Here is a 57,671-nt window from a genome sequence, read left to right on the forward strand (position 1 = left end):
CGCGGCTGCGGTTCCGCCGCCGAAGCGGCCCAGTCCCATCACTGTGATTCGGCATCCGTGGTATGTGCTGCTCATAGGCAGCGCATACCAGAAAAGCCCGTCATCGCGATAGATCGAATTGAGAAGCGGAGCAGCGGGGGACGCCGTTTTAATGAGGTCCCGTGCTCGCACTGCGGGCTTGTCCGACTTTAATCGTCGTAATCGACTTCGACGTAGTCGCGCTTCGTTCGGATTTCGACCTCGTATTCGCCGTAGTCGAGCTCGATTTTGCGGCCGTTCTTAGTGACCTTCAAATCGGGGCACGGTCCCGGCGGGATGCAGACTTCCACAAAAACGATGGCCGGCTGCTGTGGGCAATCCGCACAGGGATCGGGCGGCGGCTGACACGGGTCGAGCACGGCAACGATCTGCTTAACCCCACACGGGTGGATATTGTCGAAGTCCTTATACTTCACTTTGCCATACAACCCGATCGGCTGAATCGGTTGCGGTGCGTAGTGCGGAATGTAGGCCCCGCCGCCCGGTGCGGGAGGAACGGCGTACGTGGGGCCGACCGGTTGCGGCTGAGAGACAGCGACGATCTGGCCGAGGCCGGTCGTGTCGATCTCAGGCCCGCGGTGGAACAGCGAGCCGAACAGGTCGGCACTGGCCGAACCATTGCTCAAGCAGAAAGCGGCTACGATGAGCGGGAGAAATTTCATTGGGGTACCGTATTGGTTCAAAACCGTACTGGTTCAATTCTGACGTGCTGTCGGGTCGGTACTGTCGATCGGCCGCGGAAAACAGCAGTTTCTCTATATTAACATAGGGGCCGTTCACACCGTCAGGCAAATGGCGATCTGTCGATTCGGCAAAAATTTTCCTTTCGCCGCTTTCTTGGGTTCGAGCACATCCGGATGATGCCAAAACGCAACGCCCGGTTGCGGCTGGAAGTCGGCGATCTGATAATCTCACTCCACGATATTCTTCGATCGTCGCCACGACTGACTCCACTCCCAGATTCGACTTCTCCGGTGGAACGAGGCAACATCAGCGGCGATTTCGATCCCGGCTCCGCCGCCGCGAGTAACGACCATGAAAGTTCATCCGCGAAGCCCGGCGAAACGGTTCGAAGTAAACGACCGTCGCTTTGATAGTCAGGGGGCAACGTTGAGTGGCGAGCGATTCGGACTCCGACTCACTTCATTGCGGATCGCACGAGCAGCAGCGGCGATCGTGATGTCCGTCGTGCTTGTCGGCTGTGGCGGATCGGGAGACGGACCGGACGGGTCCGGAACGCCGGTCGCCGGTGATGGCGCGGCAAGTAACACTCCGGCTGCAAACGGAACAGGCACCGCCAGCCCCTCTTCTTTCGGGACTCAGGCGGCTACGCAAAACGGCGGAGACGGTCCGCTCAGGGTGTTGCCGAACGGGCGACTCACGTTCCCCGGCGCTATCCCGCTGGACGCCTACGGAGACGTGCGGGCCAGTACTTCGTCGACCGGAGTCATTTCGGGGGTCGCTTCCCAACCTCCGGGTTCGCAGACGGGCGGTGGAAATTCGGGGATGTCGGGAAGCCCGGCTGTCGTCGGCAATCCACCCGCCAACGTTCCGTCGACTCCACCGACCTCTTCGACCGCTGGCGGCTCGGCCCTCTCCTCATCGAACTGGGGTGACGCGGTATCTATGACGGTCCTGACCGAGGAAATATCGTCGCTGAGTAATGATCTCGCCGCGGTTCTCATTTCAGTGGGCAGTTACAATCGCGGGTATGAGCAGGTGCAGCTCGGCGGTGAAGTTCTCGCGGCAATGTGTGACATCGTTGCGGCTCATCCGGAGTCGGTCTCGTGGAAGGCCGACGCGTTACTGGCCCGCGATCGCGGGACCGCCGTCGCAGCCGAAGCAACCGGTTCGGGGCGTTCGAAGTTCGCTCCGACTCAGCTCGCGTTCGAGCAATTCTCTTCGATTCTCAACAACAATCGCCCGCCCGGATTGCCGGAGCCCGACGCCGATCTGCCGCGGTCAGAGATCGCGGCGCGAGGTCAATTGATGCAGCGGATGGACGCGGCGTTCTCCCGATTGCGGCAGGCTTCCGGCGACTCGTCCGGGTTCGCGGCGAACTCGGAGGAACTGGCCCACGAAGCGGCAGTCCTGGGCCTATTGATGAAGTACACCACCGGGGGAGATTACGCCGACGTTGAAGTGGCTCCCTATCGAAGCACGGCTGCGAAACTGATTGACGCGTCCGACGAGGCCGCGTCAGCCGCGGCGATCGAGCAGCACGCGGCTTTCAAATCAGCCGTCATTGCGATCGAAGCGACCTGCACCGAGTGTCACCAGCAGTACCGCTTCGGTGGTTGAGCGTGTTTGATCAGGGCGCGACACGTGACTGGAATAGGCGAACGGTGGTCGAATTGAACCGGCGCCGTAAGAATGGGCGTCGACCGGAATGAAGCCTTCACGCGTAAGTCATGATACACGACGGGCGATTGTGAGTATGAAAGATCGACTCTTGTCGGGCGGCCTGCGATTGATTGCGGCGAGCATTATGCTTTCCGCTATCGCCGGGGCGGATGTGATCGAGCTGAAAAGCGGTCAGTCGATCGAGGGGGACGTGCTGAAAAATGACGGGGCGAATCTTTATGTCGACGTAGGCGTCGATGTCGTTCGCGTCCCACTCACGGAAGTCGCACGTCGATCGGACAGTCGCAAAGAGTCTGAAGAAGTCGGCGACAGCGGTATCTATTCCACCGCGCGACTGAAGCGCCGCGAGGTCAAAACGCTGGCGGAGGAATACGGCTCCGGTGTCGTACTGGTGCAGACCCCCGGGGGCCTGGGGTCCGGATTTATCATCAACGACGACGGATATTGCGTGACGAACTGTCACGTGATTGAGGGCGAAACGCAGATCGCCGTCATCCTCTACGAGAAGCGAGACGACGGAACATTTCGACGCCGTCGGGTTCGCGAGGTGAAGATCGTAGCCCTGAACCCATTCTTCGATCTGGCGATTTTACAGATTCCCAAGCAGGACGATCTCGATTTCCAACCCGTTTTTCTTTCGAAGGATGCGGATTATCGCGAAGGCGACGCGGTCTTTGCGATCGGCAACCCGCTCGGGTTGGAACGATCGGTTTCGCAGGGGATCGTCGGAAGCCGAAATCGAAATTTTGAAGGTCTCGTCTACATTCAGACGACGGCCCAAATCAACCCGGGGAACTCTGGCGGCCCGCTGTTCAATACCCGCGGCGAGGTCATCGGTGTGACGAACATGAAATTGCTGTTCGGCGAGGGACTCGGCTTCGCGATCCCGGTCAATTACGTCAAAGCCTTTCTCGATGAATATCAGGCGTTCGCCTACGACAAGACGAATCCCAATACCGGCTATCGCTATCTTGAACCGCCTCGACGGCAGGATCGTGCGGCCACGCCCCGGCCTGACAAAGATTGATCGCGACGAATTGAAACGGAATCAGGCCGAGGGAGGTATCAATGGATAGATCGAGCGCAGCTCGCAATTTTTCAAGCGTGCAGAGGGGTTTGGTTTCGATCACCCGTCAAAATAGATACTCGCGATGAACCATCGAATCGTCATGCGTGATTTGTGCTAATTGAGAAGTCACACGGCTGCATGGCGGCATGGACGATCGGTCCATTGTGCCCTTGATGAAACGACTGACACGAAGTTCCTGACAGACGAAGGACCGCAGGTTTATGAATCCGCTGAAAATTGTTTTCTGTGTCGCACTGATGGCGACTCCGCTAGTTGCCGCCGCTGGGGAGACGCCCAGCGAACGACTGCTGACCCAGCAGGTCTACGCCTATTTCTCGATCCCCAGTGTCGATGCGCTGAAGGAGCGATTCCAGGAGACGAAATTCTCCGGACTGTTCGAAGAACAAGGCATCAAAGACTTCGCCGCACAGCTTGAAGATAAGTACAACGAAGCCGCGTCGAATCTGCAGGAGAAGCTCGGGATGTCGGTCAGCGAATTGCTGGCGATTCCTTCGGGCGAATTTGCGGTCGCGGTGACTCGACTCGAGGGATTCGAAGTCGGAATTATCGCCATGATCGATTACGGCGATAGCGGCGACGCCGTCGACAAGTTCTTCGAACAATACGAAGAGGCGGTCGAAGAAAAGGGTGTCACATGGTCCTCGGAGAGCTTCGAAGGTACCGAGATCGTGACCTACGAATATCCGCAGGACGAAGACGCCGAAGCGGATGCTCCGGTGAAGGCGCCTTCGGGATTCTCGATGTTCCGTAAGGATTCGACCCTTGTCATCGGGAACACGCCGGCGGCTTTGGAATCGGTCCTGGTGCGTTGGGACGGAGATCACCCGGAGACGTTCGCCGGCAACGAGGTCTATGACTACGTCCTGCAGCAGACATCGATCGGCGATCGTGCCCCCGCAATGAAGTGGTTTGTCGATCCGGTCGGCGGGATCGAAATCGGCATTCAAGCGAATGCCGATAAACTGCCGCAGGCTCAGATGGCCCTCGGCTTCTTGCCCGTACTCGGACTTCGCAACATGCGGGGTTGGGGCGGCAGCGTCGATCTGGCGACCGAAGAATTCGAATCGGTTAGCCAATCACTGCTCTACATCGATCCGCCTGTGACCGGCGTGCTCGGCCTGTTCTCCTTCCCGGAGACCGACCTCTCGGTTCCCGATTGGGCGCCCAACGAGGCCACGGGCTACGCCGGCATGAATTGGGACGCGGAGAAGGCCTACGACACCGTTCGTAATCTCTACAACATGTTCCAAGGGCAAAACGCGCTCGAAAAATTGGTCGACACGTTGGCCGATTCGCCGACCGGCCCGTCGATCCACATTAAGGATGACATCGTCGACCAGATCGATGGCCGAATCCACGTCGTGAATTTTCCTGTTGAGTTGGGCGAAGACGAGTTGGGCGAGACCTCGCTGCAGAACGTTCAGCAGGACATGATCGTGGCGATCGACGTCGTCGATGCCGACAAGATGAAGTCGCTGATGAGCAAAATGGCTGACGGTAATACGTTCCCGGGCAAAATCCGCGAATTCGAAGGGCAGACGATTTACGAAATGCCGAACCAGGCCGCGGCATCGGGCGGGCCGGAGAGTTTTGCCGTGACCATCGCCAACGATGCGATCGTAATGTCGACCGACGTTAAGCGGGTCGAATCGATGCTTCGCGGCGTTGATCGCGCCGACCGCCTCGCCGGTGATGGCACGTACCAGCGGGTGGCATCGCACTTCCCTGTCGAGGTCTCGATGGTCGGCTATCAGAACGCCGATTCGCAGTTGAAACCGTTCTGGGAGATGTTCCGGACCGATAAGGTTCCCGGCGTCGATGTCAAAGAGGTCGATTTCACGAAACTTCCGCCGTTCGAAGTCATCCAGAAGTATCTCGCCCCGTCTGGCAGCTATGTCATCACCGACGATAAAGGGGCCAAGTTCGTGAGCTTTGGCGTCCGTCCTGAATGACTTTCGAAGGCACTCGTAATCTGGTTTCGAGTCGCCGGAGCACCGACAACTATCGAGCACGGCCGGCAATCGTCGGCCGTGTTCTTTTTAGTTGCCACGCCGGTCTGTCGATCAATGAGGGAGTCGGATTCTAAGAGCCGAGTTCTGCAATCACACGAAATTGATTGGCGATATCGACACCCACTTCTTTGTTCCATGCTCCGAGCAGCGTGTGATAGATCGGTCCGGCTGTTTCGTCTCCGATCTTTGACCCGTTCAGCCGCGTCACGGGAAGTAGGCAGTAGACGGTTGATGCGGTGAAGATTTCATCGGCGGACAACAAGTCGTTGATTTGCAGCGGGACTTCTCGACAGGTCAGTCCGAGCTCAACGGCCAATTCGCGTACGACTCCGGCACTGATCCCGTCGAGTCTCGAATCTCGCGGCGGTTCGCACAGCGCTCCGTCAATCACAGCGAACAGACACCCGGCCGCCGTTTCCGTCACGACGCCATCGCCGCGGACCAAGAGCGAACGGGCTCCCGGCTCCGATCGGGCGGCCTCGTGCTCCGCGAGATACCAGTGCAGCCGATTACGCGTTTTGATCTTGGGAGAAAGCGTTCCCGGCGGGACGGCCTCGATCGACGGCACGATGAGATGCTGACCCAATTCGAACAGTACCGCATCACGACTCGCGCGGATCGGAAACGCATAGACGCAGAGCGTCGGCTCTTGTTTCGCAGATCCGGTGGTGATCGTCCCCGGGTCGTAGTGACGATTCCTCCCCGGAGAAGCAAAGACCGAAACGGTCAGGTCGTGCTCGACCGTCAGACTCGCACCGCGTCGGCTGATCGCTTCAGCAATCAATTCCGCGAGCTGATCACGTTCGACCCGCAACGGCACGTGAGCCAACTTTGCCGATTGCTCGAACCGGTCGAGGTGAGCATCAAGCCGAAACGGCTTATGCCGAAATGTGCGAATAATTTCCGTGATCGTCACGCCGGAAGTGATCGCGAAGTCATCGATCGGCAAAACCGCGTCAGTCGGCTCCACCCAGGAGCCATTGAGGTAGACCGTTCCGGGGGGCGACTCCGCCGCAGCCAGTCCCTCTGAATCGCCATTTGGCATTGCCTCTTCCTCGACGCGCGCTGTTATCTCCAAGCCATCCGCTGCCGCAGGCACCCCCCGCGGCGGGACCGCCGCCATGACCGTGTGACTTGGCGTTGGTCGGCCGATATACTTGCGGCTCGCCCGATGTATCATGCCCGACCGGCGCGTCATTTCCAGCCGTCGCAATCCGTCAAACTTTCTCAAGCACATGGAAACCGATCGCGAATCGAATACGTCGTTCTCCCCCGGCCATACCAAGGTCGGCTGGGTGGGAACGGGTGTGATGGGATCGTCCATGGCCGGTCACCTGATTGACGCCGGCTACTCGCTGACGGTTTTTAATCGCACGAAATCAAAGGCCGATTCGCTGGTTGAGCGCGGGGCCACTTATGCCGATACGCCGGCGGATGTCGCGGCCGATGCGGACGTGATCTTCACGATTGTGGGATATCCCGAGGACGTGCGCGGCGTTTATCTGAGCGAGAGTGGAATTCTTGAAGCGGCGAAGTCGGGAGCCACTGTTGTCGACATGACGACCAGTGATCCGAGCCTCGCCACGGAGATTCACGAGGCGGCCGCAAAGAAGCAGATCGCCAGCATTGATGCCCCGGTCTCCGGCGGCGACGTCGGGGCGAAGAACGGCATGCTGTCGATCATGGTGGGCGGAGAAGCGCAAGCGGTCGAAAAGGTGATGCCGCTGTTGGAATGCTTCGGCAAGACGATCGTTCGTCAGGGCGGGCCGGGTGCCGGTCAGCACACGAAGATGGTGAATCAGACGCTGATCGCGACGAACATGATCGGCGTTTGCGAGGCACTCCTGTATGCCCGAAAAGCCGGACTTGATTTGGAAACCGTCCTGAAGTCGGTTTCTGGTGGGGCGGCGGGAAGTTGGTCGCTTTCGAATCTCGCACCGCGGATCATCGCGGGCGATTTCGCGCCCGGTTTCTATGTGGAACATTTCTTGAAAGATATGGGCATCGCGTTGGCCGAAGCCCGGCGGATGAACCTCGCACTTCCCGGCTTGTCTTTAGCGGAGCAACTGTATCGCGCGGTCGCGGCCCAAGGGCACGCCCGATCGGGGACGCAGGCGCTGGAACTCGCCCTGGCGGAATTGTCGGCGGTCGAGTGGCCGGTTACGAAGTCATAAGTTGGAAATCACGACGACGGGATCTCGGAGAATTTCATGGGAAATAAGGGAAGTCAATTTGCCGGGGTCACCGTTGCGCTCGTGACGCCCTTCAAAGACGGTGCGGTCGATGAGGCCATGCTGCGGAAACTGGTCGACTGGCACGTCGAAGTGGGGACCGACTGCATCAGCCCCTGCGGGACGACCGGCGAAAGCCCGACCCTCTCACACGACGAGCACGAACGGGTGATCGCGATCGTGTGCGAGCAGGCAGCCGGGCGAGTAAAAGTTATCGCCGGCACCGGGTCGAACAGCACCGCTGAGGCCGTCCGGCTGACCGAGCGAGCCAAGGCCGACGGGGCCGATGCGGCGCTGATGGTCGCGCCGTACTACAACAAGCCGACGCAGGAAGGCTTCTATCAGCACTTTCGGACGGTGGCGGATACGGTCGATTTTCCGATTGTCCTCTACAACATCCCCGGTCGAACGTCGAAAAATATGGAGCCGGAGACGATCTGTCGGCTCGCCGAATTGGAGCAGGTCGTCGCGATTAAGGAATCGACCGGCTCGATCGATCAAGCGTCCGCGATTCTGGCCGACTGTGATTTGACGCTGCTCTCGGGCGATGACAGCATGACGCTGCCGCTGATGTCGATCGGAGGCAGTGGTGTCGTCTCCGTGGCGGCGAACATTGTTCCGCGCGAAGTGAAGGCCCTCGTCTCTTCCTTTGCCGAAGGGAATGCGGCGCAGGCGAAGCAGATGCACTGCAAGCTCTTCCCTCTATGCCGCGATATGTTGTCGCTGTCGACGAATCCGATTCCGGTCAAGACTGCGATGCGGCTGTTGGGGCATGAAGTGGGCGACGTTCGGCTTCCGCTTGTGCCGCTGACCGAGGTAGAGATTGCGACATTAAAAAGAACACTGGGTTCGTTCGGGGTGATGGGCTGAGTTACGTCGCCGTGAAGGAACTCGCCCGTCGATGACCCGCCTTGCGGGCGCGAGGTCCGAGTGGCCTGTCGACTGAGACTTCGTTCGAGTGAATTGTTGCCGTGACCTGTTGTGCTGATTTGTAGTACGGGGAGATGCCGTGGCTGGTCGACGTAATCCGTCCGATGATGATTTTGACGACGAATTCGAGGACGAAGGCTTCGAAGAGGATGAGGATGTTGACTACGTCCTCTTTCAGGGAGCGCTCAACGGCCGCACGCCGGACCTGTCACGCCATGCGCGATTGACACAAGCCGCCTTGATGCCGGCCAAAGACTTAATCACCGATGCGCTATTGCGCCGCGCGGAGATGATTCTCATCGAACCGCGCGGCAATGCCGCGATGATTCGTCTGTTTATTGACGGCGTCGCCTATCCCGGCGGTCGAATGCAGATGCGTCAAGCGGCGGCCGTTAGTCAGATGCTCAAGTTACTGACCGGCCTGAATCCTCAGACGCGCGATCGCAAACAGCGTGGCGGCGTCAAAGCGGAACTCGACGAAATTCCCTACGAACTGCACATCGACTTCGAACCGTCGAAGGGCGGCGAGCGACTGACGATTCGGTGCAAGAACCTCAAGCACAAGCCGGAGAAGCCGTCGGAACTCGGCCTCCACGAAGCACTCCGTGAGAAAATTCGCGAAGTATCGGGCAGCAATAACGGCTGTCTGTTCGTAAGCGGGCCGCCGATGTCGGGGGTCAGCGCTTCGACCATCGGCGTGCTGAAATCGATCGACGTTTATATCTACTCGATTTTCGTCCTGGAGAGCCTCGGTGAAGAGGTCCCCATGATGACGCCGTTCGAGAAGAACGAAGAGGAAACGCTGGAAGCTCAAATCGAACGGTGCCTGCGGCGCGAGCCTGACGTGCTCTACATTGGCGAATTGGACGGCGAGGAGAAGCTCAATATCGCTTTTCAGTACGCGGACGTGACGTCGATTGTTTCGCAGTTCGCCGCGGCCGATGCCGTCGGCGGGTTGGCCAAACTTCTAAAGATTTCGGGCGATTCCGAAGCGGTCGCGAAGAACGTCGCCGGAATTATTTCTCCGAAGCTGGTCCGCAAGTTGTGCGAGAAGTGTCGCCAGGCTTTCCGTCCCAACCCCAAAATTCTTGCGAAGGTGGGACTTCCGCCCGAGACGAAGCTCCTCTATCGCGCCGCAAAGCCTCCCGCCGAGGACGATCCAGATGCCGAACTCTACGAGCCGTGCGAGAAATGCGGCGGCACCGGTTACTTCGGCCGGGTCGGCATCTACGAGTTCCTGATCATGTCGGATGCGGTCAAAGAAGTGGTTCGCGGGAGGCCGGACGGGGCGAAGATCCGGCAGTTGATGAAGTCCGAGGAGATGCCGACTTACCAGCGCGAAGGGCTTCGCCTTGTGGCCGACGGTGTGACGACGTTGGAAGAATTGCAGAGAATCCTGCGATCGAAGTGATCGAAAGGCCACGCTTTTGGGGCTTGGTTGGCCGATTTTTCCGGTCTTGACGATTCGATTGAAAGTGCGGGCGTCCTGCAGTCGATACTACCGGTAGAACCGCCTCTTGGCGTTCGATTCGGTACAACTGGCGATCTCACTCGGGACTCAAGGACATCGCACGGATGAAACTCACACCGTGGAAAATCCGAAGCGTAGCGGCGGCACTCGTGCTGTCGGCAGCCCCGTTTGCGATGACCGGCTGTCAGTCGAGCGTTGCGGGACAAACGCTGCCGTCGCCGTGGTATCTTCGTGACGACGTGCAGTTCTATCCGGCCGGGCCGGAATTCCTGCTGCCCAACCAGGTTCGTGCTCTCGAAGAGTACAAACTGCGTCAGGCGGCTGAAGAAGCGGGAATCGATCCGGGGCTGGAAGGCTTCTAAAGTCGGTGCCCGCGATCTGTCATGACTGGCAACGGCATGCTGCCTGCGAATCCGCAGGCACCGCCGTCGGAATCCGCGACATGCACGCCGCAATCTGCTGCGAACGCGGATGAGCGGCTGTGCCTCGTGATTAGACCTGTTTCGACATCCGCTCGGCCAAGCGCGTCAAAGCGGGGCTGACGTCGTCCGGTTTGAGGTGGACGTTCAGAATGCTGAACGCGTCCTCGTTCGCCATGGCGGCCTTGAGGGCCTGATCGAGTTCGCCCTCGGTGCGGATTTCGAATCCCCATCCGCCGCCGAGCAAATCGGGCATGCGGTGATAGGCCCAATCGGGGATATCGTTGAACGGCCCCTCCTGCAGGAAGCGCTCCGTCGTGTAGCCGTGGTTATTCAGCACGACCACGATGGGGTTGAACCCGAGTTTGAGGGACGTCGACAGTTCCTGCCCCGTCATCTGAAATGCGCCGTCGCCGACCAGAACGAGCGGACGGAGCGACCGATCGGCAACCTGCACGCCGACTGAAGCTGGCACTGCAAACCCCATTGATGTGTAATAGGCCGGGCTCAGAAACTCTGTGTGCTGATGGATCGAGAGGTCGACCGACCCGAACAGGGAGTCGCCGACATCCGCGACCACGACCATCTTCTCGTCCAACATCGCATTGATCCGCCCGAAGAGTTGGCGGACCGTCACGTTCGCGTCGGGCGAAATTTCGTATGAATCGAGCGGTGACCCCTCGTTCTTCGGCAACTTTCTCTTCTTCATCTTCAAGTCGGCCTCGGCGAGACCGCTCACGAAGTCGGACAGTTCGACGTCGTGAAAGTGATGGTGAGAAATGCGCAGCTTCTCGCTGGTCGCATAGACGCAGCGTCCTGGGTCGAGCCGCGCGGTGTAGATTCCGAGGTTGATGTCAGTCATGAAGCAGCCGAGCAGAATCACGCAATCGCTGCCTTCGACGTACTCTCGAACCGACGCGCGACCCATCGCTCCCTCGTAGACGCCGAGGTACAGCGGATGTTTTTCGCTGACCACCGATTTGCCCAGCAGCGTCGAGCAGACCGGAATCGAATTGCGTTCGGCAAACTCCAGAACGGGTTCGCGCAAGCCGAAGCGATGCGTCTCGACGCCGGCGAGAATGACTGGTTGGGAGGCTCCCGCGATCATCTCAGCGGCTTCGTCGAGAGCTTCGGATAACGCCGCGGCATCACTGGGATGCGTCCGGCTCAACGGAACGTGAGGGTACAGAGCTTTGGTCTCAACGCGGTCTCTGGGTAACTCCAAAAAGACGGGCCGTTTGTAGCGCACGGCCGCTTCGAGGCACCGGTCGATTTCACGAAACGCCGTCAACGGATCGTCGAGTGAAGCGTTGGCAACCGTGATCTTCTCGAAGACCTGACGCTGAGTGTCGAAGTCGCGGACGCGGTGGTGCAGGAGTGGGTCCGATGTTCGCTCATCGACTCCCGGGGCGCCGCTGATCACGACGACCGGCGACTTCTCGGCGAACGCACCGGCGATCGAGTTGCACAAACTCAGCCCGCCCACGCAGTAGGTCACGCATACGGCTCCGAGGCCGTGGACCCGAGCGTAGGCATCGGCCGCGTAGCCGGCGTTGTCTTCCCGCGTGGTGCCGACGACTCGGATCGGGCTTTCTTCCAGCATTCCGTAGAAATTGAGCACGAAGTCGCCCGGAATGCCGAAGACGTCGTCCACCCCGTACGCTTGGAGCCGGTCGATCAGGTAGCCGCCGATCGTGTGCTGTTCATCGCCGGAGGGCTTTGCCTTCTTCGCTCCGGCTGACGCAGATTTCGATGCCTTTCCGTTCGTGTTTTTCTGCTTCGAGACCTTACTTGAAGTGCTCGGCTCAGCACGTTTTTTCGGGTTGGTCGCCGTCTTCCCTGCCATTGTCGGTGCTCCTGCGTGCGGTGCGATCGAATCGACAGCCCGACCAGTTCTCGCTTGAGGCGGCGACGGTTTGATCGGCCGACCGTCACCTGATGAAATTCTCCGGGGCACCATCCGAACGGTCAACCGGCAGACTGCGGCGAACCCATGGGGCGAACCGTTTTTGTTGGAGCCGTGAGCCCAGGTTTATGGCCGATTCGATATTGACCGCCGGTATCAATTGTGCCATATCGGGCGTTCTCTCCACTTCACTTCCAATCCATCGCCATTTCGGCACTTCCAGCAAATCGATCCGTCCGGATCGACAGGATGATTGCGCATGCAACGCCCCTTCACCGCGGCGCTCATCGGCCTTTGCGCGCTGATCGCGGTCGGCTGCCAGAGTCTCTCCGAGAAACGGACCGTTCGGCTCTTCGCCGAGGCGCTGTCCGAAGGCGATTACGAGGCGCTCACCGAGCGATCCTCGCCACGCTTTCAATCGGTCGCTCTGCCCGAACCGGACGCTCTGACCCATTTGAAGTCACTCTCCTTGCCGACCGGCGAGTTCGAGGTCAAAGAGATCGTCGATCTACAGGACGACGACTGGACCGATCCAGACATCCCGGAGAAAATCGTAACGGTCGAGGTCGGCAATCCTCCGCGGACCATGCGGTATCGAATCGCACGGTCCGGGCATGGCGGTCGATGGGTTGTCGACGATGTCTTCATGCGGCGGGTGAACGAGGGCGTGACCAGCACCCGCAGCGTGACCGAACAGATGACCCTGCTGCTGGCGGTCTCAAATTTCGTTGAAGAGTGGGCCGATAAAGACGGCGGGCGCGATACGTCTGCCCTCGCCGAACCGTTGGCGTCGAACTTTGCTGCACTGCCGGAAGCCCAACGCGAAGCGCTCGCGCACCGCATGTTCCACGGCTTCTCGAAGCGAAATCTCTCGCCCGAAGCGTCCATTGATGATGGGGTCGCGGTCGTCACAATGACTCGCCCCGGAGGCCGGGTCCTGCTGTCGCTCAAACGCGACGGGAACGCGACTTGGTTGGTCGACGAAATCGCGTTCGAAGATCGTGACAAAAAACTGCATCTGAATTCGCTGAATCAGGCTGCCTTAGCACTCGATGTCGGTAACTCATTTTTCGACGCCTATACCGCGGCGGACCTCGATGGTTTGCAGTCGACGGCGACGGATCGATTTTTCAATCACTGCCTGAAGTCGGCGGACCTTTCGAAGGTCAGTCTCGACGAAGCGGCTGCGGCTCGTGGTCGAATTGCACTCGATCTTCTTGACGAGAGTGCGGAATTGGTCGCGCAGACCGATGGCGGTCGCGTCGTCATCGCCTTGGATTTAGTCGGCGCCGATGACTCCTCAACCGGTCGAAAGTTTCGCGTCTCCGAAGTCACGCTGTTCTCACCCAACGATCAAGAAGAGCGGCGACTTTCCTCGGCACTCACCGGCGACGCCGTCATGCTGCTGTTTGCCGGGGCACTCGCGGATGGCGATTTGTCGCTCCTGTCGCAAACCTCGACGTACGACTTCCGGGAGCGCGTGTGGAAATACGTCAAGCCGGGTGATCTCGACCGACTTCCGTTGGATGAAGTCCGAAACTCAGCGCCAATCGTCGACCGCGTCATCTATCGTGGTCCGGTCACCGAGTACCTCGTGATGCACGGGGGCGTGGCGGCGACCTATCACCTGATCGATCAGGGGGGCGCGGTTCGCGTCAACGATGTGCAACTGGCCGTCGAGAACCGACCCCGTTCACTCAAACAAACATTGGAACACACGTTGCCCGTCATCGTGTTTTGCCGAGGTGTTGAGCAGGACGATCTCAACATGGTGCGGCAGACATGCTCGTCGGAATTTAATCGCCTGGTCTGGTCGCAGATGCGAGCGACGCCACGCGAAGCGAAAACGGTGGCGGCCCTGCTGAAACAACCCTTGGCCTCCCTCGAGATCGGAAGCGAAGCCGTCAAAGTTAAATTCGGCGACTCATCGAGCGGCGGCGCGGTCAAGCTGATTCGCGAGGGTGAAGACTTCCGCATCGACGAACTCGTCGCCGTTGCCGGGCCCGCGGCGCATCAGCAAGCCGAACTCAAGCAGGCTCTTAAAGACATGATCGCCGCCGGTTCGCTGCAGCGACGAACGCGCGGCGATGTTCAAACCAATCGGCAGGTCGTGCCTGTCGGATATACGACATCAGAGGAAATGATTGGCTTGCCGACTCAACCGGGAATCGAGCGGACGGCGGGAAAGGTCGAAACCAACCGCGCTCAACATTAATAGCGGTTTCAAATCGCTCAACATACAAGCCCGAGGCGCAAGCCGTCGGGAAAATTGCCGGTTGATCGACCATCGGCTCTGGCTGGTATTGAAATCGCTTCTAGCGGAATCGGTGCGCGACTCGGCCGATCGGCGACTCCGTCGAATTGATGGCGTTGGCGTATCGAACCGCGAAGCTCAGATGGGGTCGGGATCGATGCCGTCGGCTTCGAGGTGCTCGAGCCGTTTGTGGATGTCGACGTTTACGCTGGGGTAAACCATCGAGAGCTTTCCCGGATTGAACGCGTCGTTGAGCAGGTGTTCAACGTCGTCGCGACCGAGAGCCTGAGTGAAGATCGGCTTGAGATAAGCCCGCCCGAATTTCGATGGCTGAAATTTCTTCTCGTCGTACAGATACGGATGGAGCGTCCGGGCGTGAATCTGGCCCCAGCGGTCCCGCAGTTTGTTGGCCGCGATCGAGTCGAGCTTGAAACCGTGCTCGGGTGAGTACTGCAGCGTCGCGATATGATTGTTGCGACCGTGGACCAGTAATTCGGTCGCTTTGCCGCCGAGCTGCGTGGCGTAAAAACGGTCGAACATAATCGGGCGTCCGCCCCGCTGCGTGTGACCGACTTTACGCGTGAAAATCGCCTGCTTGGCGTTGTCGTGTCGTCGCCGGTGCTGGAAGTATCCGTCGCCCAGTCGTTCAATCAGAATTTGTTGTAGCGCTTCGCTCGCTCCGGTGAATTGAATGTTGCCGGCCGGATCGACGCTGGCCGACTTCGCGCCGAGCTGATGTCCTTCTTCGTCCCGGACGCCTTCACCGACCACGATGACCACGTGCTTTTGCAGCTCGTAGATTTCACGGACGCGCCGTTCGAGCCGCTCAATGTCGATCGGGATTTCCGGAACGAGGATGATGTCGGGCTGGCCGTAGGCTGAGCCGAGCGCGATGTATCCTGAATCGCGTCCCATCACCTCGACGATGGCGATTCGCCGGTGACTTTCGGCTGTCGTCCGGGTCCGTTCGATCGCCTGCGCAACCACAAACACGGCGGTCGCGTAACCGGGCGTGGCGTAGTTGACGATGTCGGCCAATTCGAGCTCGGTCCGGCTGTAAATGCGGGAATACTTCGATTTGTGGCCGGGTGTCTCGATGAGTTCCCAGTCGTTCGGCTCTTCGATGTAATTTAGGCCCAAATCGTTGTCGATCGTCTTGGGGGCCAGCGCGCAGGGAATGAAGTCGGAGATCGGTTGCAGGCCGTTGATCGTGCCGTCGCCGCCGACGCAGATAATGCCTTCGATCCCGAGCCGACGCAGCCGCGCCACGACCGCCTTGAGCAGCTCTTTTTCGTTCTTGTCGATATAGGTCCGCGAGGCCCCGAGAATCGTGCCGCCGATGTCGGGTCGCAATTCGGGAATCGTCGTTCGGAGCGGATTGAGCCGCAGGTGCGGGATCCGCGGGTCGACCATTCCGCCGAACCCTTTGATGATTCCGATAACCTCGACGCCGAGTTGATTGGCCCGTTCGACGACCCCGTAAATGGTCGCGTTCAACGCGGGCGTATCGCCTCCCGCGGTCAAGACGCCGATACGTCGCATAGCTCGAACCTATCCCGCGGGTAATTTGACTGAGGCGACGAGCGCGAACTAACGCAAAAACGATTTGGCCGACGACGCGACAGTGACGTTACACACGCTCAATTGCACGGAAAGCGGAGAGAAACATGACGGCGGATCGAGGGCGGGCGAGCGGACTGCGTGCGAGCCACCGTGAGTAGGGAGAATACCCACTGGCTGCGGGGGAATTCAATCGGCGAATCACCGATTTCACGCGAAAACGAGGGAGCAACGGATGAGCAGCCGCAATGTCGGCCTAAGCGACCTCAACCGGCTCAACATTGATCCGCCGACCTTTGCGGTCGAAATAGACGTGTCCGTCGCACAGGGCGAAAATCGTGTAGTCGCGACCCATGCCGACGTTCATGCCGGGATGCCACTTCGTGCCGCACTGCCGGGCGATAATGTTCCCGGCGATGACCGATTGGCCGCCGAACTTTTTGATGCCCCGTCGTTGGGCATTCGAATCCCGACCGTTCCGGCTCGAGCCCTGTCCCTTTTTATGTGCCATAGCCGTCGCGTCCGAAAATCGCTGAAAACGTCAAAAGGAATGCCCTGCGGCGAGCGGGGGAGAATCGCAGACTTCTCGCGAAATTTCAACCGAATTCAGCAATCGCGACCGAACGGAGCCGAACGTCCGATCAGTCACGGGCTGTTCGGCGCTGAACTTCAGGACCCACTCCCGAGATCGACTTTGCCTTCCTGCCGCAATTCTTCGTCGGGGAGGTAGAGCCATCGCGGGCCGCCTTTGAACTGAAATTCTTTCTCTTCTTCTTCAAATTGGTCGCCGGGCCGCCAGAAGTCTTGCACCAAGACCCGTCGCAGGATCATCGGCTGCCCGCCGGGACCCTTCATCTCTTGGTAACCGTTCGAGAACCCTTCGAGCGCGACACGGAAAAAGTCGGTTTCCGGATCGATGTTGCGCCACATGGCGACCCCGTAAATCACGTCGTCACGATCCGGCTTTTCGCCTTCGGCGAGCCGTTTCGGAATCGGTTGCACGATCGAGACGGAATTATTGAGTTTCGTGTCCTTCAGATCGCCCCGCATCTCTCGCCGCTCGATCGCGGCTTGGGCTTCGGGAATAGTCACGTCGAAGTGTGAAACGGGGGCGTCCCCATCCTGCGTGACGAGCAGAAACCGAGGAATGATCAGCGACGGACCCGGCGGATCGTCGTAGACGTTGACGGGATCAAGGTCGGGCGTTTCCGGCGGAGTCTTCAGCGCTCGATTTTTCACCCGATAAACAAGATACCAAATCAGTTCTTCGGTCTTCTCGCCCGACTTCGGATCGGTGATGCCGACGCGAATCAGCCGGGCCGGCTTTAAGTCGACCTCGAGCACCCAAAGGTCGGTTTGGGTCGTCAACTCTTCGCCTGAGACCGACGGTTCCGCCGTGACCGCGAAACCACGCTGGTTCCCTTGCGCCTGCGCGGTCGGAACGGCCAGCGATCCGACCACGACGGTCAGACCGACTGCGGCGATTGCTCGTAAACGGTTGCGAACCATAGGTACCCCGAGGTGAAAATATCGAGTCGCTTCTTCGGGTCGTGAGGGTCAGAATCCTCTGATCGTTAGGAAGCGACCTTTGATAACGTATCGGCCCGAGCCGTTCGGGGTCAACGATTGCTCGCTTAATGTCGTCGGCGAGCAACAAGTTCTGCCGTTACATACGGTAAGACCGGAGTGATCGATGGGCGAAAGCATCGGGCGTTCGCCGTGTAAGGCGATTCGAACCGCCGGCCGATCAATAAATGTCGTCGCCGGTCAGCACCTTCTCGACGGCGTCGGCCCGCTGGGCGACTTCCATCGCACTTCGCCGCAATTCTTCGGCATCGATCGTGGCACGCGGGTAATTGTCGATCATGCAGAACATTTCTCGGCCCTCGATCGTCCGAATGGCCAGTGCCCCGTGGGGTATTTCCGAATTGAGTTTGAGCGCCTCGTGAAAATACTGCGGTTCCGCATCGCAGCAGGGGCTGAAGATTGTCAGTAGGCGTTCGCCTGCCTCTGCCGGACTCGGTTCGAGATAAACCGACTGTCCGCGGCCGTTCGGCAGTCGCACGTCGATGCGATACTCGAGATCGACGCGACTCCATTTGACGCTGAAAGAATTTTCGAATGCTTCCCGGAGCAGGCTGTCGAGATCGCGGGATTGTCCGGCCGATGCCGAGATGAGATGAAACGCGTCAAGACCCGTCTGCGGTCGATTATCAGCGGCCCGGTCCATCAATCGATAAACGCATTCGGCGATCTCGAGCGGCACATCGGGAGCGAGTTCGCGAATGTTCGGAACGGGTCCGGAGACGACCCGCGAACGTAACTCCCCCAGCGTTTTGCCGGTGAACGGCGGTCGCCCGGTGAGCAAGACAAAATAGCTGACACCCAGAGCGTAGACATCGGTCGCGGGTGAATTCGGGGCACCACTGAAAAGTTCCGGGGCCATAAATGCCGGCGTGCCGACAAGAAACGGGTCTTGCCGCTGCCGCTCATCACGAACCCGTTTGGCGAGGCCGAAGTCGGTCAGCTTGGGCACACCGGTGAACGTAATCAGAATATTGTCCGGCTTGACGTCGCGGTGCAATATGCGATTGCGGTGGGCATGACCGAGGGCGTGCGCAATGCGAGCGGCGATCGTGGTCGCCCTCTGCGGGGTCAGTCGCCCTTCCTCGTTGAGCAGGTGCTTGAGAGAACCGCCGCCGACGTATTCCATTTCAAGAAAATGGTAGCCGCGTTCTTCACCGATCGCGTGGGTGGTCACGATGTTCGGGTGCAGTAGTTCGGCCGAAGTCCGGCCCTCGTCTAGAAAGCGGGCGACGTAGTCGACCTCTTCCATGACACGCGATGGCGAAAGGACCTTAACCGCACACCGGCGATGCAGGTGCGAATGCCGCGCGAGGTAGACCCGGCCCATGCCTCCTTTGCCGAGCAGCGACTGAAATTCATAGATGTGAAGCGATCGCCCCAGTTGCTTCTCGAAATCGCCCTCGGACGACGAACTCGACAGTTGTTTTGCCAGCAGGTTCGGGTGGCGACTCTCGATCGTGCGGTCAGCGTCGGGCGGCACTTCGTCGACGTCTTTGAGTGCTTCGGCGTCAGAGGCAGAAACGATGATCTCGATGACCTGATGACAATGCGGGCAATTGCCCATGTCGGAATTCGGGACGACGATATTATTGCAATTCAGGCAGAACACGCCGGTCACGGTCGACAACTGAGTCACATCGTCCGAGTAGTCTTCCTCGAAGCCGAATCCGTCGTCAGCGGTCACGCTTGGGCCCCTGTCGTTTCGGTGGAGGAAAACGTATGATCTGTCGGCATCGGTCTCTCGGCGATGAGCGTCTCGCCCCAAGTTCGAAGGGGTGGGAGATTCCTTAGATCGGATTCTGAAATTCTGACCGATTAGCGGTCAAATGTCGAGATGCGAACGTTTTCGGAGGCTGGCGAATGTCTTACGAAGAATTTTTTGAATACGTCGATGCGGAGCCATTCCATCCATTTCGCATCAGGATGGTCAGTGGCCGCACATTCGAAGTGAGGCATCCGGAAAATGTCCGGGTTAGCGAACGATCGATCTACGTGTTCCTCCACTCCGAGCAGGACGAGCGTCTCGTCGAAAAAATGGTCATGCTTGGAACGTCGCTAATCGAGTCAATTGAGCATATCGACAGCCCGGTGTCGCAGGAATAAATTGAAAAATGTTGGAACTGCCCGTAATCGATCGACCTCGTGAGGAAGCCTCAGCCGATGAGGCGGGTTCAAAGGATTCCCGAGGCAATTACGCCTTCATCAGCCTCGGCTGTCCCAAGAATTTGGTCGACAGTGAGAAGATGCTGGGGCATTTGGCGCTCGACGGTTACACCCTCGTCTCGGAGCCGCAAGGCTCAGATTTTGTGATCGTCAATACCTGCGGGTTCATCGACAGCAGCCGGGCGGAATCGAAGGCGGTCATTCAGGAGATGATCGACCTCAAGCAGGCCGGGCGAACGAAAGGCGTCATCGTCGCCGGATGCCTGCCCGAACGGTTGGGCGGGGCGAACCTGCGGGCAGAGATGCCCGAGATCGATCACATCGTCGGTGTCTTCGCGCGGGACGAGATCGCCAAGGTCGCCGATCGGCTGGTTGGCAACGTCAATGAGCAGCGCGAAGTTTTTCGCCCCGCACCGATTCGTGCGCTCGACGATCGAGCTCGGCTGCGAATCACCCCGAGTCACTATGCCTATCTGAAGATCTCCGAAGGCTGCAATCGCACCTGCACGTTCTGCTCGATCCCGATGATGCGGGGCAAGCACGCGACCAAGCCGATCGAAGAGGTCGTCGCCGAGGCCCGTGAACTGGCCGCCGACGGAGTCAAGGAGTTGATGCTCGTCGCGCAGGACACGACGTACTACGGCATCGACCTGTACGGCGAGATGAAGCTCGTCGAACTGATTGAAGAACTGGAGCAGGTCGACGGCATCGAATGGATTCGGCTGATGTACCTCTACCCGGTCAATTTCACCGATCGGCTCATCGAGAAGATCGCCACTTCGCCGAAGGTCATCCCGTATCTCGACATGCCGCTGCAGCACGTAAATTCGAAAGTGCTCCGCCGGATGTCACGCCGCGTCAATCGCGAGCGGACCGAGGCGCTGGTGCGGAAGCTCCGCGAGTCGATCGACAACCTTGTGCTGCGGACGACCTTCATCGCCGGATTCCCCGGCGAGACCGAAGCGCAGTTCGAGGAACTGGTCGACTTCGTGCAAGACATGCGATTCGAACGGATGGGCGTGTTTCCCTATTCGATCGAACCGGGCACTCCGGCGGTGAAGCTCGACGGCCATCTTCCGGAGGACGTGAAGGCGGCCCGCGTCGATCGCCTGATGCAGGTCCAACAGCAGATCGCGTTCGAGTTCGCCGAATCGCTCGTCGGCTATGAGCTCGACGTGCTGATCGATGGAAATAACGGCGACGGTTTCTCGATCGGCCGGACGTTTGCCGATGCACCGGAGATCGACGCGAACGTCTACGTCCGCGGAGCCGAGGGGCGCGAAGGCGAGTTCGTCTCGGTCGAGATCACCGGCCGCGATGATTACGACTGGGTCGGCGAAGTCGTCGCGAACGATGCGTGATTCGCCACAAGACGTTTAGCCGCGACCGCCAGGAAGCGCGGCGGAAATCGGTATGACCCCCTTCGACGACAGATGCGATCAATTATGGTCGAACCCGTGACCGAACCCCCTGAGCGAGAGCAAGCCGATGACGCGGCGCGCTCCCTTTCGGTCGCGGCTAAACGCGAATGGAACATTCCCAACGCGATCACCGTGTCGCGATTGTTCGCGGCGTTTGTGCTGTTCGGGATGATTTCGCTGACCGATGCGTGGATCACCTCTGCGGTGCTCTTTGTGGTCGCGGTGGCGACCGACGCCATTGATGGGTATCTCGCCCGGAGATGGAACCAGATCACCGTCACGGGACGGATTCTCGATCCGTTTGTCGACAAGATCATTGTGGGCGGCGCGTTCATCTTTCTGATCGAACGCAACGTCGGCGACGGTCCGACCTCCGGCGTCAACGCATTGATGACGGTGATCGTGATCGGTCGCGAAATGTTCGTTACTGGGCTGCGAAGTTTCGTCGAGCGGCAGGGGCTCGATTTCTCTGCCGACAACCTCGGTAAGGCGAAAATGGTGCTGCAGTGTGTGGCAGTGACGGTCGTGTTGCTGTCGATGTCGCCGACTTTCAGGCAATGGCCGCAATTCGTCTTGATGCGTGACGTACTCCTTTGGGCGACCGTCGCCGTGACGGCGTATAGCGGGGTCGCGTATACGGTGAGGGCGGTGCGCGTGATGCGGGCGGGCTAATTCTGGACTCACGGGGTGTGACCGGTGGGCTTTGGATCGCGGTGCGGTTTGGGGTATCGTTCGCGGCACGACTCGTGAACATCACGTACTAATCACTGCACCGGGGAGCGACTGCAACGTGGGGGAATTCGAAGCAGGCACGGCCGCCGAGGTCCATCCGGGCGTCAAAAAGCTCGCCGATCTCCGCGAGGGCCTTGCGCGGGTCATCCGCGGTAAAGCCGAGGTCATCGATCTGCTCTGCGTCGGCCTGTTGGCGAACGGTTCTGTGTTGATGGAAGACGTGCCCGGTGTCGGGAAAACGACGCTGGCCAAGGCCCTCGCACTTTCCGTCGATTTAACGTTTCGCCGCGTGCAGTTCACTCCAGACTTGATGCCGACCGATATTCTCGGCTCGTCGATCTACAATCCCAAGGACGGCTCCTTCGAGTTTCGCCCGGGGCCGATCTTCTGCAACGTCCTGCTCGCCGATGAGATCAATCGGGCTTCACCGCGAACGCAGTCGGCATTGCTGGAGGCGATGAGCGAGGCTCAGGCAACGATCGAGGGGCAAAGCCGATCGCTGCCGCGTCCGTTCTTCGTGCTCGCCACGCAGAATCCGGTCGATTTTCACGGAACCTATCCGTTGCCCGAAGCGCAACTCGACCGATTTCTCATCTATCTGCAGTTGGGATATCCCGACAAAGATACCGAGGTCTCAATTCTGTTCGATCAATCGGAGCGGCATCCGATCGACGACATCCGACCGGTCCTTTCGACTGACGAGCTCCTCGACATGCAGTCGAAGGTGAAAGAGGTTGGCGTGGAAGAGTCGGTTGCCCACTACATCGTCGAAATCGTGCAGGCAACGCGGTCCGATTCGCGGCTGCAACTCGGCGTAAGTCCGCGTGGCTCGCTGATGCTGTTTCGCGCCGTGCAGGCGGCGGCATTTCTCGACGGTCGTGATTTCGTCACGCCTTCGGATGTGCAGTCGGTTGCCGCCGCGGTGCTCGCCCATCGCGTCATTTTGACTTCGAAAGCCCGTTACAGCCACGTGACGAAATCGGACGTCGTCGACGAGATCGTCAGCGGTATCTCTGTCCCGGCCTGAGATTCACCGTGCAATATCTTCTTCAACTCATCTCCGGGCGTCGCCGCGACGGCACTTTGAAGAGTAAACGGAGAAGCCTCGTCGGATGGATGTTCAACTCGCTGTGGAAGCAGTGGCGAGATGATCTGACGCCGGCGGGAAAGATTCTCGTGTGGTGCGTTGTCCTGACCGGCCTCGGTGCCGTGACAGTGCAGATGCCGATCTACCAGATGTTCTGTGCTTTGATCGTACTCCTTTCGGGAGCCGCGACGGTCGCCGTAATGTTTCGGCCGAAGGTCGAGATCGAAGGAAGTCTGCCGGCGCGCACCACGGTCGGCATCGAAACAACTGCCGTCCTCACGGTCACGAACCGGGGGATGTTTCCCGCCTTCGATCTGTCGGTCGCGGCATTTGATGTGCCTGCAGGTCTTGAATGCGAGATCGATCAGCACATCGTCGGCCGGCTCGATCCGGGGCGATCGGTGCGATTGCCGCTGCGGATTAAACCGAAGTCGCGGGGGACGTATCAGTTGGCAGACGTGCGGGCCTACAGTCTGTTTCCCTTCGGGATCGGTCGTGCAGGCAAGAAGGGCGTCAAGCTCGATCCGCTTCTGGTGGTGCCCTCTTTTGAGCCGATGGAAAGGTTTCGCCTCTCCGCCGCGGATCGCTATCAGCCGGGGGGCATCGCGCTGAGTTCTCGGATCGGGGAGTCGCCGGAGTACATCGGCAACCGTGAGTACGTGCCGGGGGAACCGATCGGCAAGCTCGATTTCCGGGCATGGGCGCGGACCGGAGAACCGGTCGTCCGAGAGTTTCAAGAAGAGTACTTTGTTCGCGTGGCGCTGATCCTCGACACGCACATCTCCCGATTCCTCAAGGTCGGAACGACGGGCCCTCGCGATTTCGAAGCTGCCGTCAGCCTGACCGCCGCCGTCGCCGATGCACTTTCGAGCGAAGAGTACGTGATCGATCTGTTCGCCGCGGGTCCGGAGCTGTATCGGTTTCGCTACGGTCGTAGCACCGGTAACTTCGAGCACGTGCTCGAGATATTGGCGTCGGTCGAGTCGACTTCGAAAGAGACGCTCGACGTGCTGGCGAATACGATATTAAATGAGCTGAATCAGATATCGGCGGTCGTCTTTATCCTCACGGGATGGTCGCCGTCGCGACGAGCGCTTTTAGAGTCGGTTCGCGAAGCCGGTTGCGAAGTGCGCGCGTTTCTCGTTTCGGGTGATGTGAAGCTACCTCCTCCAACCGAAATTGACGCCGGCGTCGTGCGGCTGACGCCCGCGGCGATCGAAACCGGTTTCTCCGAGGGACTATGAGCGGTCAGCGCGGTTACGCCTTGCTATTGATTCTGATCGAGGCGGTCACGTTCGGCACGCTCTCACGGACGGTGATCTTCCCGACATTGGCGGCTTTGGTTGCGATCGCATTCGCTGCCGGCCCGTGGCGTTTCGAAGTCTCTCCCTATCGGCGGACCGTGCTGATTTTGTTCGGTGCGCTGCTGTTCGTGGTCAACTGGCGAGTTTCGACCCATACGCAACAGAACGACATCTTGGACTTCCTCTCGCCGTTTTTGCATGTGATTGGTCAGTTCTTGCTCGTGGTGCAAATCGCTTTCCTATTGATGAAATTCGGAGGCGATCGGATTCCGCCGCGATTCATCTGGCTCGGCGTCCTGGTCATGATTTCGGCGGGGGACATCCGGGCCTCGCGATTCGAAGCGGGCATCTTTCAATGTGCGACGATCGCCTTCGTGATCGCCTCAGCATTGTTCCTCGGATACGACCGCGCGACCGGCCGAAGCCATCGCAGGCGGGGCGCTATGCACGTCGCCGTGACTGCCGTGACGTTGGCGATCATTGCCTCCGGTGCTGTCGCGGGCGCTTTCGCATTGCAACGCTATGAGCGGACGCTTGATCGCTGGGTGGCCGATCTCTGGATGTCGACCGATGTCGGCGGTTCGGTTGGGTTTTCCGGGGAAGTAAATCTCGGCGACGTCGCGGCTCAGAAGACGCAACGATCAAATGACGTTGCACTACGTGTTGACGGCGGTGCGAGTCCCGGCTACCTCCGCGGTCGTATTTTCGATCGGATCGAGCGGTCCGCCCCGACACTTGGTTTTGGCCGATGGCAGTTGTCATGGAGGCCGGCTGAGCGTTCGGGAGATGAGGCGAAGCCGATCAAGCCGGTTCCGCTCGGCGATGATGAAGCGGTTCCGTTCGAGCCTGTCGATACGCTGCAATCTTACTCCGTCCCGAAAAGCAGCGAATCTCAAGTCCGCACCTTCGTCATTCGGATTATCGATAGCGGATTGCTCGGGCATTATTTCCTGCCGAAACACTCACTCAGCGTGGTGACGGACGACACCGAACTCGAATTCGCACCGGACCAGGTCGTTAGCAATACGGCGCTGCCGAGTGCGAGCTATTCAGCCGCCGTTGGATTTTCACCAGGTCTGCTCGAGAAGCCTCCATCGCCCGCGGATGCGACCGAAGGGAGTTTTCTGACGCTGCCCGATGCGTATTCGGAGGACCCCCGTATCCAAGCCCTAGCTGATCAGATTTTTTCGGATGCGGTCACGGTCGAAGATCACGTTCAGGCGGTCACGGCTTACTTTCAGGCGAACTATGTCTATCGCGTCGGCATCTCGATTCCTGCCAGCGAAGACCCGCTGTTGCATTTTCTAACGCGAAAGCCCGACGCGCACTGCGAGTACTTCGCCGCCGGTGCGACCGCCCTGTTACGAATGCGAGGGATACCGACCCGCTACGTGACCGGGTTTGTCGTCGCCAGCCGCAACGAACTGGGCGACTACTGGACGGCGAGCAATTCCGATGCACACGCTTGGGCCGAAGCGTATGACCCGGAGCGGGGCTGGCTGCTCGTCGAGGCAACGCCGTCGGGAGGCGTGCCGCAGGCGGTCGAGCGACCATGGCATCGCCAACTGTGGGACTATGTGAGCGTTGCGATCGGCAATTTTCGGTATGAGTTCACGCGAGGCGGCTGGCTGTGGCTGGGGCGATCGCTGTTGAGATCGCTGATGTCACTGCAGGGGTTCGCGATATTGCTGGGTTTGATCGCCTACGTCATCTGGCGTCAGCGTTCGCATATTTATTTCAGTCGGAAGACGGGCACCGACCCGTACTTGGCCCGATTGGCCGACGTGCGATCAAAGGTCGATGCCGCCGTACTCACGCTGGGCCTCAATCGCACGCCGGAAGAACCGATAAGTCTGTTCGCCGCCCGTATCGAATCGGAACTGGCGCGTCCGGATATTGCGTCGTGGTATCGCGATTACGTCGCCGTACGCTATCGCCCACGCCGCGATACGAACTTCGTTTCGGACCTCGCCCGTCGCGCAACACGACTCGAACGGCCGAAGGAAGATCGCGTGGGCGAAAGCCGATCGGCCTGATCGACTGAAGACTCAAACCGTTAATTGCGGTTCGGCCGTCCTTTGGGTTTCCACAGCGGTGAAGGCACGTGCGACTCCTTCATCAGTCCTTCCATCTCGGCGACGATCTCAGGGTGTTCGCCCGCGACGTCATGGTCTTCGCCGATATCTTCGCGGAGGTTGTACAGCTCAAGCTTCTCGGCATCCCACGGCTGGCGGATCGCCTTCCACTTTCCTTTTCGCACTGCCTTGCGCCCGCCCTGCTCGTAAAACTCCCAGTAGAGATAATTGCTCTCCGGCTGGTCGGACTCTCCGAGCAGCGTTGGTGCGAAGCTTACGCTGTCGAGTCCAAGATCCTCCGGAACGCTCGCCCCCGACAGTTCAGCCGCGGTTGCGAAGAAGTCGCCGAAGTAGCTGGCGTGGTCAGTCACTGATCCAGCTTCGATTTTACCCGGCCAACGGGCGATCATGGGGACGCGAATCCCGCCCTCATAGAGCGCCCGCTTCAACCCTCGCAGCGGACCGTTGGAATCGAAGTACTCCGACCGATTCCCGCCTTCGTTGTGGGGGCCGTTGTCCGACGTGAAGAGCACGATTGTCTCGTCGTCGATATCAAGTTCGGCGAGCTTGTCGAGCACGCGGCCGACATCGGTGTCGAGCTTCTGAATCATCGCCGCCAGCCCCTTTTGTGGCTCCGGCCAATCGCGATCGGCAAATTCGCCGAGGTCGGGAACTTCCATTCCGCGCGGCCCTCCTTGATTGTTGGCGTGCGGCAGGGTGACCGCCATGTAGAGGAAGAACGGCTCGTCTTTGCTCTGTTCGATGAAATCGAGAGCGTTCTCGGCGATCAGATCGTGGCTGTAGACATTCTTTTCGCTCGCGACGCCGCCACCGCGGCTGTCTTCGTCCGGCACGACATTGTCGACCGAAATCCGCTCCTGATTTCGATACAAGAACGTCGGATAGTAGTTGTGAGCATGATGCTGATTGAGATAGCCGAAGAACTCATTGAAGCCCTGCTTGTTCGGCACTCCGGTTGAGCCCTCTTCTCCAAGACCCCATTTGCCGAACAAACCGGTCTTGTATCCGGCGTCTTGCAGAACTTCGGCAATCGTGACGTCACCGGGCTCCAGAGGATACATCGCGTTGCCACGGATGCGGCAATGACCGGTGTGCATGCCGGTCATCAGGACGCAACGCGACGGAGCACACACGGTCGAGCCGGCGTAGAAGTCGGTGAACTTCATGCCCTCGCCGGCCATCTCGTCGATCCGCGGCGTCTCGAAGTTCGTCTGCCCGTAGCAGCCGAGGTCTCCGTAGCCGAGATCATCGGCCAAGATGAAAATGATGTTCGGCTTGTCGGCGGCGAATAGCGAGGAAGCGGTTAGCGAAACGACGGCAAAGGCCGCCGTCAGGCAAATCATCGAGTGACGAAACATATCGATTCCGTGTGCGGATAAGGTGTCGGATCAGCGCATGGTCTTATAAAAACCTAACCTCGTGGCCCAGCTCTGGCAAATTGGCGGGCGGAACCGGCCGTGCAACCTCGGTGTTGAACCGATAGGCTGAGCAAGAAGTCTGTGCTCCGTCCGGGATGGTTTTGTGTTTGAACTGCGGCAGGTGTCGAAGAGCTACGGCAGCGTTCAGGCGCTGCACCCGCTCGACTTTGTCCTCGAGAAGGGCAAGACGACGGTTCTCATCGGGCCGAGCGGCTGCGGGAAGTCGACCTTGCTGCGACTGCTGGTCGGCCTGATCTTGCCCGATGCCGGAGAAATGCGATTCGAAGGCGAACCGATTCGACGCTCTGATTGGCAGCAGATCCGTCGCCGGATTGGTTACGTCATTCAGGAAGGCGGCCTGTTCCCCCATCTGACCGCTCAGCAAAACGTCGAGCTGATGGCCGGCTACCTCGGCAAAAACGATTCGGAGATGCGGTCGCGAATCAACGAGCTGGCCGCGATGACGCGGTTGGCCGAAGAGGCGATCGAAAAGTACCCCTCGCAATTGTCCGGCGGCCAACGCCAGCGCGTGAGCCTGATGCGAGCCCTGATGCTCGATCCCGATGTGTTGCTGCTTGACGAGCCGCTCGGAGCGCTCGACCCGATGGTGCGTGCCGAGCTGCAGCGAGATTTGCGTGAAATCTTTCGGTCACTCGGCAAAACGGTCGTGATCGTGACGCACGATCTGGCCGAAGCGGAATATTTCGCCGACCGGATCGTTCTGCTCAGAGACGGCCGCATCGAACAGAGCGGACCTGCGAAAGAGCTGACCGGCACGCCGGCCAACGAGTTCGTGCGTGAGTTCGTCTCCGCCCAACGAGCCGTCCACTCGAACGAACCGCAGGGGGCGAACTCGTGAGCAATTTATTGTTGAGAACGACTACTGCGATCCGAGCCCGAGGCGCGAACCGTCGGGAGCGCACCCAGCCGAACGTCCCGACGGCTCGCGCCTCGGGCTGGTATGAAGACATAAGACGATTGTCCTGCGCGATTATCCTCGCGTGGTTTGCGTTGCCCGCGATGGCTCAAGAGGCCGCGGAACCGGCGCCAAAAATCACGATCGGATCGAAGACCTTCACCGAATCGGTCATTCTCGGTGAGATCGTCGCGGCCGTCGCGCGAGAGGCCGGGGCGGAGGTGATCCATCAACGGCAACTCGGCGGGACCGAGGTCGTCTGGAACGCTCTGAAGTCGGGCGGGGTTGACCTCTACCCCGATTACACGGGAACCCTGCGCGTCGATCTGTTCGACGATCTGAACCTTGAAACGGATTCGGAGTTGCGGGCGGAGCTGAACAAGCTCGGCCTCTCGATGAGCGAGCCGCTCGGCTTCCAAAACACTTATGCCATCGGAATGCTGAAAGGCCGTGCGGCCGAGTTGGGAATTGAGACCATTTCCGATCTGCGTGATCACCCCGACTTGAAGTTCGGCTTTAATCACGAGTTCTTGCAACGATCAGACGGTTGGCCCGGTCTGCGTGATGCGTATCGTCTGCCGCAGCGCGATCCGATCGGCCTCGATCATCAGCTTTCCTATGTGGCATTAACGAGCGGCAAGATCGACGCGGTCGAGGTGTATTCGACTGATGCGAAAATCGCTCAGCTCGGGCTGACAGTCCTCGAAGACGACCGCAATTTCTTCCCCGATTACAGCGCCGTCCTCGTCTACCGCCAGGATTTGGCTGAGCGGGCCCCGGAGGTTCTGCGGAACATCCTGACATTGGAAGGGGCGATCTCTGAAGAGCAGATGCGCGGCATGAATTCAACTGCCGAACCGCCCGAGGGACGGGGCGAGCCGGAGTCGGTCATCGCGGTCGAGTTCGTGAACGAAAAGTTCGGTTTGTCCGCCGTCGCGACGACACGGAGTCTCGCCGAACGGATTTGGCTTCGTACGAAGCAGCATCTCCTGCTGGTTGGAATCTCGGCAATCATGGCGATTCTGACGGCGGTGCCATTGGGCATTGTGGCGACGAAGTTTCCCGCCGTCGGGCGAGTCATTCTGACCGTTGTGGGCTTGCTCCAAACGATTCCGTCGCTGGTCTTATTCGTTCTGGCCATTCCGATTTTTGACATCGGGATGACGCCGGCGATTGTCGCCCTGTTTCTATACAGCCTGTTGCCGATCGTGCGGAACACGCATTCGGGACTGATCGGTATTCCTCGCGGTGTGCGCGAGTCGGCCGAAGTCCTCGGTTTGCCGCCGCTGGCCCGGATGCGGCTCGTTGAATTGCCGCTGGCGGCACCGTCGATTCTCGCGGGAATCAAGACCGCGATTGTGATCAACGTCGGCACCGCGACGCTCGGCGGATTCATCGGCGCCGGAGGATACGGCGAGCCGATCTTCGCGGGATTGCGGAAACAGGACACGTGGCTGATGCTGGAAGGGGCGATCCCCGCCGCGGTGATGGCACTGGCGTTTCAAACCCTGTTCGACATTCTGGAGAGGGTCATCGTGTCTCCCGGACTGCGTCACGCGAGTTCGTCGCATTCTGAAAATTGATTCCAAGAAGTGAACGGAACGAATTACTTCATCCCGCGCCGCGTGGTCGCGCCTCCGCGTCGCGAAAACTCGTCGGATCAACATGGATCGTCGTCTCCCGCTGTTCGTCTTCGGCACGCTGCGCCGAGGTGAAAGCAATCACGATCGGCTCAAAGGCCGTTACGACCGCGTGCTGCCGGCGATATTGAATGACTACGAACGCATCGATCCGCTGATGATCGACGCAAAACCGGGCGGCGTTGTCGATGGGGAACTCTTCTTTCTGACGACCGCCCTCTACGATGTCATTATGGCTGACTGCGATGAGCTTGAAGAACTGCCCCCCGGCGAAATGCGGGGGGAGTGGTACGAACGTCGAACGGTTATTGTGACTACGAACGAAGGCTCTTTCGAAGCATGGGCTTATGTCCGACCGAGCGTCGCGCGGCAGTAAACCACCGGCTGATCATGGCGAACAGCCCGCCAGTCGCCGCGGCTTTTTGCGTGGTGACTCGGCACGAAACGCCCTCGAAGCGGCACAGGAACAATTGGCCGATGAAGTCGCCGGCGAAGAGTCGCTCATTCCCACGGCCGGCCCGACCGTTAGGCTCAGCACGCAGGCGATGGCCTGTGAGTTTTCGGTGGTCATGAATCCGGGACCCGCTTCACAGGTGATGCGAGCTTCGGACGCCCTCGACCTCGTCCATGTTCTAGAACAGAAAATGACGGTCTATCGGGACGATGCCGACCTCGTTCGCGTCAACGAGCAGGCGGCTGATGGGCCGGTCCCGGTCGACGAAGACCTCTTCGAAGTGCTGGCCCTAGCCTTGGAACTCTGCGAGCAGTCCGACGGTGCGTTCGACCCGACCTCGGGCCGGCAAATCGACCTCTGGCGGCGCTGCCGAGCGGAGCGACGTCTTCCGACCCAGCGAGAACGTGACGAAGTGCTTGCCGCGACGGGTTGTGCTGACGTCGCCCTCGATCGCGAGGCGAAGACCGTGCGTTTTCGCTCGCCGCAGACGTCGCTCAATCTCGGGGCGATCGGCAAGGGGTTCGCTCTCGATCGGGCCGCCGAATTCCTTGCGGAACAAGAGGTCGACGATTTCTTACTGCACGGCGGACACAGCAGCGTCGCCGCGCGGGGAAGCCACGCCGGTCACGATGGCTGGCCGGTCGGCATCGGCAATCCGCTGCTGACGTCCAAGCGGTTCGGCACGATTCTGTTGAAGGATCGAGCGATGTCGACGAGCGGGTCGAACATCCAGTATTTTCGTCACGAGGGGCGCAAATACGGTCACCTGCTTGATCCACGAACGGCCATGCCGACCGACGGACTCCTTTCAGTCGTTGTGACCGCACCTTCCGCGGCATTGGCCGATGCCCTCTCCACCGCATTTTTTGTGATGGGTGTCGAAAAGGCTCAAACATTCTGTAATACTTATACGTCGGTCGGGGCGATCCTGATCCCGCCGCCCACGCGAGGCGGTCGGCTCGACATTGTGAGCATCGGGATCCCCGACGAAAATCTGTTTTTAGATACTGATCAACTCGTCTGTGGGTCTGATTAGTCGACCGCCCCCTCCCGCCTTGGTCGATTAGCATGCCCCGTGCCCGCTGGATTTCCGAAGTGCCTGATATTCGTCGCGTTTCCGTCTTCGCCTGCGTTGCCCTTGTTACCCTTCGATTGTTCATCGGATGGCAACTGCTGCACGAGGGACTTTGGAAAACCAATACGATGGACTCGGCTCGTCCGTGGTCCGGTGAAGGTTTTTTGGCGAACGCCCACGGCCCGCTCAGAGACCAATATCGATCGATCTCCGGCGATCCGGACAGTCTCGATTGGCTCGACTACGACAAGGTCGCCGACCGTTGGATCGACTGGAAGCAGCGTTTCATTGAGCATCACCCCGACCTGAGTGAGAGCCAGCTTCGAAAGCTCAACGAGTTGGTGGATGGCTACGAAGACTTCCGTGCGGAACTCGTTGAACTGCCCGAAGCGGTTGAATTCCCGCCGAAAGGGGTCGAAAAAGGGGCGATCCGTTTCGAGCCTGATTCGAAGCGTTTGATCGTTGATGGAAAGCTCCATCTGACGCAGCGGGAGCGAAACCGGCTGATCACGATGGCTCATCCCGATTGGAAAGACGGCGACGAATTGCCGTCCGAGTACGCCAAAGCCGTCGATTTAGTCTTCAAGCGGGCTCAGCGTTTAGGCTATCTGGAGCGTCTCGCCGCGGTCCTGAAAGGCGACCCCGAACGCATCACCTATGACGTGACCGACCGCGACGGCGAAGTCATGGAATCGTTTGTCGGCGAGATCGATGTCTATCGAGCCGGGCTGAAAAAATACAACGAAGACTTGGCCGAAGCCGATCAGGCATTCGAATACGACCATCTCGCTAGTCAGTGGAAAGATCTGCAGGAACAGCGGTTGGAATTGATCAGCCCTGTCGTCGCCCTCGAAACAGAAATGCATGACACCGCGGCAAAGATGTTGACCATCGAGCAGCTTTCCCGCGGCCCGGTTCCCGAACCGTGGACGATGCTGCGGATTTCCGACGCGATGGTGATCACCGGCCTGTGTACGCTCGGGACGCTGTTGATCATCGGATTTGCAACTCGCTTCGCCGCGGCTTCGGCGGCGATTTTGGTACTTTCGTTTTACCTCGTCTGGCCGCCGTGGCCCGGCGTGCCCGAACCGCCGGGGACCGAGCACTCCCTCATCGTCAACAAGAACTTGATCGAAGTTGCGGCGCTCATCTCACTGGCTGCCCTTCCCACGGGGACATGGTTCGGCGTCGACGGCATCATCGGACGGTTGTTTGCCGGTCGAAAACAGGCGAAGCAGAGCTAATTGGTGAACTCAAAGCGTCGAGATAGTTTGGCGCGGCGATTCGGGAAAAACCTGACCCTCATCCAGCAAATGATGGTCCGGCAGCGTAGAATAAAGACACACAAGGTCGAGGTTGAGTTCCGCCTCAACATTAAGTGAGAAATGATATGAATCTGACGCCTGAGCAAACTGAAATCGGCAAAGACAACTATCACGAATCGGTCGGCGGTATCCGTCGCCGTGAGTTTCTCGCCGGGGCCGCCGCCGCGACGACCGGCCTCGGGGCGATGTATTTCGGCTACGAGAAGGTCTCGGGTTCGCCCGTCAAAGTCGGGTTCATCGGCACGGGCGACGAGGGAAACATTCTGCTGACCGAGCATCCGGCCGACTACATGGATGTCGTGGCCATTGCCGACGTTCGTCCCAGCAATCAAAAGCGGGCCTTCCACGGTGATGGCAACAAGCACCGCAAAGGCTTGAAAGAGGTCTTGGGTAGCTCGGCTCCGAAAAATGTGCGAGTCTTCAACAGTCATAAAGAATTGATCGCCGCGAAAGACGAGCTCGGCCTGGAAGCGGTCGTGATTGCGACCCCGCTCGTCAGTCACGCGCCGATCGCCATCGCCTGTCTGAACGCCGGGTTGCATGTGCTTTGCGAAAAGCTGATGGCCAAGAGCATCGGCGAGTGCAAAGAGATGATTCGCGTTGCACGCGAAAACGACCGCCTGCTCGCCGTCGGGCACCAGCGGCACTACAGCGTGCTGTACGACAACGCCAATCAAATCGTCCAGCAGGGATTGCTCGGCGAGATCAAGTTCATCCGAGCCCAGTGGCACCGCAACAATTCGTTCCCAAATCGGGATAGCTGGGTCAAACTACCCGATGTGATAAAGAAGCACCCCGAAGACATAAAGGCGCTCGAGGACAATCTCGACGTCATTCAGGAGATCGGGTTTGAGACGCCGGAGCAATTTATCGAGTGGCGACTCTTCAACAATACCGGCGGCGGTCTGATGGCCGAGCTCGGAAGTCACCAGATGGACGCCGCAAGCATTTTCCTCGGCAAGGTCCATCCCGTCGCCGTCCAAGGTTTCGGCGGCCGCAACTTCTACGGGATTAAGGGTGTCGGCCCGAAAGACAAATGGGACGACAAACGAGAGATCGACGATCAGATCTTCGTCACGTTCGAGTTCCCCGGCGACCACTACGAAGAAGACCAGGACGACAAGTGCATCGTCACTTATTCTTCAATGAGCACGAACCGCTTCGAGCCTTACGGCGAAAGCGTCTACGGCAGTCGTGCGACGCTCATCATGAAAGCCGAGAAAGACGCGCTGCTTTATAAAGAAGCTAGCGCCGGCAATAATGGCGGAGGTCCCGATCAGCGTTTGTGGGTCGTCAATAACACCAAGGATGGCGGACCCGTGCTGGAGGCGTACGAAACCACGACATCCGCCGCAACCACTTCAAAGCAGGCTTCGCCGGACGATGTCAGCCGCGGCTATCGCGAAGAGATGGAGCACTTCGCCTTCGCGATCCGCAATCAGGGCGAATATTACCCCGGCGGCAAGCCGCTTCCGCCGAAACAGGGCGGTCTGCGTTGTAACGGTGAAGTCGCGATGGCCGATGCGGTCATGGCTTTGACCGCCAACTTGGCGATGAAGCACAAGCGTCGCATCGAATTCCGTCCCGAGTGGTTCGAAGTCGAAAGCTCGGCGACTCCGGAGGAAGACGTGAAAAAGATGGTCGGCGGGAGCCTCGCCTGACCTTCGATCAGGAGGCGACTTCAAAATCTTTAACCCGACCGATCAATTGATCGGTCGGGTTTTTTCAATTTGATCATCTTTTTAGAAGTAAACCACCAATCCGTATCGACTCCCCGCGTGCCGAAACTCGCAGATTCGATTGACCGCCGAACGTTGTTTGACCTCAATATATTCGCACAACTCCAACTCGTTTGGGATGGGTTCACGCCTATTCCCGCGATGGTCGTTTTTGGATGTGTCACAGCGTTGCTCTTGCTCGTTCTCGGGCGAACGGTCGCGCTCGCGGGATTCTCGCGAAGAGCACTTTCGCTATTGGTCGTGCGAGCGGCAGCGATCATTGTGCTCGGATTTATTGCAATTCTCCCTCAATTGGCGTGGGAGTCTGACCGAATGCCGCGCGTGGCGATTCTCATCGATTCTTCTAAAAGCATGTCGCTCCGAGATGTCAACGATGGCACCCGGACACGTCACGCTGCTGCCATCGATTTTATGAAGGGCGTCAGCAATCACCCTCGATTGGCGGGCAGTCGATTTTTCGTTTTCGCCGACGCCGTCCGGGAAGTATCACTGTCGGAATTGGAGTTTGATAACGCCAAGTTCGACATCGGAACGCGGAGCCGAATCGCCGGGGCGATTCAAAATGTCAAAGAGAACTCAGGCAGCGAGCAACCGGACCTCGTGATCGTACTTAGCGACGGAATCGAAACCGATTCGGAATCCGAGACAAGTGAGCTAGCCAAACCTCTCGACGAAACCCCGATTGCAGGCGTGTTGTTTGGGAGTGATAAAGACCCTCCCAACTTAAGCATTGAGAAGATTACGTCGCCAAGAACTGTTTTGTCAGGAGTTGATTTCGAGGTCCTTGTGGAATGGTCGGCAGTCCAAATGGCGAACGTCGATTTCGAGATTGCCGTCTTCGCCGATTCCAATGAAAAACCGATTACTTCGAAAGTTGTCACGATCCGTAGTGACAATGCGAAAGGAAACACATCGCTGGAAATCCCGCACTTGGCCGAGGAGACGCAGGATTTTGAAATCCGAGTGAAATCGATCGGTAAGCCTGAATTCTTAATGTCGAATAATCAAAGGTCTTTCCGGGTGAGCCGATTTTCCGAACCGCTCAAAGTTCTGCTAACCGGTGAATTTCCGAGTTGGGAGTTTCGCAGGCTCAAGGGGCTTCTTAAAAATGTGAGTGGAATTGAGCTGACAATTTATCTCGCTTCCGCCGATCAGGAATACGCGGCGTCCGATGCTTCCGTTGTCGAATCGCTTCCTGACAATTTGCAACCGTTTGACGTGGTTGTCCTCACCTCTGGACCTACTGCATTCTTTCAACATGGTCTCTCGAAAGTTGTAGCATCCGGGACAGGGGTTGTCGAAATGGACACATCGAAAGAGTTGCTCACGTCGAATAGGTCGACTCTGGAAATTACGCCGATCGGTCGTCAAATCTTAAATTTGCGGCCGCGAGATTATTTGAATGTAGAAATTCAGTCTTCCTCTAAAGACGAAGCCAATCTTGAAACGGGTGAACTAGTTCTGTTTCGCACAACAGGTCGTTCTTCATCGCCCGTTCTAACGGTACGGCAAACTGGCGAGTCGATCGTGCTGTCGCAGTATCCGGATCGCTCGTGGCGGCTGCTGGCTGCTGCCGATCGCTCGCTCTATGAACGGTATTGGCACGCTCTGATCGAATTCGCCGCGCAAAGCCATGATCTTGAAAGACCGATTATTAATATTAATCATCGCCTCGATCAGACAACCGGTGAGTCAGTATTCGGTATCGAAGATCGGCGGATTGCCCGCACGCCTTCAAACTTGTTGCTGAATATCGTCGACCCGGCCGGCAAAAAGTCGCAGGTCGAACTGGCAACCGAACTGAGTAACTCGCAGAGCCGAATGTCAACACGTGTCGGCCCGCTGCCCGGCGGGCACTACTCGGCTTGGGTCGGCTCACGACAAGGTTTACCGGGGGCATCGGCAGTGTTTTCCGAGCGAATCAAATTTCGCGTCGCTCCGACTTCCACCGAATTGACTCGACTGGCAGCCGATCGATCGTCTCTTGCGGCAATGGCTGACGCATCCGGCGGAAGATTCTTTACGGACTCCGATAGCGAGGCTTTTCATTCATTCATCGACTCCCTCGAAATTGAGAAGCAACGTGAGTCGATCGGACACTCCATAACCGCCTATTCTTTGCTATTAGCGGCCTTTGTCGCTTTTTTGCTAATTGAAAGAAGGGTGCGATTGTCATGACCGCCAATGGGGACAATCGAAACGTCGAGACCTTACTCGGTTGGAGTGATGCGGCGGAGCGAGGTTTGGCAACGACCTCTCGATTGGATCGACTTACCAACGCCCTCTTACTTTGCGGCGGTTGTTGTGTGATTGTGGTCGGACTCTTGTATTCGCTGGCTTGGCCAAGCGGTGTCGACCGGTTATCCGTTCTTGGTCTCTTAATAAGCGTTGCACTCGTCGCAGCGTTTCTTATATTCCGGGACTCGTCCATTCGTGGCGCGAATCGCCAGTTGAAGTTCGCACTAAGAATTGGGGGATACAGCCGAATCGCGACGGCCGTTGAAGTGGCGTCGCCCGATCGATTTTCCGGGTCTAGTTCGCTCGGGAACCACTATGCGAGACATGCGATTAAAGCCGTTGGCATACCGCAGGTTTCCTTTCGTGATGTCACGCTCCGCTACATGATTAAGGGGGTGATTGGAACCGCGATGATCATTGGCTCGATAATGGTCGCGATGTCGGCTGACAGTCGCTCAAGTCACCCAAGCGTTCCTGAGATCGAATCAGATTTAAGGGCGCGCTCTCAATCGCAAGCGGCGAAGTCTTCGCTTATTAGTTTCTCCGTGGGGTGGTCTCATCGATCGGATGAGCGAAGCGACGAGCCTGTCTTGCTCGGGCCTTGTCGGGTCGTGCCCTCGAATGCCGATATAAGGCTCTCGGTCGTGTTTGATGGCGACGTCGAAGGCATTGCCGTTCGTGACGAATCCAATGCGGTGCGAGCCACTCACGCAGAAGTTGTTTTCGATGGCGATGAAGTTGAACTGCGTTTTCCCGCCGGTGAACCGGGGGCGTTTCGATTTGTTGTGCTGTGGACAGACCGCGAAAACGATACTCAATACGCATATCAAATGACCGAGCCGATTGAAGTCGTCGCGGCCCGTTCACCGAGTGTGTCGCTGAGCACAGAGTTGTCGTCAGTCACACCGAATGGGATTGTACGCGCGACGATTCGAGCCGCGGATGAGTTCGGATTAGTGCAGGTCGGTGCCTTAGCGAACAAGGGCGCCGAAACGTTACGAGATAATAGCGTCGATCTTAAGGCAGACCGAACCGGTGCTGCCCCGCTTCGCGTTGTCGCTGAAGAAGTCGTATTTGATCTTCATGGATCGCAACTCTCCAATGGAGACGAGCTAAGAATTATCGGCAATGCGGCCTCGCTCAGCGGGATGCAGGGATCGTCGGCACTCATCGAAATTCGCATCGTCGCTCCGGAAGCGAAGCGGGCCGAACTAATCGCAAAAAGTAAACGGGAACTGGATTCGCTTCTCGTATCGATTGATCAATGGCGAAAGTTGGCACGAAGAATACTAGGCGATGGAGAAGACCCGGCTCAGTTTCGACAGTCGACCGTTCGGCTTTATCGCCGCATTCGTCTATCGGACCAGGGGGCTGCCGGTCGAATTCAACAGATCGTATCGGCCTTCGACGACAATCGAATCGACGCATTCGTGCCATCGGACAGGCTTCGCATGGTTCAGGAGAAATTGACGCAGACATCCGAGGGGCCGCTCGCGGACTTAATTCAACGGCTTCGCGAAAACCCGGAAACTCCGCTGTCGGCGGAAACCCAGTTGTTGATTTCTGACATATTAAGGAGGCTCGAAATAGTCGAGAGTCTTTCCGCAGAGATCGCTCAAGATGGAGTGAGCGAGAGCACCGTCGTTGACCGTGTCGAAATAAGTCGCAGAGCGATTGAATCCATTGAACGCATTTTGTCACTTCAGGAAGGCCTGTCGGGGAGATTGGACGGCCGAGAGAGTGAAGGTGATCGACGCGGGCTTTTATATGAGGCGGAGGAAATCGTGACTGAAATGACGGTGCTACTGAAGGCCGCCAATGTCGCTGAGTTGATAAAGGTCAAACCGGAGATTGAAAGGGCGGGGCAATTGACGTTGGCGGGGCGTGATGACATTCAGGCCGGGCAGTATCAGAGTGCAGCCGAGTTCTTGATCGCCAGCGAAGAGCTGCTGCAATCGGTCGCGGGCAAATTGCAGCGTGACGTTCTTCGGATGGAACGATCAATTGCCGCTCGCCGGAGCAAAGCCATTGGTGACCGGTTCTCGGACATATTTGAGGTACAGGATCAGATTCGGACATCGGTTCTCGCGATTCACGCGGAGAGCAAAGCCGGTTTCAATCGCTCTCTAAAATTGCGCATGGTTGAAAATGGAGCTGCGCAGAGAAAAGTGATGCGTGAATTGTCGGCGTTTCGGAAAACCGGTGGATTGTCAGAACTTTCTTCGGCGGCGACTTCACTCTTAGAAAGTACGATGACAACCGCGGCTGATTATTTGGACGCTCTTGATATTGAAGCGGCCGTCACTTCACAGGCGGCCCTTCAATCGCTGATCTCGTTCATTAAGGCGATCGTTGAGGAGAGTGGCCAAGAAATTCCGTCAATTAAAGAGTTGGCGGAAGCTCCGTCACAGGCCGAAGTCGATCCGTCTATCCGGATTGCCAGTAGTGTGTTGCAACCGCTGCAAGTGTTAAGAAGGCGGACCGAGGATTTGGACGACACGAATCGCCAGTTGAGAGGCGAAATAGCCCAGTCGCACCGACTTCTCGTCGAACTCGCGACCGCTGTGGCCGCACTGGAGCCGGAGACTTCCGCTTCTACGGACGAAAATAAATACAACGGACCTTCAAGAGAACTGCTGTCACTCATCGAGCGACTCCTTACTAAGATCGCCGAGGCTCTTGAGTCAGACGATGGATTGGGACCGGTGCGTGATTCGCAATCGGAACTGATTCTCCTGCTATCGGATCGACTGAACGTCGAAGGCGCCGCAGCCGAGGACGTCGGGGGAGGTAGTGCCAGTGGTAGTCCCGAAGTGACGGGGCCTGACGGCAGCGTGGGCAGTGCGAGTGGAGGTCAATCCGGGAGCGATGGGGGCGTATCGGCGGGAGCCGCTGCGGGGGGAGCATCGGGCGGCCCGGTTGATGCCTCGACTGGCGAAACCGATATCGCATTGCAGGCCCGGTTGCGGCTGACCTACGGGCGATGGGGCGAACTCCCCGACCGGCAGAGAGACCAAATCGGGACCATCGGTGGCGTACGGCCGCCGACACGTTTTGAAGCGGCAATCGAACGCTACCGTCAATCCATCGCGGAGTGAGGCGGCTGCGGTTAAACTCAGCAACTCCCAGTTGTCTCGCCGCGGGACGCATTGCTGTCGAAAGTGATTTTGTGACGTCGCAAAGAAAATCTGACCAAACTAAAGCTCCGAAAGCTAGGTTCGTGCCGGAGGCGGAGAGCCGACTGCAGAAGGTTCTCGCTGAGGCCGGGCACGGTTCGCGCCGCGCGTGCGAAGAGTTGATTTCCGAGGGACGTGTGACGGTCGACGGCGAGACGGTCACAGAGTTGGGGACGAAGGTCGATGCCGACCGGCAGGATGTTCGCGTCGACGGCGAACGGCTCAAACTTCAGCGGAAGAAATACTATCTGCTGAATAAACCGACGGGCTTCCTGTGCACGAATAGCGATCCGAGCGGGCGTCGTCGCGCGATCGATCTGATTGACGACCCGAATGCTCGGCTCTTTACGGTCGGACGTCTCGATGAGTCGAGTGAAGGATTGCTGCTCGTCACGAACGATGGCGAACTGGCCGAGCGGCTCTCGCATCCCCGATATGAAGTCGTCAGGAAGTATCGGGTCCAGGTCGCCGGGGTTCCCGACGCCGAGACGCTCAAGTCATTGCGGGAAGGTCTGCGGTTTTCTGATGGCGTGTTTCAAGTGTCGTACGCCCGGAAATTGAAGACGCACGGCAAGAGCGCATTTATCGAGGTCGAGCTCACACAGGGGCAAAATCGTGAAATTCGTCGGCTGTTCGCGCGGTCCGGCCATAAAGTGATGTCGTTGCAGCGGATCGCCTTCGGGCCGCTCAAACTCGCGCGACTTCCGGTCGGCCATTACCGCCCGCTTCGGGGTGAAGAGTTGAAACAACTCAAAGAATTCGCGCGAGGCTGCCAGCCGAAGAAGCGGGTCAAGCGAAGCCGCCGGCCGAGCGTCAAACGAAGCGGCGTTAAAAAATCGACCGAAAACCGCGGGTAACGCTGATTGACAGGAAGGATCGACTATGCCGACGGCAGGCACGACCGGTTCGGGACTTCATCCCGCCGCGCTCACAGAAATCGCGACGGTCGTTGAGCAGGAGTGTCTGGCAGAGCGCACTTATCGGCTGCGGCTGTCGTGCCCGGAAATTGCGTCCCGAATTACGCCGGGGCAGTTCATTATGATCCGGCCCACGAGTGGGAGCGATCCACTGCTCGGTCGACCTTTTGCGCTCTATGATACTTACTTCGAAGACCGTCGGCCCGTGGGGCTCGATTTTGGTTACGTGACGATCGGCAAGCTCACCGGTTTGATGCCCGATTGGACTGCCGGTCAGCAGGTTGAGGTTTGGGGGCCGCTCGGGAACGGATTCGAGGTGCCGCAATGTCGCCACTTGATGATGGTGGCCGGCGGAATTGGTCAGACGCCGTTCGTTGCGGTTTCGCGTGAAGCGGCAAGAGTAAACGCTTACGGCTCGCCCGCGCGTGAGGTCGCCTCTCGCCCCGAGCGGATGACTCTGTGCTATGGGGCCCGATCGAAAAATTATCTCGCCGGTTTAGATGACTTCAACGCGCCGGGGCTTGAGGTGCGACTTTCGACCGATGACGGATCGGCAGGACATCATGGATTTGTCACGGAGCTATCGGCTTCAGTACTCGACAGCGATGACCCGCCTGATCTGGTTTATTGCTGTGGTCCCGAACCGATGATGGAGGCGGTCGCGGAGCAATGTGTGTCGCGGAACGTTGAATGCTATTTGTCTCTGGAGTCGCCGATGGCGTGCGGGTTCGGTGCCTGCTTTAGTTGCGTGGCGAAAGTTCGCACGGATGACGGCGAATGGGATTACCGTCGCAGTTGTGTCGAAGGGCCGGTCTTTCCGGCCGATCGCCTGATCTTTGATTAAAGCATCGCGAATATAGAAAAGGTCGCGCCCGATGAAGTCTGTCGTTTTACTTTCCATTCCCGGCCTGCGGTCGGAAGACATCGCCAAGATGCCGTCGCTGAAGTCGATGGCAGAGCGTGGGGGCACGGTTCCGCTATCCCCGACGTTCCCCTGCGTGACCTGCCCGGTGCAGATCTCACTCTCGACTGGAACACCCCCCTCCGAGCACGGCGTGATCGCGAACGGATTTTTCTGGCGGGACCGTGGCGAAGTCGAAATGTGGACCGCGTGGGACGAGGTGATCGAGTCGCCTCGGCTTTGGGATCGGCTCCGCGGTCACGATTCGTCGCTGACTTCCGCCGTGTGGTTCCCGATGTTGTCGAAGGGAACCTCGGCTGATTACGTCTGCACGCCGGCACCGATTCATAATCCCGACGGCAGCGAGTCGCTGTGGTGCTATACGAAACCGGAGGAGTATTACGGAGAACTCCGCGATTCGATCGGTCATTTCCCGCTGATGAATTTTTGGGGACCGCTTTCGAGCATTAAATCATCCGCATGGATCGTCGACTCGGCGATTCACGCGGCGAGGAAATATGAGCCTCGTTTCTTTTGGATTTATCTACCGCATCTGGATTACGCCGCACAGAAGTACGGGCCCGATTCTGATCAAGCTGCCGCGGCACTGGTGGAACTGGATCGCGAAATCGCCAAGCTCAGTGAAGGTCTTAATGAAACGCTTCCGGGAGATGTGACATGGTTGGCCGCGAGTGAGTATGTCATCACGCCGGTCAGCGACGTGCAGTTCCCGAATCGATTGCTGCGGGAATTGGGGCTGCTGTCGATCGACGATCAAGATGGCGCGGAACACCTCAACCCGGCCCGCAGCGACGCTTGGGCACTCGTCGATCACCAGTTCGCCCATGTATTCGTGAAGAATGCGGAAGATGTCGAGCGGATTGCGCAGTCGATTCGCGATGCGGGCATCGCCGAGCGCGTGCTTGTCGGATCCGAGCGGGCGGCGGTCGGACTCGATCATCCGCGGGCGGGTGAGATCGTGCTCGTTTCCCGATCGGATTCCTGGTTCGCCTATTACTGGTGGACCGACGATGCCAAAGCCCCCGCGTTTGCGCGCACGGTCGATATTCATCGCAAGCCCGGTTACGACCCGGTGGAGATGTTTATCGATATGCCGAGCAAGCAGACGCCGCTCGACGCGACGTTGGTGAAAGGCTCGCATGGGTATCCGGCCGATGATGATTCTCGACGTGGCGTTCTGATCGCTTCGTCGGCCGGGCTAATTGCGGACCGCTCGTCGGGTGTTTCCGATACCGATGTGGCGAAAATGGTGCTGTCAGAGTTCGGGATCGATTATAGCGACGTTTGACGGCGGACACGTCTTTGCCATCAAACCACTATTCCTTCGGGCGCGGAGGGCTCAGCGATCTGATTGTGACGCTTGGGTGGACTCGAACGGTTATGCCGATTCCTCAGGCGACCGGCGACCGTGAAATCGGATCGTCGCGCACTCATCGGCGTTCGATTAAAGCGCATTTGGCTTAACCCGGCCGTTCGATGCGAATTTCGACTTAAACTTTTGTGCCGCTGAATCAGTGGATTTCGCGCGCCGGGTCGCATTCCGCGGAGTCGTATCGGTTGCTCCGGCAATTTTGGAGCCGCTTGCCGGAGTCTTCCGAAATTACGAAGGCGGAACGCTTTCACACCTGCGCATCAAGCATCGCCTATTGGCATTTCGAACCGGCCAATTGTACTGCTGAATCGACTGCGGCCCACGAATCGCGGCTTAAAGCGATTCATTAGCGAACGTTGTTAAATCTGATTGAGTGTCTTTTCCTGCCCGCGAAAGCGTCCATGTCTTCGCCGCTTGAGATCACGATCGAAGCACTGAAGCGTTCGAACGCTCCTCGCGTTGAAGATGCGCTGGTTCCGACGCTCGATTCGTCGCGAGCCTCCGTTCGCGATCATGTGACCGACATCTTGATCGAGCGTAATAGCGTTCGTGGGGCGATCGAGCTGATTCGCCGACTCGAGAACTTGAGCGAGTATCAACGGTCGCAACTCAAAGGCTCGCCTGAACTGGTTAACCGCGCTTTGACGCAATGCATCCGGTACGGGGACGACAATCTATGCCGCAACGGCTTATCGATTGCACGCGAGACCGATAAGCCGCAGTTCATTCCGGAGATTGTCGGCAAACTTAGTTCCGTCGATGACGGACCGGTGCGGGACGATGCAATCGAAGCCCTGACTTCTCTGGTCAATGGAATTCATGACCGGTTGAATGATCCGGCCGACACGATGCCGGACGCCTCGGTCGGACAGTCACGGCTCGATACCGTCAACGTACTCGGTCAGGCTTGTCACGCGGAACGCATTCGCAATCCTGAGCCGGTCATTGAATTGCTGCTCGCGCTGGGCAAGCCGAGCGACGAAACCATTGCGCAATTGTTCGGTCGCACGGCGGCGCAGAACCGCGAAATCGCCGGCCAGCTGGTGCAATCGAGTACGCACCCCGGAGTGATGCAGCTCGTCCTCGATTATTTGACGCAAAAATATCCGCCCGCCAAAGTCATTGAAGCGCTGAAGACGCGGACCGATCCGGAGTTCGTTGCCCATTCCCTCGCGTGGCTGCCCGATCAATTGAGCCAGCGTGAAGAGTCGAATTTAGCGCAGCTCGAACAGGTCGACTGGTTGATCGAAGACCGATCGTTGCTCGCATCGCTGCCGGATGAATTGCAGGGCAAAATTATCCGCTACGCCGAGTCGACCGGCTTGCCGGACCGCGAACGTGGGCTGCTGACGAATTGGCTCGTCCGCAATGGAAGCGCCTCTGCGCGGCGGAGTACGTCGAATCAGCTCAGCCGGATGACCCCCGATGAGGCGCGCGAAATATTGGTCGGCAGCCTCGAGTCGCCCGATCGAGACGTTGCGGCTTGGGCGGTCAGTGAATTACGAACCCGACGGGTGTCGGACGCCTTCAAGCTTCTCATCGATCGACTCGACGACCCGTCCGAAGCGGTCCGGGATGCGGCCCGCGAGGAACTCGGCGGCTTCACCCTCGATTACTTCCTGACCGTCTTCGAGAAGATGAATGAGGACGCGTGCAAACGGGCCGGTGAATTACTTCGCAAGATCGATCCGGACCTTGTCGAGAATTTAAATCGTATTATCTGCGGCCCGATCCGGCGTGATCGCATCCGCTCGGCCTTCGCAGCCGCAAAGCTCGGCTTGCTGGAAGAGGTCCGCGACTCAATTGCGACGCTCCTGGACGATGAAGAAAGTGTCGTCCGTCGTACCGCGGTCGAGTTGCTCGGAATGCTCGGCGACGCGCTAGCCATCGAAGACATTACGGACATGCTCGACGACCCGAGCGACCGCGTTCGCGGAACGGCGGAGCAAGTGCTGAAAATGCTCGGCGCGCAGCAGCCCGCCTGAAATTGGAATGAATCAAATGCTATTCGCCGACATCCTCTTCGACTTCTCGGCCGAGATCGGGCTGCTCGCCGATGTGAATCGTCTCGCGGAAGCCGGGCGCTATATGGAACGCCCGATGTCTCCCGGCGTGCAACGGATGCTGATCTTTTCGATTCTCGGCATCGCGGCGTTCTGGGGGGGCTTGTTTCTGTGGGACAAATTCCGCAAGCGGATTCGACCGACTGGTTCTCCGATCGCGGAACTCGCCGGCGAACTTGCAACCGCGCACAAACTGAGCCACGAGGATCAGCTATTAATCGCACGAGTAGCGGAGCGACTTAAGATTGACGATGCCGCCGTCGTATTTATCGACCCGGACGTCTTATCGGAGTACGCCGAGCAACGCCCGGCCGATGCAACGGCGGCGAAGAACTTAATGAATCGCCTGTTCGGCGAAGCCATTCTTGGCGACGAAGTTTTAAACTCGAATCGATCGGCCGAGGAACAGAGTTTTGGCGATCGGGATCAAGACGGAACATTAGAGACCGAACCGACGTTGGCGACTTAAGCGAAGTTAACGGGCTGTTCGAGATCGCCGGGCAAGAAAATAATCTCGTCAGGACCCCTCAAATAAGTGCGGAAATAGCCGGCTCATCTGATGAACCTTGCCGTTGCGGTCGATGCAGGCGAGTGTCGTTTTCGCCGCATTCAACAATTGATCGCCCCGCTTGATTTCGTAACTATGAATCAGTTTGGCGGGAGAAACGTCGGCGATCCGGGTCGTCAGCGTGAGCAGGTCATCGTAATGAGCCGGTTTCTTATAATTAATCTCCGCTTTAACCAGTACCAATAGAAGGCCGGACTCTTCGATCGCGCGGTAGGTTCCGCCGGAGGCCCGCAGCATTTCCGTCCGGCCCTGCTCGAAATAGGTCAGGTAGTGCGACTGATGCACGAAACCCATCGCGTCGGTTTCGGCATAGCGAACACGAATCTCGATTGTATGTTCGTGCAACATTGTTAAGAGACTGTGCCTTGAGCCGTGGGGGGCAGTCAGGATCGCGCCGCCAGCTCCGGGCGGTCGAAGACCCGGCTGGTATCGACTCCGTTGCCGTCGGAAGAAACGCCGGTCAGTTGATAGAGCCGCTGACCGTGAGCCGTCGGGTACTCGGAGTCGACGCACGCCTGGCACAGTGCCCCCGCCTGCATCGACAGCGAGCGGCTGATCGCTTCGACCGGCAGATAGCGGAGGCTGTCCGCCTCGAGCACAACGGCCATTTCCTGTTCCATTTCGTCGGTCAAACGCATTTGCCCGTTCATGAACTTCGGGGCGAATAGCTCGTCGACCGTCGACATGTCGATTCCGTAGTAGCAGGGCGCGACGATCGGCGGGCAGGCCACGCGAACATGCACCTCTTTGGCCCCGCCCCGTTCGCGAAGTTGTTTGACCAACGTCTGCATTGTCGTCGATCGCACAATCGTGTCTTCCACCAGAATGACACGTTTGCCTTCGAGGACTTCGGGAACCGGAGTGTATTTCATCTTCGCTTTGTCAGCGCGGTTTCCGCCTTCAATGAAGGTCCGGCCGACGTATCGGTTGCGGAACAAGCCTTCGAGGCACGGCACGTTGAGCTGATAGGCCATTGCGTCGGCCGCGGCTTTCGCCGTATCGGGCACAGGAACAACGATTGTGTCTTCATCCGGCACCAAACGTTCCTGGGCGGCCAGTTCTTCGCCGAGCCGGCTGCGAACTAGGTAGACCGAACGATCGTCCAGAACGCTGGCGACGTTCGCGAAGTAGATCCACTCGAAGAAGCAGTGCGCGGTCCGAGAGGCCTCGGCGAACCGTTCAATCGACAGTCGACCGTTCTCGATGATGATCGCGTGGCCCGGCGCGAGGCTGCGGATGTTCTTCTCCGAGAAACCGAGGTTCGCCAGCGCGACGCTCTCACTCGCGGCGGCAAACAGCGGGCCTTCGATCGCATAGCACAGCGGGCGGATGCCCAGCGGGTCGCGGGCGGCGAACATTTCCCCGGCCGCGCTCAGATAGACGATGTTATAAGCGCCGTCGAGCTTCGCCCGCAGGCGACGCAGCAGTTCGGAGATCGGCGGACGATTGTCGCCCGATCGCTCCCGCGAAATCAGGTGCATCAAGATTTCGGTGTCGGTATCGCGGGAGAGATGGAAATCAGGCTGGGCGAGAATTTCGTCGCGCAATTCGCGGTAGTTGGCCAACTGTCCGTTGAAGCCGAACGAAAACCACTTTGCCCGCTCGATATGATGTCGCTCGAACGGTTGCGCGTAATTGCGATCGTCTTTGCCGCAAGTCGCGTAGCGGACATGGCCGATCGCGGCCGGTCCGCGATTCTGCTCCATGATCCGCTGGTAGAGCTGCTGCTGATTGAGGTGGAACACCTCGGTGACACCGCCGACCTCTTTGAAGGTCTTCAGCAACTGGGACCGACTCTCGTTGTAGGTCGTCATCCCGGCGGCGAGCTGGCCGCGGTTTTGCATGTCGAGCAACAGCCGCGGAATCAGACGCGAGATCTGATCGGGCCCCTGCGGCGGGGCGAGCGGGCTCGGCGTGTCACTGGGAAGGTGATAGACCGCGGCTATCCCGCACTCGTGAAACAAGTCCGCCATTGGCGTAGCGCCCCTGGATGATCGGCTCAGCATCCTGCTATGAACAGCTCCCTTGCAGCGCTATCATACCGGCTTGTTGTTTCGGATACAGGGAACCTTTTGGCAACCCGGTCGGTCGGGTCGATTCACCGCAAAATCCGCGTTCGAAGCTCCCCAACCTACCTCGACACTTTATTCGACGATGCACGATCTGCTGCGAAAAGAGGTCTACGAGACCGCCGAAACGATTGTCGTCAAGATCGGCACCAACGCTCTTTCTCGGGCTGACGATACGCTTGATGAGACGCGGATCGATCGACTGGGAGCTCAGATCGCCGAAATTCGCAAATCGGGTCGGCGAGTCGTGATTGTCTCCAGCGGGGCTGTCGGGGCCGGGCTGGGACTGCTCGGACTCACTGAACGTCCAAAGGATTTGCCGCACCTGCAAGCGGCCGCGGCGACGGGACAGGCGAAACTGATTCAGTTGTACGATCAGGCGCTGCGTCCCCACGGAATCCATGCCGCACAACTGTTGCTGACGGCGAACGATTTCAAACGCCGTCGCCGCTATCTCAACGTGCGAAACACGATTTACACGTTGTTCGAATACGGCGTCGTCCCGATTATCAACGAGAACGACACCGTCAGCGTTGAAGAAATCAAATTCGGCGACAACGACCATCTGGCCGCGATGGTCACGAGCCTGCTTCCGAATCCTCTGCTCGTCATTCTTTCGGTGGTCGACGGCCTCTTCGATGGCGACCCGAAATCGCCCGACGCCAAGCCCATCCGGCTCGTCGAGCAAATTGACGACGACCTGCTCGGGCTCGCGCGGGCAGAGCGCAGCAGCCGCGGCACCGGCGGGATGCAATCGAAACTCGCATCGATCCGCTCGGTGACGGCGGTCGGCGAGAACGTCATCCTCGCCAATGGCGAAGATCCCGAAATCCTTGATCGCATCCGGCGCGGTGACATCGTCGGGTCGTTATTTCTTGCGCAGAAGTCGATCCTGCCGGCGTGGAAACGGTGGATCGGTTACACCGTCAAACCGAACGGTTGGATTGTCGTAGACGATGGAGCGGTCGGCGCCGTGACGCAAAAGGGAAAGTCGCTTCTGCCGATCGGAGTCGTCTCGGTCGGCGGCTCTTTCGATTCGGGCGAATTGATCAGCATTCGCGACCGGACCGGACGGGAGTTCGCCCGCGGACTCTCAAATTACCAGGCGACGGAGGTCAAGCAGATCGCCGGTTGCCGGAGCGACGCACTGGCGGAGCGGCTCGGCTCGGCCTCCTACGCAGAGGTAGTTCACCGAAACAATCTCGCCGTGATTGCTTAAGCCTCGTCTCGCACAAGCCGCGCACGAAGTAAGCGGATAAAAGGGCGAGCCCAGAAACGGCAATATCCGCTTACTTCGTGCGCGGCTTGTTGAGGGTGCGCGGCTTGTTGAGGACTGCGCGATTTATTTCACGCTCGATCCGTTCCGGTTGTGACGGACGCGACGGTTGAGCGCGAGTTTGCCGAGCTGATTCGTCCTGTGATTTCGGACTCGGCCACACCGACCGGCCCGGCAGGTGCTATCGTTCGACGAACGAACTCCAACCGGACGACATCGGCATGTGGTCAGCAGTCCTCGATATTTGGTACACGGCAGTTGATTGGTTCTGGTTCTACGTGCGGTTCGTGATCCAGCTCTGGGAGCAGATGACCCCGCTCCATTATGCGATCTTGCTGACGACCATCGCGATCATGGGCTTCGTGCTGATGGGCAGAAGCATGAAGCGTCTTTAATTTGCGGAGCGTTTTGCGTTTTCGCGGAACTTCGGTTCGCTGCGCACCGTCTACAGGTCTGACGACCTTGACTTGGATGGTGGAGCCAGCGGATGAGTGCCCGTGACTCGGATCAATTTCTGGACACGTTGAAGATTGCCTCGCCCTGCCGGATGAATTGGCGGAACATGGAGGGTGACGACCGCGTTCGCTTCTGCGACTGGTGCGAGAAGAAGGTTTATAACCTCGAGGGAATGTCGGGGAGCGAAGCCGAATCGCTGGTGGCCGAACACGAGGGCCGGATGTGTGTGCGGATGCGGGTTCGGCATGACCGCTCGGTCGTCGCCGGAAACTGTCCCCGCGGCGTACGGCGCTTCAGGACGAGGGTGGCATCGGTCGCGGCGTCGGTTCTGTTTCTGTTTGCAACCCCACTGCTTTGCCTGTTCGCCCCACGCGCGGTTTCGGGGGCGGTCAAGTCGGTGAATCGTAATGCCGGGAACCGGCTCGGCGACGGGCTCGATGACCTCCGGCAACTCGTCGGTCTTCCGCCTGCGCATGCGTATTTTATCACGGGAGCAGTGTGTGTCGTCCCGCTGCCGATCGCACCGGCCCCGCCACCGACAACCGGGTCGGAACCGCCTCACGCACCGCCGATCGAGGCACCGCGACCATAGACAGATCCAACGATGCCGCGAGCGTCTCGGCCGAGAGGTTGCGGCTGTTTTCGTCGTTGTATCGATTCTACTCTCAACTCTGTTTGGGCTGTCGCCGTAAGCACCGTTGCAAGAACTTGGCGAGCGGCCAGATGCGGGGGCGAGACGCACCCCGGCACCCGAACATCGGTGCCACGAACTATGAAGGGTGGCTGGGGACGGGCGCGAGATCGAAAGTTGTCCTCCTCGAACTCTGCAGGCGTACCCGATAGCCGATTGCCCGCCCCCAGTGCTGGGGCGATCGAATAGATAACAGCAGGTCGGCGTCGCCCCGCGCTCGCTGGGGGCGGCTCTTCGAGACCGTCCCCAGCCACCCATTTTTTGTCCGGCGCAACCATCTTTCCATGGTTGGAGGAACACACGGTGCGCACCGCCTCTGTTCGCCCCGCCGGTGGGAGCAGTCATCTGACTGCGTTATCCCCATGCGGCGGATGTTGCCGCGGCAAAACTGCCGGGCGCGCGTCCGTTTTTTTTTAAGAGCTGTCAGCTATCGGCTGTCAGCTACCAGCAAGACTTGGGTAGCCCGGCCTTTCATGGCCGGGTGCCGACAGGCACAAGATGCCGTTCGAGAACATTAAGAGAGAGTTGGAGGCCGACTGCGAGAGTGAAATTAATGAATTTCGAGTGGCACGGACAACGTCCGTGCGGCGCAGCCGCCAGAGTATTCAGCTACCGGCCATAATTAACATTGGACGCCGGACTGGTAGGGACATCTCTGCCCAGATGCTCTTGTCGCTGCGCGACCCGGACGGTGTCCGGGCCACACTTGAATTGGGTAGGCGTTGATCCAATCCCCGAGTGGCACGGACACCGTCCGTGCGGCGCAGCCGCCAGAGCATGCAGCTGCCGACCACAATTAACATTGGACGCCGGACTGGTAGGGACATCTCTACCTGAGTGCTCTACGCGACCCGGACGATGTCCGGGCCGCACTTGAATTGGATATGTGCCAGCAGGCCAAGATGCCCTTTGTGGGCTGTGTCCGAGAATCGAAGGCCGATCACCGGAGCGAGATTTTCTCGAAAGACGTCTTGTCGCTGCGCGACCCGGCCGTGAACGGCCGGGCTACCCGCTGCTCGTCGCGACCCGGACGTCGTCCGGGCCACTCTTGAATTGGTCGCTGTTACTCACGCGTCCCGGCCGGCGAGGACTGGCATCACGTAGGGACCTTTCGGCACGACGGCGATGCGCGCGTCGGAGCCGTGTTTATCGAGAGCCGATTCGATTGCGGCCTCGACCGTCGGTGCTGACGAGACGAACAGACGGTCGAGTTCTTCCGGCGCCAGTCCGCCGGTGACGTAAACGACCTCGACCTTACGGCGGACCTTGGCCAGTTCTTCAAGCTGCCACTGATCCATGACGAAGTAGTCGGTGTTCGTAATCTTGTGCATGAATTCGTCGAGCGATTCGTTTTGGTCGAACAGGCTATCGAATTCAGGGCTGCCGACCCCTTCGGACAGATCGGCCGCGAGAATGATCGTTCCGCCGCGCTTCAAGATCGAAAGGACGCCGGTCAGGCCTTTTACCGACTGATAAAAATTCTGGTCGAGTGGATAGCCAGCGCACGACGTCACGACAACATCGACCGGCGCATCAACCTCAGCCGCCACGATTTCGCGAACGTTCTCCACTCCGGCATGAAACGCTTTGATCATGTCGCCCGCGACGACGCTCGTGACCCGGCGTTTCTCGTCGAGCGTCACGTTCACAATAAAGTCGCAGCCGACGTGCAACCCGATCCAAGTGTTTTCCTCGTGAACCGGGTTGCCTTCGAGAAACCCGCAGTCGGCATTGGGATGTTCGAGAAACTTCGGCGAGTGCCAGACCTTGACCGTTTCGAGGGCTGCGATGCCGGGGCAGATGAGTTTGCGACCGCCGGAGTAGCCGGCCATCAGGTGCGGTTCGATCAGGCCGGTCGTGATCTTGAGTTCGGCTTCGACATAGCGCGAGTCGATCCAGATCGGCACGCCGTTGGGCGACTCGCCGCAGTAGGTGTGCTCTTCAATGCGTTTGCCGAAGTGGTTCTCGCAGCGGTAGTTCTCTGCGATCTCGCGGCCCACCAACTCAACGAGTTCCTCGCCTTCGTTGGGGCGATGCAAACCGGTCGCGATCAGAATGCAGATGCCCTCCCGCGGGATGCCGGATGTTTCGAGGGTGCTGAGGATCGGCCCCAGCAGCATCGCGTTCGGTACGGGACGCGTGATGTCGCAAATCACGATGCAGGCGGACCGCTTGTCCTTCGCGATTTCCGAAAGGGGCGGCGTACCGATCGGATCGGCAAGCAGTCGTTCAACTGCGGCGGTCGGGTCGTCGAGTGGCTCAACCGGCTGGAGCGTGAGCGGCCCGACGAGATTGGCGTCGGGGACTTCGATGTCGAGACCGGTCTTGCCGTAGTCGAGGCGGAGTTGCATGGGGGACTTTTCTCAGGTCTCAAGACCCACGGGGCGGTGCCCGTGGATTTGGTTTTGCTAATTGCCCATGAGGGTCAGGGTCAAAGTGCGGGAGCCGCCGTGGTTGCGGTGCTCGCAAAGATAGATGCCCTGCCAGATTCCCAGAGCCAGTTTGCCGTTGGTAACTGGAACGGTGACGCTCGGGCCGAGCAGGCTCGACTTCACATGCGAAGTCATGTCGTCCGGGCCTTCGAGGGTGTGTTCATAGTCGAGGTGCTCCGGCACGATGTGATTCATCGCCGTTTCAAAATCGACGCGCACGTCGGGGTCGGCGTTCTCGTTGATGGTGAGCGCCGCCGACGTGTGCTGGATGAAGACGTGGAGCAGACCGCATTCGACGGGACCAAGCTCGCGCATCGCCTCATGCACATATTGCGTGATGAGGTGATACCCGCGCGAATGGGAAGGCAGCGAAATGGTGGTCTGTGAGCAATTCATCGCTTCAGGCGTTTGGGTTCCGGTAGCCCCCATATTAACGACGCGAACGCGTCCCGTCTTGTTTCGAGCGGCTGACTCTTCGCAGCTTCAAAGGGATCAACGTCCGAGCCAACGCCGGAGCGCCAGACTGTGCCAACGCCGATTGCATCGGGTCAAGCGGTCGGTCACGATAGCGAGTGCCGATCCGTTTCATTGGAATTCGGCCTATTTCAATCCAAGCTCGCCCAAGGATCGACCTCGATGAATCGCCGTAATTTTCTAGCCGGAACCGCCGCGACCGCGACCGCCGTTGCTACCGCAGGATTGGCCCCAACTGCCGGCGCTCAGAATACCGGCACAGGCGAAAACGCCGGCCCAAAGTCATTTCGCCTGAAGTACGCTCCGCATTTCGGCACGTTCGACAACATCGCCGGCAACGACCCGGTCGACCAATTGAAGTTCATTGCCGATCAGGGCTTCACCGCATTGGAAGATAATCCGATGGCGGGGCGACCGATCGATGAGCAGAAGCGAATCGCTTCAGAAATGGAGCGGCTTGATATCGAGATGGGCGTGTTTGTCGCGAATTGGCCGGCGAGTGATTACTTCAAGAACCCCCGATTGGCATCGGGCCGGAAGTCCGACCTCGACAAGTTTTTGAAAGAGATGCGAACGGCGATCGAAGTCGGGAAGCGGGTCAACGCAAAGTGGGCCACCGTGGTCTGCGGGACGCTCGACCACGGTAAGGAGATGGGTTACCAGACGGCCAATGTGGTCGAAGCCCTGCGGCGGGCCTCGGACATCTGCGAGGAGACCGGCTTAATTATGGTTCTGGAGCCGCTGAACCATTACGCGAATCATCCCGAATTGTTCCTGAGCGGAAGCCCGCAGGCGTACGAAATTTGCCGGGCGGTCAACAGTCCGCATTGCAAGATTCTGTTCGACATTTACCACCAGCAGATCACCGAAGGAAACCTGATCCCGAACATCGACATGTGCTGGGACGAGATCGCCTACTTCCAAATCGGCGATAACCCCGGTCGCAAGGAACCGGGGACCGGCGAAATCAACTATCGCAATGTATTTAAGCACATCCACAAGAGAGGCTTCGACGGAATTCTCGGCATGGAGCACGGGCAGTCGCTGCCGGGCGAAGATGGCGAGTGGGCGGTGCTCAACGCGTATCGGGCACATGATCAGTTTTGATGCACGCCGTCCGATCGGGAGTGTCCGTCCGATGCTTTCGAGATATTCGCTGCGTTTAAAATACGCGTTCGGGATCGGGTCGCCATGACGTCTGCGAGCAGATCCCATCCACCAGCAGAACCTTCGCCCCGGCTGAGGCCGCCTCATCCGGCTGAAGCGAGCGACGAAGAGCTTTTGGCCGACTGTCAGTTGAAACGGGTGCGGCGATCGGGACCCGGAGGGCAGCATCGCAATAAAGTCGAAACCGGTGTGGTCCTCCGACACGAGCCCACCGGCACAACCGCTGAGGCAGCCGAACGTCGCTCTGTCGAGCAGAACAAGAAGGTCGCGGTTCGGCGACTCCGCGAGCGGTTGGCGCTCAAGCTACGCTGTGAACGAAACGATGAGGGGCCACTTCCTGAATTGTGGACGAGGCGGATCAAGAATAGGCGAATCACAATTAGCTCCTCTCACTCTGATCTCGCCCCGTTGATCGCGATCGCACTCGATTTTGTCGCGAGGTACGGTGGTGACACCCGGGTCGCGGCCGACCGGCTCGGGATTACGCCGTCGCAACTGGTACGATTCCTGAAGTTACTCCCTGCGGCGTTCCAAGTGGCCAACGACATTCGAGAGCAAAACGGTCAACACCGTTTGCGGTAATTCATGAGTCCCCGAATCGAGCCAACGAACATAGAATGCTGATCCGTAACTTGGTTGAGATTGCTTTGCTGAGGCTGCGCCATGTCCCGCCGGGGCGGTATGATCAATTAGAGTCTTTTTGGTGATGACCGTTTCCGACGTGCGATCAGATCGAAGAAACGTCCGGCGGACATCAAACGAACCAGAGCCGACACTGAAAAATCTATGAGCGACGGTGAACTCAGAAGCGATCACGGTCGCGAGGCTCGGGGGTTGTCAATTTCCCTTTCCGGCCTGTTCGGCTTTTCGATCGGCTGCGGCATTCTGGTCCTCGCCTTCGGATTCGCGCGAAGCGGCCGAGCGGCACCGCTGATCGTACTGCTGCTGGTGACGTCGGGGTCGACCGTCGCACTGTACGGCTTAATCGATTTGGTCGCCTCGATTGCCGCGGCGATGCTATCGAAGTCGATGCACCGGACGATCGGACGGGTTCGGAAGCTCGATTCGATCGCGTGGGCGGGCATTCTGCTGATCGGTTTCGGGATCGGACTTTGGACGGTGTCGGGTCGCTTCGTCACGGTCTCTATTGTGGCGGCGGTGCTCGCCGGTAGCGGATTGCTGTTCCTGGTGTGGGGGGCAAAACGCCTGTTCGATCGAATGATCGCCCGACCGACGTTCAGCGCGACAAAAGACTGGAAGCGCTTCTCCCTGACGCCGCCCGGAATGGCTTGTTTGGGGCTATCCTTTTTATTGCTGCTCGGGGCCTATTTGGGGCCTTCAAACATGCTGCTGATGATTTTCGCATTGCTCGTCGGACCGTTCGTCTTTAGCGGGTGGCACACCCTGACAACGCTTCGGGAGATGTCGGTCCGGCGAATCTTGCCGACCGATGTCTTCGCGGGCCAGATCGCCACCATCGAATTGGAGACCCGCAATCGCCGCAAGTTTCTGACAAGTTGGTTTGTCATTGCGACCGATGTCGTTGTGCAGGGAGCGCGGCACCTCAGGCCGGTTGCCGTGTTCGTTCGGATTCCGCCCGGAAAACTGGCTCGGTCGAGTTATCGCTTTCGGCCGATGATGCGTGGCAAATACACGCTGGGGCCGCTGCGACTTTCCTGCCGGTTCCCTCTCGGATTGGTCGAACGGGGCATCATTGTTAAGCGTCGCGATGACCTGCTTGTCCTGCCCCGGATCGGTTCGCTGACTCCGCAATGGAATAGAGAATTCGGCGTGGCCAGCGAGCTCGTATCACGGCGCGAGACCCGCTCCGGGGCGTTTCACGACGAATTCCATCAAATGCGGGAGTATCGCCATGGCGATAACTCCCGCCTGATTCACTGGAAGACCTCCGCCCGTGTCGGTCAATTGATGGTCAAAGAGTTTCGCGAAAGTCGTGACCGCGACTTACTACTGCTGATTGATCTTTGGCGCAGCGATCGCGAACTTGCCGCCGACAGCGATGTCGAAATATTAATCTCTTTGGCCGCAACCGTCGCGTCAAAGCATTGCGTTGACGGAGCAGGATCGAAGATTCGCATCGCCGTCACCGGTTCGAGCAACGAACTCTGGGAGGACGAAGCCTCGCCGGGCTCTCGCATCGCACTGCTCCGCCAGCTTGCCCTACCGCATGGTTCCGACATGGCGGATGGCGACTGGTTGTGGCAGCAGGCTGACGGAATGTCGCCGGCAGCAACGCGAGGGGCCGTGTTAACTTCACGACCAATTAAGGATTTCGATGTCCCCCTTGACCTTTCCTGGCTGACGGTCATTCATTCTAAGACAGCGGAGCATTACATCGAATTTCCGGACGAATAATCAAATTGAAAAATTAAGATGGCCACAATCGAAAAGGTCGGCTTCAGCGCTCGTCGGATTAGAAAATACGAAGTGGAAATGGAGGCGGGCCCGGTGTTTCTCGAACGATTAACTTCGAATGCCTTCGGCTGGCAATTCCATCGTGAAGAACCGCGGGATCGACTGCCGAGAGCGGATGCCTCAGCAAGGCGCAACGAGTCGCCGTTAAACTGAGATATGTCACGATATGAATCAAACCCAT

The 57,671-nt window shown here is 58.8% G+C and carries 46 protein-coding genes (1 of these 46 only partly in view); 33 read left to right on the top strand and 13 right to left on the bottom strand.

Annotated features, from left to right (window positions below):
• On the bottom strand, positions 1–75 hold the 5' portion of the coding sequence (gene murD, locus Pan189_RS07980) for a UDP-N-acetylmuramoyl-L-alanine--D-glutamate ligase (RefSeq protein ID WP_145363409.1). It extends 1,317 nt beyond the left edge of the window; the window shows 75 of its 1,392 coding nt (coding positions 1–75); it begins with the start codon at positions 73–75; its stop codon lies beyond the left edge, outside the window.
• 113 nt (positions 76–188) lie between these two features.
• Positions 189–701, bottom strand: coding sequence for a hypothetical protein (locus Pan189_RS07985; protein ID WP_145363410.1), 513 nt, complete (start codon positions 699–701; stop codon positions 189–191).
• Between the two features lie 373 nt (positions 702–1,074).
• Here Pan189_RS07985 and Pan189_RS07990 point away from each other — a divergent pair, with 373 nt between their 5' ends.
• The 3 genes from Pan189_RS07990 (at position 1,075) to Pan189_RS08000 (ending at position 5,445) form a co-directional block, all read left to right on the top strand.
• On the top strand, positions 1,075–2,340 hold the full coding sequence (locus Pan189_RS07990) for a hypothetical protein (RefSeq protein ID WP_145363411.1): 1,266 nt from the start codon (positions 1,075–1,077) through the stop codon (positions 2,338–2,340).
• Between the two features lie 136 nt (positions 2,341–2,476).
• Positions 2,477–3,430 carry a S1C family serine protease gene (locus Pan189_RS07995; protein ID WP_145363412.1) on the top strand — a complete coding sequence of 318 codons (954 nt, stop codon included), beginning with the start codon at positions 2,477–2,479 and terminating at the stop codon, positions 3,428–3,430.
• A gap of 299 nt (positions 3,431–3,729) precedes the next feature.
• The gene (locus tag Pan189_RS08000; RefSeq protein ID WP_145363413.1) at positions 3,730–5,445 is read left to right on the top strand and encodes a hypothetical protein; all 1,716 of its coding nucleotides are present in this window, start codon (positions 3,730–3,732) and stop codon (positions 5,443–5,445) included.
• 130 nt (positions 5,446–5,575) lie between these two features.
• Here Pan189_RS08000 and Pan189_RS08005 read toward each other — a convergent pair whose 3' ends face one another.
• Positions 5,576–6,550, bottom strand: a complete 975-nt coding sequence (locus Pan189_RS08005; RefSeq protein ID WP_310821235.1) for an aminotransferase class IV — start codon at positions 6,548–6,550, stop codon at positions 5,576–5,578.
• Between the two features lie 190 nt (positions 6,551–6,740).
• Between Pan189_RS08005 and Pan189_RS08010 the strand changes: the two genes are divergently transcribed.
• The 4 genes from Pan189_RS08010 (at position 6,741) to Pan189_RS08025 (ending at position 10,499) form a co-directional block, all read left to right on the top strand.
• Entirely contained in the window at positions 6,741–7,679 is a 939-nt protein-coding gene (locus Pan189_RS08010) for an NAD(P)-dependent oxidoreductase (RefSeq protein WP_145363415.1), read from the top strand.
• Between the two features lie 36 nt (positions 7,680–7,715).
• Positions 7,716–8,606 (top strand): 4-hydroxy-tetrahydrodipicolinate synthase, encoded by an 891-nt coding sequence (dapA, locus tag Pan189_RS08015; protein WP_145363416.1) that lies wholly within the window; start codon positions 7,716–7,718, stop codon positions 8,604–8,606.
• Between the two features lie 139 nt (positions 8,607–8,745).
• Positions 8,746–10,077: an ATPase, T2SS/T4P/T4SS family gene (locus Pan189_RS08020; protein WP_145363417.1), complete on the top strand. Its 1,332-nt coding sequence runs from the start codon at positions 8,746–8,748 to the stop codon at positions 10,075–10,077.
• A 164-nt stretch (positions 10,078–10,241) separates the two neighbouring features.
• Complete coding sequence (locus Pan189_RS08025) at positions 10,242–10,499, top strand: hypothetical protein (RefSeq protein WP_145363418.1); 258 nt, start codon at positions 10,242–10,244, stop codon at positions 10,497–10,499.
• Between the two features lie 130 nt (positions 10,500–10,629).
• Here Pan189_RS08025 and Pan189_RS08030 read toward each other — a convergent pair whose 3' ends face one another.
• Positions 10,630–12,402 (bottom strand): alpha-keto acid decarboxylase family protein, encoded by a 1,773-nt coding sequence (locus Pan189_RS08030; RefSeq protein ID WP_145363419.1) that lies wholly within the window; start codon positions 12,400–12,402, stop codon positions 10,630–10,632.
• 319 nt (positions 12,403–12,721) lie between these two features.
• Between Pan189_RS08030 and Pan189_RS08035 the strand changes: the two genes are divergently transcribed.
• A complete protein-coding gene (locus tag Pan189_RS08035) occupies positions 12,722–14,677 on the top strand; it encodes a hypothetical protein (RefSeq protein WP_145363420.1) in 1,956 nt (651 codons plus the stop codon).
• Between the two features lie 177 nt (positions 14,678–14,854).
• Here Pan189_RS08035 and Pan189_RS08040 read toward each other — a convergent pair whose 3' ends face one another.
• The 4 genes from Pan189_RS08040 to Pan189_RS08055 all read right to left on the bottom strand — a co-directional run bounded on the left by Pan189_RS08040 (position 14,855) and on the right by Pan189_RS08055 (position 19,547).
• On the bottom strand, positions 14,855–16,258 hold the full coding sequence (locus tag Pan189_RS08040) for a 6-phosphofructokinase (protein WP_145363421.1): 1,404 nt from the start codon (positions 16,256–16,258) through the stop codon (positions 14,855–14,857).
• A gap of 274 nt (positions 16,259–16,532) precedes the next feature.
• A complete protein-coding gene (rpmA, locus tag Pan189_RS08045) occupies positions 16,533–16,787 on the bottom strand; it encodes a 50S ribosomal protein L27 (protein WP_145363422.1) in 255 nt (84 codons plus the stop codon).
• Between the two features lie 158 nt (positions 16,788–16,945).
• Positions 16,946–17,785, bottom strand: coding sequence for a hypothetical protein (locus Pan189_RS08050; RefSeq protein WP_145363423.1), 840 nt, complete (start codon positions 17,783–17,785; stop codon positions 16,946–16,948).
• Between the two features lie 238 nt (positions 17,786–18,023).
• On the bottom strand, positions 18,024–19,547 hold the full coding sequence (locus Pan189_RS08055) for a serine/threonine protein kinase (RefSeq protein ID WP_145363424.1): 1,524 nt from the start codon (positions 19,545–19,547) through the stop codon (positions 18,024–18,026).
• A 176-nt stretch (positions 19,548–19,723) separates the two neighbouring features.
• On the opposite strand from Pan189_RS08055, the gene Pan189_RS08060 reads away from it, so the two are divergent.
• The 6 genes from Pan189_RS08060 (at position 19,724) to Pan189_RS08085 (ending at position 26,606) form a co-directional block, all read left to right on the top strand.
• A complete protein-coding gene (locus Pan189_RS08060; RefSeq protein ID WP_145363425.1) occupies positions 19,724–19,966 on the top strand; it encodes a hypothetical protein in 243 nt (80 codons plus the stop codon).
• A gap of 8 nt (positions 19,967–19,974) precedes the next feature.
• Positions 19,975–21,387: a 30S ribosomal protein S12 methylthiotransferase RimO gene (gene rimO, locus Pan189_RS08065; RefSeq protein WP_145363426.1), complete on the top strand. Its 1,413-nt coding sequence runs from the start codon at positions 19,975–19,977 to the stop codon at positions 21,385–21,387.
• Positions 21,388–21,459: 72 nt separating this feature from the next.
• The gene (pgsA, locus tag Pan189_RS08070) at positions 21,460–22,119 is read left to right on the top strand and encodes a CDP-diacylglycerol--glycerol-3-phosphate 3-phosphatidyltransferase (protein ID WP_310821238.1); all 660 of its coding nucleotides are present in this window, start codon (positions 21,460–21,462) and stop codon (positions 22,117–22,119) included.
• 118 nt (positions 22,120–22,237) lie between these two features.
• Positions 22,238–23,206: an AAA family ATPase gene (locus Pan189_RS08075; RefSeq protein ID WP_145363428.1), complete on the top strand. Its 969-nt coding sequence runs from the start codon at positions 22,238–22,240 to the stop codon at positions 23,204–23,206.
• 8 nt (positions 23,207–23,214) lie between these two features.
• Positions 23,215–24,510: a DUF58 domain-containing protein gene (locus Pan189_RS08080; RefSeq protein WP_145363429.1), complete on the top strand. Its 1,296-nt coding sequence runs from the start codon at positions 23,215–23,217 to the stop codon at positions 24,508–24,510.
• Complete coding sequence (locus Pan189_RS08085; protein ID WP_145363430.1) at positions 24,507–26,606, top strand: transglutaminase TgpA family protein; 2,100 nt, start codon at positions 24,507–24,509, stop codon at positions 26,604–26,606. The genes Pan189_RS08080 and Pan189_RS08085 overlap by 4 nt, the downstream gene beginning before the upstream one ends.
• A gap of 20 nt (positions 26,607–26,626) precedes the next feature.
• Here the strand turns inward: Pan189_RS08085 and Pan189_RS08090 are convergent, their stop codons facing one another.
• The gene (locus Pan189_RS08090; protein ID WP_145363431.1) at positions 26,627–28,024 is read right to left on the bottom strand and encodes an arylsulfatase; all 1,398 of its coding nucleotides are present in this window, start codon (positions 28,022–28,024) and stop codon (positions 26,627–26,629) included.
• 163 nt (positions 28,025–28,187) lie between these two features.
• On the opposite strand from Pan189_RS08090, the gene Pan189_RS08095 reads away from it, so the two are divergent.
• The 13 genes from Pan189_RS08095 (at position 28,188) to Pan189_RS08155 (ending at position 46,390) form a co-directional block, all read left to right on the top strand.
• Complete coding sequence (locus Pan189_RS08095) at positions 28,188–28,943, top strand: ATP-binding cassette domain-containing protein (protein ID WP_145363432.1); 756 nt, start codon at positions 28,188–28,190, stop codon at positions 28,941–28,943.
• Between the two features lie 161 nt (positions 28,944–29,104).
• Entirely contained in the window at positions 29,105–30,583 is a 1,479-nt protein-coding gene (locus Pan189_RS08100; RefSeq protein WP_145366127.1) for an ABC transporter permease/substrate-binding protein, read from the top strand.
• An 82-nt stretch (positions 30,584–30,665) separates the two neighbouring features.
• Positions 30,666–31,016 carry a gamma-glutamylcyclotransferase family protein gene (locus tag Pan189_RS08105; protein ID WP_145363433.1) on the top strand — a complete coding sequence of 117 codons (351 nt, stop codon included), beginning with the start codon at positions 30,666–30,668 and terminating at the stop codon, positions 31,014–31,016.
• The gene (locus Pan189_RS08110; protein ID WP_145363434.1) at positions 30,988–32,130 is read left to right on the top strand and encodes an FAD:protein FMN transferase; all 1,143 of its coding nucleotides are present in this window, start codon (positions 30,988–30,990) and stop codon (positions 32,128–32,130) included. Before Pan189_RS08105 ends, Pan189_RS08110 begins: the two co-directional genes overlap by 29 nt.
• Positions 32,131–32,189: 59 nt before the next feature.
• Positions 32,190–33,413: a hypothetical protein gene (locus Pan189_RS08115; protein ID WP_145363435.1), complete on the top strand. Its 1,224-nt coding sequence runs from the start codon at positions 32,190–32,192 to the stop codon at positions 33,411–33,413.
• A 146-nt stretch (positions 33,414–33,559) separates the two neighbouring features.
• Positions 33,560–35,155 carry a Gfo/Idh/MocA family protein gene (locus Pan189_RS08120; protein ID WP_145363436.1) on the top strand — a complete coding sequence of 532 codons (1,596 nt, stop codon included), beginning with the start codon at positions 33,560–33,562 and terminating at the stop codon, positions 35,153–35,155.
• Between the two features lie 117 nt (positions 35,156–35,272).
• Positions 35,273–37,411, top strand: a complete 2,139-nt coding sequence (locus Pan189_RS08125) for a vWA domain-containing protein (RefSeq protein ID WP_145363437.1) — start codon at positions 35,273–35,275, stop codon at positions 37,409–37,411.
• Complete coding sequence (locus Pan189_RS08130; protein WP_145363438.1) at positions 37,408–40,569, top strand: hypothetical protein; 3,162 nt, start codon at positions 37,408–37,410, stop codon at positions 40,567–40,569. The genes Pan189_RS08125 and Pan189_RS08130 overlap by 4 nt, the downstream gene beginning before the upstream one ends.
• A gap of 122 nt (positions 40,570–40,691) precedes the next feature.
• Positions 40,692–41,504, top strand: a complete 813-nt coding sequence (locus Pan189_RS08135) for a pseudouridine synthase (protein WP_145363439.1) — start codon at positions 40,692–40,694, stop codon at positions 41,502–41,504.
• 25 nt (positions 41,505–41,529) lie between these two features.
• Positions 41,530–42,408, top strand: coding sequence for a dihydroorotate dehydrogenase electron transfer subunit (locus tag Pan189_RS08140; RefSeq protein WP_145363440.1), 879 nt, complete (start codon positions 41,530–41,532; stop codon positions 42,406–42,408).
• Positions 42,409–42,439: 31 nt separating this feature from the next.
• A complete protein-coding gene (locus tag Pan189_RS08145; RefSeq protein ID WP_145363441.1) occupies positions 42,440–43,774 on the top strand; it encodes an alkaline phosphatase family protein in 1,335 nt (444 codons plus the stop codon).
• A gap of 485 nt (positions 43,775–44,259) precedes the next feature.
• Positions 44,260–45,843: a HEAT repeat domain-containing protein gene (locus Pan189_RS08150; protein WP_145363442.1), complete on the top strand. Its 1,584-nt coding sequence runs from the start codon at positions 44,260–44,262 to the stop codon at positions 45,841–45,843.
• 7 nt (positions 45,844–45,850) lie between these two features.
• On the top strand, positions 45,851–46,390 hold the full coding sequence (locus Pan189_RS08155; RefSeq protein WP_145363443.1) for a hypothetical protein: 540 nt from the start codon (positions 45,851–45,853) through the stop codon (positions 46,388–46,390).
• A 48-nt stretch (positions 46,391–46,438) separates the two neighbouring features.
• Here the strand turns inward: Pan189_RS08155 and Pan189_RS08160 are convergent, their stop codons facing one another.
• Both Pan189_RS08160 and Pan189_RS08165 read right to left on the bottom strand, forming a co-directional pair.
• Positions 46,439–46,837, bottom strand: a complete 399-nt coding sequence (locus Pan189_RS08160; RefSeq protein WP_145363444.1) for an acyl-CoA thioesterase — start codon at positions 46,835–46,837, stop codon at positions 46,439–46,441.
• 35 nt (positions 46,838–46,872) lie between these two features.
• The gene (locus Pan189_RS08165; RefSeq protein ID WP_145363445.1) at positions 46,873–48,462 is read right to left on the bottom strand and encodes an amidophosphoribosyltransferase; all 1,590 of its coding nucleotides are present in this window, start codon (positions 48,460–48,462) and stop codon (positions 46,873–46,875) included.
• A gap of 181 nt (positions 48,463–48,643) precedes the next feature.
• Here Pan189_RS08165 and proB point away from each other — a divergent pair, with 181 nt between their 5' ends.
• The 3 genes from proB (at position 48,644) to Pan189_RS08175 (ending at position 50,882) form a co-directional block, all read left to right on the top strand.
• Positions 48,644–49,777, top strand: a complete 1,134-nt coding sequence (proB, locus tag Pan189_RS08170) for a glutamate 5-kinase (RefSeq protein ID WP_145363446.1) — start codon at positions 48,644–48,646, stop codon at positions 49,775–49,777.
• 278 nt (positions 49,778–50,055) lie between these two features.
• Positions 50,056–50,229 (top strand): hypothetical protein, encoded by a 174-nt coding sequence (locus Pan189_RS21305; protein ID WP_310821241.1) that lies wholly within the window; start codon positions 50,056–50,058, stop codon positions 50,227–50,229.
• Positions 50,230–50,321: 92 nt separating this feature from the next.
• Positions 50,322–50,882: a hypothetical protein gene (locus Pan189_RS08175; protein WP_145363447.1), complete on the top strand. Its 561-nt coding sequence runs from the start codon at positions 50,322–50,324 to the stop codon at positions 50,880–50,882.
• A 1,166-nt stretch (positions 50,883–52,048) separates the two neighbouring features.
• Here the strand turns inward: Pan189_RS08175 and Pan189_RS08180 are convergent.
• The gene (locus Pan189_RS08180; protein ID WP_145363448.1) at positions 52,049–53,332 is read right to left on the bottom strand and encodes a nickel-dependent lactate racemase family protein; all 1,284 of its coding nucleotides are present in this window, start codon (positions 53,330–53,332) and stop codon (positions 52,049–52,051) included.
• Positions 53,333–53,389: 57 nt separating this feature from the next.
• Positions 53,390–53,842, bottom strand: coding sequence for a secondary thiamine-phosphate synthase enzyme YjbQ (locus Pan189_RS08185; RefSeq protein ID WP_310821242.1), 453 nt, complete (start codon positions 53,840–53,842; stop codon positions 53,390–53,392).
• A 207-nt stretch (positions 53,843–54,049) separates the two neighbouring features.
• Here Pan189_RS08185 and Pan189_RS08190 point away from each other — a divergent pair, with 207 nt between their 5' ends.
• From Pan189_RS08190 to Pan189_RS08200, 3 genes are all read left to right on the top strand, one after another.
• On the top strand, positions 54,050–54,994 hold the full coding sequence (locus Pan189_RS08190) for a hydroxypyruvate isomerase family protein (RefSeq protein WP_145363449.1): 945 nt from the start codon (positions 54,050–54,052) through the stop codon (positions 54,992–54,994).
• A gap of 84 nt (positions 54,995–55,078) precedes the next feature.
• Positions 55,079–55,636, top strand: a complete 558-nt coding sequence (locus tag Pan189_RS08195; RefSeq protein WP_145363450.1) for a peptide chain release factor family protein — start codon at positions 55,079–55,081, stop codon at positions 55,634–55,636.
• 204 nt (positions 55,637–55,840) lie between these two features.
• Positions 55,841–57,430: a DUF58 domain-containing protein gene (locus Pan189_RS08200; RefSeq protein ID WP_145363451.1), complete on the top strand. Its 1,590-nt coding sequence runs from the start codon at positions 55,841–55,843 to the stop codon at positions 57,428–57,430.
• The last annotated feature ends 241 nt before the right edge of the window (positions 57,431–57,671 follow it).

Origin of the sequence: Stratiformator vulcanicus (genome assembly GCF_007744515.1) — a bacterium.
In the GTDB taxonomy this organism is placed as follows: Bacteria; Planctomycetota; Planctomycetia; order Planctomycetales; family Planctomycetaceae; genus Stratiformator; species Stratiformator vulcanicus.

Bases quoted from the DNA above. Each gene is read 5' to 3' on its own strand.
- Pan189_RS07985 (WP_145363410.1), bottom strand. From the start codon at position 701: ATGAAATTTCTCCCGCTCATCGTAGCCGCTTTCTGCTTGAGCAATGGT.
- Pan189_RS07990 (WP_145363411.1), top strand. From the start codon at position 1,075: ATGAAAGTTCATCCGCGAAGCCCGGCGAAACGGTTCGAAGTAAACGAC.
- Pan189_RS07995 (WP_145363412.1), top strand. From the start codon at position 2,477: ATGAAAGATCGACTCTTGTCGGGCGGCCTGCGATTGATTGCGGCGAGC.
- Pan189_RS08000 (WP_145363413.1), top strand. From the start codon at position 3,730: ATGGCGACTCCGCTAGTTGCCGCCGCTGGGGAGACGCCCAGCGAACGA.
- Pan189_RS08005 (WP_310821235.1), bottom strand. From the start codon at position 6,550: ATGCCAAATGGCGATTCAGAGGGACTGGCTGCGGCGGAGTCGCCCCCC.
- Pan189_RS08010 (WP_145363415.1), top strand. From the start codon at position 6,741: ATGGAAACCGATCGCGAATCGAATACGTCGTTCTCCCCCGGCCATACC.
- dapA (WP_145363416.1), top strand. From the start codon at position 7,716: ATGGGAAATAAGGGAAGTCAATTTGCCGGGGTCACCGTTGCGCTCGTG.
- Pan189_RS08025 (WP_145363418.1), top strand. From the start codon at position 10,242: ATGAAACTCACACCGTGGAAAATCCGAAGCGTAGCGGCGGCACTCGTG.
- Pan189_RS08030 (WP_145363419.1), bottom strand. From the start codon at position 12,402: ATGGCAGGGAAGACGGCGACCAACCCGAAAAAACGTGCTGAGCCGAGC.
- Pan189_RS08035 (WP_145363420.1), top strand. From the start codon at position 12,722: ATGCAACGCCCCTTCACCGCGGCGCTCATCGGCCTTTGCGCGCTGATC.
- Pan189_RS08040 (WP_145363421.1), bottom strand. From the start codon at position 16,258: ATGCGACGTATCGGCGTCTTGACCGCGGGAGGCGATACGCCCGCGTTG.
- rpmA (WP_145363422.1), bottom strand. From the start codon at position 16,787: ATGGCACATAAAAAGGGACAGGGCTCGAGCCGGAACGGTCGGGATTCG.
- Pan189_RS08050 (WP_145363423.1), bottom strand. From the start codon at position 17,785: ATGGTTCGCAACCGTTTACGAGCAATCGCCGCAGTCGGTCTGACCGTC.
- Pan189_RS08060 (WP_145363425.1), top strand. From the start codon at position 19,724: ATGTCTTACGAAGAATTTTTTGAATACGTCGATGCGGAGCCATTCCAT.
- rimO (WP_145363426.1), top strand. From the start codon at position 19,975: ATGTTGGAACTGCCCGTAATCGATCGACCTCGTGAGGAAGCCTCAGCC.
- pgsA (WP_310821238.1), top strand. From the start codon at position 21,460: ATGCGATCAATTATGGTCGAACCCGTGACCGAACCCCCTGAGCGAGAG.
- Pan189_RS08085 (WP_145363430.1), top strand. From the start codon at position 24,507: ATGAGCGGTCAGCGCGGTTACGCCTTGCTATTGATTCTGATCGAGGCG.
- Pan189_RS08090 (WP_145363431.1), bottom strand. From the start codon at position 28,024: ATGTTTCGTCACTCGATGATTTGCCTGACGGCGGCCTTTGCCGTCGTT.
- Pan189_RS08100 (WP_145366127.1), top strand. From the start codon at position 29,105: ATGGCTCAAGAGGCCGCGGAACCGGCGCCAAAAATCACGATCGGATCG.
- Pan189_RS08105 (WP_145363433.1), top strand. From the start codon at position 30,666: ATGGATCGTCGTCTCCCGCTGTTCGTCTTCGGCACGCTGCGCCGAGGT.
- Pan189_RS08110 (WP_145363434.1), top strand. From the start codon at position 30,988: ATGTCCGACCGAGCGTCGCGCGGCAGTAAACCACCGGCTGATCATGGC.
- Pan189_RS08120 (WP_145363436.1), top strand. From the start codon at position 33,560: ATGAATCTGACGCCTGAGCAAACTGAAATCGGCAAAGACAACTATCAC.
- Pan189_RS08130 (WP_145363438.1), top strand. From the start codon at position 37,408: ATGACCGCCAATGGGGACAATCGAAACGTCGAGACCTTACTCGGTTGG.
- Pan189_RS08140 (WP_145363440.1), top strand. From the start codon at position 41,530: ATGCCGACGGCAGGCACGACCGGTTCGGGACTTCATCCCGCCGCGCTC.
- Pan189_RS08145 (WP_145363441.1), top strand. From the start codon at position 42,440: ATGAAGTCTGTCGTTTTACTTTCCATTCCCGGCCTGCGGTCGGAAGAC.
- Pan189_RS08150 (WP_145363442.1), top strand. From the start codon at position 44,260: ATGTCTTCGCCGCTTGAGATCACGATCGAAGCACTGAAGCGTTCGAAC.
- Pan189_RS08155 (WP_145363443.1), top strand. From the start codon at position 45,851: ATGAATCAAATGCTATTCGCCGACATCCTCTTCGACTTCTCGGCCGAG.
- Pan189_RS08160 (WP_145363444.1), bottom strand. From the start codon at position 46,837: ATGTTGCACGAACATACAATCGAGATTCGTGTTCGCTATGCCGAAACC.
- Pan189_RS08165 (WP_145363445.1), bottom strand. From the start codon at position 48,462: ATGGCGGACTTGTTTCACGAGTGCGGGATAGCCGCGGTCTATCACCTT.
- proB (WP_145363446.1), top strand. From the start codon at position 48,644: ATGCACGATCTGCTGCGAAAAGAGGTCTACGAGACCGCCGAAACGATT.
- Pan189_RS21305 (WP_310821241.1), top strand. From the start codon at position 50,056: ATGTGGTCAGCAGTCCTCGATATTTGGTACACGGCAGTTGATTGGTTC.
- Pan189_RS08175 (WP_145363447.1), top strand. From the start codon at position 50,322: ATGAGTGCCCGTGACTCGGATCAATTTCTGGACACGTTGAAGATTGCC.
- Pan189_RS08180 (WP_145363448.1), bottom strand. From the start codon at position 53,332: ATGCAACTCCGCCTCGACTACGGCAAGACCGGTCTCGACATCGAAGTC.
- Pan189_RS08185 (WP_310821242.1), bottom strand. From the start codon at position 53,842: ATGGGGGCTACCGGAACCCAAACGCCTGAAGCGATGAATTGCTCACAG.
- Pan189_RS08190 (WP_145363449.1), top strand. From the start codon at position 54,050: ATGAATCGCCGTAATTTTCTAGCCGGAACCGCCGCGACCGCGACCGCC.
- Pan189_RS08195 (WP_145363450.1), top strand. From the start codon at position 55,079: ATGACGTCTGCGAGCAGATCCCATCCACCAGCAGAACCTTCGCCCCGG.
- Pan189_RS08200 (WP_145363451.1), top strand. From the start codon at position 55,841: ATGAGCGACGGTGAACTCAGAAGCGATCACGGTCGCGAGGCTCGGGGG.